Source organism: Streptomyces sp. NPDC013457 (assembly GCF_043089925.1).
Taxonomy (GTDB): Bacteria; Actinomycetota; Actinomycetes; order Streptomycetales; family Streptomycetaceae; genus Streptomyces.
In genome coordinates, this window is sequence record NZ_JBICBL010000006.1 from 441,209 (window position 1) to 498,879 (window position 57,671).

Sequence of the window (57,671 nt, forward strand, 5' to 3'; positions counted from 1 at the left end):
GGGGGGGGGGGGTGGCGCGCCGCCCGCCGGGGCCGGCGGGCGGGCGGGGGCCGCCCCCCCCCCCCCCGCCCCCCCCCCCCCCGGGGGCCCGGGGGGGGGGGGGGGGCCGGGGGGCGCCCCCCCCCCCCCCCACAGGGATCGGCGCCTACGCGCCGGCCAGCTGCTCCACGAGCGCCTGCTCGTCCTGCTCCGAGAGCGACGTCTTGAGAACGGTGCCGCCGTAGGACTGCATGGCGGCCGCGAACTTGTCCTCGGTGACCTTCGAGGCCATGATCACCACGGCGGCGGAGCCCGGCTTGAGCAGGGAGTCGACCTTGCTGCGGAAGTCCTTGTCCACTCCCATCTGGCTGAGCTTGCCGATGAGTCCGCCCAGCGCGGCGCCGACCACACCGAGGCCCGGCGTGAGGACGAGGATCCCGAAGACCAGGCCCCACAGCGCGCCCGCGGTGGCGGAGAGGGCCATCTTGTCCATCCTCGAAGGCGTGTCGACGTGGGTCTCACCGTCCTGGTCGACCGTGACGACGGCGAGCCCGCCGAGTTCGACGACGTGGTTGCTCTGGAGCTCCTGCACCGTATGGAAGGCCTTCTTCGCGACGGAAGGCTCGTCGTAGCCGATAACGATGAGCTCGGACATGGTCATCTCCTTTGCCGTCAAGCCAGTCACTTCGCACCCTATGCCCACATTCGAGCGAGGGCATCAGACGCGCGGACGGATCGGCCGGCGTCCGGACTGACGGCCGTTCAGACCGCCGCCGAGGACTGGGATTCGGCCCCGGCGCGGTACAGCCTGCGCAGGCGCACCACGCCGAGGTCGTGCTGGTACAGGTTCTCCCGCTGGTCGGCGTCGACGGGCATGCCCTCGAGCATCACCCGGTCCTGCTCCAGGACCTCCCAGTGCCGCTTCTCGATCAGGGTCCGGTAGAGGAAGCGCCAGGAGTCGCGCTGCCAGTCCTGGACCGTGCGGTAGCGCCAGAAGAAGACGCCGGTGCGTCCGGCGTCCACCGGGCAGACCATGCCGACGATGCCGAACGGGCCGCCGGGGCCCGCCGAGGGCGGATACGGGATGGACAGGTCCACCCAGTCCACGCCCGTCCGGCACAGCTCCACCCAGTCGAAGTTGACGCCCCTCTGGTCCGTCTTCTCGAAGAAGTAGCCGCGGTCGGTCTCCCGGATGCGGAACTTGGCCGTGGTGTCGCCGTCGAACATCGTGTGGGACTCGTGGTGCAGGAAGGCGCCGTGCATCGGGTCGAGCAGGTTCTCCGCCGCGTACCGCCAGGGCACGTTCCACTCGGCGTAACAGAGGAAGGCGTCCGTCTCCGGATCGACGAGCGGACCGGGGAGTTCCAGCGGCACCGGCTCGGGGTGCTCCTCGTCGCCGAAGTAGGCGAGCACCGCGCCCGCCACCTCGCGCACCGGGAGCGAGGTGACCAGCTTCTTGCCCTCCAGGCTGCAGCCCGGCAGGCCCGGCACGGAGGAGACGGTGCCGTCCGTCTCCACCTCGACGCCGTGGTACCAGCAGGCCACCCGGTCGCCGAGGTGCCTGCCGAGGGAGAGCGGAGCGCCGCGGTGCGGGCAGCGGTCCGCCAGCATGGCGAGGGTGCCGTCGGAACGGCGGAACAGGAGCCACCGCTCGCCCAGGGCGGTGACCTTGCGCATCGCGCCGGGGGCGACGAACCGCGAGGGGACGACGGGGTGCCACTGGTTGCGCAGGCCGTGGGCGTGGATGTGGTCCGCGGAAGCGGTTGTGGACAGCGTCATGATCAGGCTCCCAGTCGGTGCATCTCGGCGCGGAAGGAGGTCTCGGTCCACGGCTGCCCGTCGGGGGCGTGGACCTTGCGGGCGTTGAGCCCGCGGACCACGTCGGGCAGTTCGTGGCCTTCGTTCGTGAAGACCTCCTCGAGCGTGGCGGCCAGCTTGTACTCGTACGGGCTCGGCTCGCGCGTACGGCTCTGGTGGATCTCCAGGTAGGGCCAGGCGTCGGTCATGGTGGCTCCAAGCGGGGGGGTGGGGCGGAGGGGTCAGAGGTCGAGGACGAGCCGGCCGGAGAGGCACCGCGAGACGCAGATCATCATCGTGGCGTTCGCCGTGTGCTCGGCCTCGCTCAGGAGGAAGTCGCGGTGGTCGGGGACACCGTCGACGACCCGGGTCTCGCAGGAGCCGCAGATGCCGTCCCGGCACGAGCTGCGGACGTCCAGACCGGCGGCCTCGGCGGCGTCGAGGATCGAGGTGTCCGCACCGACGGCGAGCGTCAGTCCGGAGGCGCGGCACTCGACTTCGAATCCCTCGTCCTCTCCCCCGCGTTCGACGACGGGCGCGGAGAACCGCTCGATCCGCAGGCGCTCCGGCGGACAGCGCTCCTCGACGGCGGACAGGAGCGGCGCGGGGCCGCAGGCGTAGACGAGCGTGTCCTCGTCCAGGCCGGCCAGCGCCGCGTCCAGGTCGATGTGTCCGGCCTCGTCCTGGGGTACGAGGGTGAGGGCGCCGCCGCCCAGCGCCGTGAGCTCGCCGGTGAAGGCCATGGAGGCGCGGGTGCGACCGCCGTGGACGAGCCGCCAGGGGGCCCCGCGGCGGGCCGCTTCCCTCGCCATGGCGAGGATCGGTGTGATGCCGATGCCGCCGGCCACGAAGAGGTAGCCCCCGGCGTCCTCCAGCGCGAAGTGGTTGCGCGGCTCGGAGACCGTGATCTGCTGGCCGGGGCGGAGAGCGGTGTGCACATGGCGTGAACCGCCCCTGGAAGACGCCTCGTTGAGGACGCCGATCCGGTACACCCCGGCCGACTGCGGGTCACCGCACAGGCTGTACTGCCGTACGAGTCCGCCGACGCGCACGTCGACATGGGCACCCGGGGTCCACGCGGGCAGCGGCTTTCCGTCCGGATGGACGAGCTCGACGGAGAGGACGCCGTCCGCCTCCCACGTCATCCGGTGGACGACCAGCCGCAACGACTTCTCGCTCATGCTCTGCTGCCTCCTGACTGTCTTGGGGACGGGGCCTACTGGCCCGGGATCCGTACGGGCGGGGTGAACGGGTTCTTCATGGGCCCGAGCGCCGCGAGGTCGACCTCGACGAGCACGGGTCCGTCGCCGGCGACGGCCTCCGCGAGCACCGGCTCCGCGTGCTCCTCGGCCGCGATGCGCAGGTACGGCAGACCGCAGGCGTGGGCCAGCGCGGCGAAGTCGGGGGTGACGAGGTCGACGCCGGAGCGGCGCTCCGCGTATCGGTCCTGCATGTTGCGCAGGACGCCGTAGCCACCGTCGTTGAAGACGAGGAGCGTGAGGCGCGGCCGCTCCTGGGCGAGCGTGAGGAGTTCGCCGAGGTGGACGGCGAGTCCGCCGTCGCCGGCCATCACGACGGTGGGTGCCCCGGGGCGGGCGAGGGCGGCGCCGATGCCCATCCCCAGGCCCTGTCCGATGCCGCCGCCGCGCGGGAAGACGTTGTCCCGGGGGTCGTAGATCTCCAGGAGTCGGTTGCCCCAGCTGCTCGACGGGATCGTGACGTCGCGGGCGACGACCGCCTCGCGCGGCAGCACGGCCCGCAGCGCGTCGCAGATCGCCGCCTGGGGTCCGATGCCGTCGTGCAGGGCGGCCCGCACCCCGGCGCGTACGGCGGCGGCCCGCTCCGTCCAGCCGTCCTCGGCCGGCCGGGCGTGCGGGACGAGGCCGCCGAGGACGGCTCGGGCATCGCCGTGCAGGGGGTGGGTGGCGGGGTGGACCCGGCCGAGGGCGGCCGCGTCGGCGTCGATCTGGATGTGCGCCGTGGGCAGCGGGAGCGTGTAGTCGGCGGTCTCGTTGGAGCGGAAGTGCGTGCCGACGGTGAGGAGCAGGTCCGCGTCGGCGAGCAGGGCCCGGACGGGTGGCGTGGTCGCGAAGTTGCCGATGACCTGCGGGTGGTCCTCGGGGATCGCGCCACGCCCGGAGTTGGAGGTGACGAGGGCCGCTCCGGTCGCTTCGAGGAGCCGGGTCAGCTCACGGCGGGCGCGGACCGCGCCGCCGCCGGCCCAGATCACCGGGCGGCGCGCGGAGGCCAACAGGACTCCAGCCGCATCCAGTTCACCTTCCGTGGGGGACGGGAGGACGGGCGCGGGGAGGGCGTACGGGGCGTCGGTCTGGGCCGCGTACTGGAGATCGATCGGCCACTCGACGCTCGCCGGGCCGCCGGGCGTGGCCAGCGCCGCGCGCGCCGCCTCGCGCAGGATCCGTCCCGCGCGCTGTGTGTCGGGGATGCTTGCCGCGTACGCCGACACGGCGGTCAGCATGCCCAGCTGGTCCTTGGTCTCGTGGATGAACCCCCGGCCGGTGCCGAGGAACTCGCTCTCCACCTGACCGGTGACGTGCAGCACGGAACTGCCCGCGCTGAGCGATTCGACGAGCGATCCCGCGGCGTTTCCGGCACCGGTGCCGGTGGACGTGAGCGCGCAGCCGATCGAGCCGCGAGCCCGTCCATGGGCGTCCGCCGCGTTCACGGCGGACGCCTCGTGGCGAACGGGGACGAAGCGCAGGTCGCGGTCGACGGCCTCCACCAGCGGCAGGTTGTGCACGCTGACGATGCCGAAGACGGTGTCGATGCCGAGTTCGCGCAGGACGGCGACGAGGAGATCGCCTCCGTTGTCGTGACGCATGGTGTCTCCTCAGAGGATGGAGCGGCCGACGCCGCCGCAGACGTCGATGGCAGTGCCGGTGATGTACGAGGCACGGGGTGAGAGCAGCGCGACGACCGCGTACGCGACCTCCTCGGCGCGGCCGAGCCGGCCGAGCGCGATCCCCCGGTCGGCGGCGAGCTCCGCCTGCCACTCCTGGTAGCCGATGCCGGGGTCGGCGGCGGCGTGGCGGCGGGCCCACTGGCCGGTGTCGACGAGACCCAGGCAGACGGAGTTGACCCTGATGCCGTCGGCGGCGAGCTCGGCCGACAGGGACTTGGAGAGGTTGAGGATGCCGGCGCGGGCGGCGCTGGTGGTGATCAGCCGGGTCTCGGGCTGCTTGGCGAGTACGGCGTTGATGTTGACGACGCTCGCCGCGTCGGAGGCGGCGAGATGGGGGCGCGCCGCGTGCAGCGGGTTGAGGACGCCGGCGAACTTGAGTTCCAGTTCGTCGCGCCAGTCCTCGGCCGTCGCGTCGTCCAGCCCCTTCATCCGGGACTGACCGGCGTTGTTGACGAGTCCGTCGACGCCGCCGAACTCCTCGGCGGTACGCCGGACGAAGGCGTGCACGGCGTCGGCGTCCCGGACGTCGCAGACGTCGGTCAGCAGCCGGTCCGGTCCGGCGCCGAGGGCCGCGGCCACGTTCTTCAGCCGCTCGGCGTCGCGGCCGCAGGTGGCGACGCGGGCGCCTTCGTCGAGCAGGGCGCGGACCGTGGCCAGGCCGACACCCGAGCTGCCGCCGGTGACCACGATGGTGCGGTCGGCGAGGCCCAGATCCATAACGCGTGACTCCTACAGCTCAGTTCATGGTGAAGCCGCCGTTGACGGCGATCACCTGTCCGGTCAGATAGCGGGACTCCTCGCCGAGCAGGAAGGAGACGATCCCGGTGATGTCCTCCGCCTGCTGCGCCCGGGAGACGGCCCGGTTCGCGCGGTAGAGGTCGTGCCGCTCGGCGGGCACGGTCTCGGTGGCCTCGCCCTCGGTGAGACCGGGGGCGACCGCGTTCACGGTGACGCCGCGGTCGCCGAGCTCGCGTGCCATCGCCCGGGTGAGGGCGATGACCGCCCCCTTGGAGGCGATGTAGTGGGCCAGCCGGGGAGAGCCGTAGAGGGCCGCGTCGGAGGCGATGTTGACGATCCGTCCGGGCGCGGTGAAGAGCGGGTGGAGCACCTTCGACACCAGCCAGGGGCCGCGGGCGTTGACCGTCATGAGCCGGTCCCAGACCTCGATGTCGATGTCCTGGAACTCCCTGCCGCCGACCCCGTTGGCGAGGGCCGCGTTGTTGACCAGCCCGTACAGCGGGCCGAGGGCCCGTACGGTGGTCGCCAGGGCGTCCACCGACGCCGGGTCGGCGACGTCGCACCGTACGGCGTGGGCGTCCAGGCCCTCCTCGCGCAGCCCGGCGGCGGCGCGCTCTCCCCGGTCGGCGTCCAGTTCGGCGAGCACGACCCGGAAGCCGTCGGCGCCGGCCCGGCGGGCCATGGCCAGTCCCAGGCCACGGCCCGCCCCGGTGACGACGACGACCCGAGGGTCAGTCACGGGTGACCCCGTGCATCGGCGAGTAGGCGGGGTACGACGGCACCTGCGGCTTCTGCGTGCCGATGACGACGCAGAACAGGGCGTCGGTGTCGCCCTCGTTCTTCAGTGAGCGGGTCACCCCGGCCGGGACGACGATCATGTCGCGGTAGCCGAGGGTGCGGTACTCGACCTCGTCGGGGCCTCGGTGGATACCGACCTTGACCTCGCCCTCGAGGACGAAGAAGGCCTCCTCGACGTCGTGGTGGGTGTGGGCCGGGCCCTCGGCGCCGGGCGGCAGCAGCATGTTGGAGAAGGTGAAGCCGCCGGACGGGATGATGCGGCTGTCGCCCTCGTGGTTGCCGGTGGCGCCCGAGCCGACGTAACGGATCTGGCCGCGGCGGTACTGCGGGCCCGCCTTCTCCTGGAAGGAGAGGGTGTCGAAGTCCGCCACGCGGGACTTCCTGGTGGCGATGAGGGAGTCGGTGTACGCGGCGAGGTCGTCGCCGTTGTCGTAGGCGGTGGTGGTCAGCGGCATGGTGACAACTCCTGTTCGGGTATGCGTGCGGTGATGCGGAGGTGGGAGAGGACCCAGGCGTTGAAGCGGCCCGGCTGCTCCTGGTTGGCCAGGTGACCGGCGTCCTTGACGATCACGAAGGCGGTCTTGTGGAGGGCCCCGGCGACGAGCTGACTCGCCTCGACGCCGGTGACCGTGTCCTGGTCGCCGCAGAGGACGAGCGAGGGCGCGGCGATCGTGGCCAGTTCGGGGCGGAGGTCGGCCGAGGCCATGGACTCGGCGGCGTAGGCGTAGCCGGGCAGCCTGACCGAGTCGGCCATCGTGTCGACGACCCGCCGGACGAGGGCGTCCGGGGCGCCGGGTGACACCAGGCGCGGTCCGCGGGCCTCGGCGAAGGCGCGCGGGCCGAGTTCGGCCAGCTCGGTGGCGCGGGCCCGCATGGCCGTGGCCTTCGTCGGGTCCGTGCCCGAGCCAGGGCTGGAGTCGGCGACGACGAGGGAGTCGACGAGTCCGGGATGGCGGGCGGCGAGCCGCAGGGCGATCACCCCGCCCCAGGAGACGCCGAGGACGTGCGCGCTCGTGCCGCGTGCGCGGATGACGGCGGCGGCCGCGTCGGCGAAGTCGTCCAGGGTGAGCTCGGCCTCGGGGTCGGGCGAGGCGGCGTAGCCCGGGGCGTCCCAGGCCACGACCCTTACGTACGAGGAGAGTTCGGCGAGCTGCGGCGCGAAGGCGGCCGAGGAGGACCCGATGCCGTGGAGGCAGAGCAGCAGCGGGCCGCGCTCGCCGGCCTCCTCGACGTGCACGTCGAAGCGCCGTCCGGCACGGAGGCCGGCCTGGACGGTCACAGGATCTGTCCCGTCCGCCCGGCGAGCGCCGCGAGGCTGCGGAGCACCGCGTACGGCACGACCCGGCTGGTGGCGGGGTTCTCCGCGTCGGGCACGTGCGCGACCTCGAAGCGGTACGCGCCGTGCGGGCCGGACGCCTCGATGACGTGCCGGGTGTGGTGCGCGGCGGGGTCGGCGACGACCCGGACCCGCACAGCGTCCAGGTCGCCGACGGCCAGCGCGACCGACGCGGCCACGTTCGTCGACTTGGGGAACTTCACCGGTACCTCGCGCGCGGTGCCGGACATGACCTCGACCGGTCCGGTCGCCGTGCGCATGCGGGTCAGCAACTCCGCGTCCATCCACGGCTGTTCGAGGGTCGACGGCAGCTTGGTGGTGGTCAGGCGGACCTCGTCGAGCGGGCCGAGCGCACGGACCGCCTGGAGCAGGTCGAGCCCGCCGACGGCGCCCCCCGTGAAGTACACGCGTCCCGGTCCCGCCGCGAGGAGGCGCTTGGCGAGCTCCTCGTCGGTCATCGCCCCGCTGGAGGCGATCAGCAGGTCGGTGCCGGAGGCGAGGACGCGCTCTCCCCACTCCCGCACGACGCCCTGGCCCGCGGCCTCCACGACCAGGTCGCAGAGGTCGAGCGCCTCCTCGAAGGGGACCTGCGGCGCGGGCGCCGTCTCGCCGAGCGGGCGGTTGTCGACGACGCACACCAGCGTGGCGCCCTCCACCCGCCCCTCGGCGAGCGCGGTGCCGACGATCCGGCCGATCGCCCCCCAGCCGACCACTCCGACCCTGCGTACACGTGCGGTGCTCATGCGGTGTCCTTCCGGGCGTCGACGGGGGCGAGCGGGCCGGGGTCCGGCGTGCCCGCCATGTGGCAGCGGATCTCCTTCGACGGCGGGCCGGCCGTGCCCCAGAGGTCGGAGAGCTCCGGCACCCGCCGCCACACCCGGGCGATCCAGGTGTCCTCGACGATCTGCGCGACCTCGGAGGTGTACTCGCAGACGAGACCGGACGGGTCGGTGAAGTAGGAGAAGGTGTTGTTGCCGGGGCCGTGCCGTCCGGGGCCCCACTGCGGGGTGATGCCGTGGTGGCGGAGCCGTCCGAGGCCGCGCATGAAGTGGTCGACCGAGCTCATCTCGTACGCGACGTGGTTGAGCGAGGTCCACTCGGCCTGGTTGAAGGCGATGCAGTGGTGGTCCGCGTTGCAGCGGAGGAACGCCATCTGGTGCTCGGACCAGTCCGAGACGCGCAGTCCGAGGACGTCGCGGTAGAAGGCGACGGCGGCGTCGATGTCGGTGGTGTTCAGCACGGCGTGCGTGACCCCGACGGGCACCGCGCCGTCCCGGCCGCGGGGGGCGACGGCCTCGACCTGGGCGCTGATCTCGACGAGCCGCCGCTCGGGGTCGGTGAACCGCAGGCCGTAGCCGCCGCCTGCCTGGTCCAGAGGGCCGGGGCCGAAGACGGGGACGATGCCGCGCGCTTCGAGGCGGCGGGCGGCCTCGTCGACCTCGGCGGGCGTGGCGACGGAGAAGGCGAGCCGGCCGAGGCCCACCCGCTCGCGCTCGGTCAGCTGCAGGACGTGGTGCTCGTCGCCGGTACCGCGCATCCAGCGCGCGCCGCTGTCGGACTCGACGGTCTCGAGTCCCCAGACCTCCTGGTAGAAGTCGGCGGCCTCGGTGAAGGCGGGGGTGTGCAGTTCGACGTAGCGCAGCGAGCGGAGGCGGGCGATCGGCCCGGGCGGCGGTGAGGGGTGCATGTGTCTCTCCAGACGGGGCGGGCGTGCCTGTTTCAGTTGGCCCAGGGCAGGGGCACGTCGGAGGTGCCCCAGTAGAGGGACTTCTGGCGCTGGTAGGCGCGGATGGCGTCGCGGCCCTTCTCGGTGCCGAGACCGCTCTCCTTCCAGCCGCTGAACGGCGTGGCGGCGCTGAACTGCTTGTACGTGTTGATCCAGACGGTCCCCGCGTCGATACGGCGGGCGAGCCGCCAGGCGGCGTGGGCGTCGCGGGTCCAGATGCCGCAGGCGAGCCCGTAGACGGAGTCGTTGGCCTGGCGGACCAGGTCGTCCTCGTCCTCGTACGGTAGCGCGACGAGGACCGGGCCGAAGATCTCCTCCTGGCAGGTGCGGGAGGAGTTCGGCAGGCCGTCGACGACGGTCGGCAGGTAGTACGCGCCATCCCGGTAGCGATCTCCCTCCGGAGCCGATCCGCCGCACAGGACCCGTCCGCCCTCGGACCGGGCGAGGTCGACGTAGGCGGCGACCGCGTCGCGGTGGCGGTGGTGGACCAGGGGGCCGACCTGGGTGGCGGGGTCGGTGCCGGGACCGACCCGAAGCCTCCGGACGCGTTCGACGAGCTCGCCGACGAAGGAGTCGTAGATCTCCCGGGCGACGAAGAGCCGTGAGCCGGCGATGCAGGACTGACCGCTGGAGGAGAAGATCCCGAACAGCACACCGGCGAGCGCCTGCTCGACGTCGGCGTCGGCCCGGACGACGGTCGGCGACTTCCCGCCCAGCTCGAGAGAGGCGGGGATCAGCTTCTCCGCCGCGACGGCGGCGATGGAGCGGCCCGTCGCGGTGCCTCCGGTGAATCCGATGCGGGCGACGAGGGGGTGGCGTACGAGGGCGTCGCCGACCACCCGTCCGCTGCCGGGGAGCACGGAAAGCAGCGCCGTGGGCAGGCCGGACTCCTCCAGGGCCCGCGTGACCAGCCTGCCGAGGGCGAGCGAGACCAGCGGCGTCCAGGCGGCCGGCTTGAGGAGGACCGCGTTTCCCGCGGCGAGGGCGGGCGCGATCTTCTGGGCGTCGCTGGCGATGGGCGAGTTCCAGGGGTTGATCGCCCCGACCACCCCGATCGGTTCGTGCACGCTCATCGTGACGTACGCGCCGCGGGAGGGGGTGAGGGAGTCCTCGGCGGTCTCCAGCGCGGCGGCCGTGTAGCGGAACGTGCCCGCCGCGCTGAGGGCGAGGGCGCGGGTCTCGGTGAGGGTCTTGCCGGTGTCGGCGGTCTGCAGGGCCGCGAGCTCGTCGGCCGCCTCCTCGGTGAGCGCGGCGATCCGGTGCAGGAGACGGGCGCGCTCGTGCGGGAGCAGGTCCCGCCAGCGGGGGTCGGCCACGGCCGCGGACGCGGCCTCCGCGGCCTCGGCGACCTCCTCCGCGGAGGCGGATCCGACGGTGGCGAGGAGCCGTCCGGTGGCCGGGTCGACGGTGTCGAGCGGTTCGCCCGCACCGCGTCGCCACTGGCCCGCGATCAGGATGTCGGTGGGGTGGTGGGGCACGGGCGAACCTCCTGGCGAAGCCGTTCTCGAAGTGCTTGAAATCTAAGCACTTAAATAGTGTGACGCAAGACCCTCGGCTCGAAATCGTTGCCCGACAGGTCTTGAGCGTGGGGCGGACCCACCGCGAGGATGTGTGGCGAGTCGGCGGGTTCGAGATTGCTAATCCCTTAACCATTGACCGCTTAGATAGCTGAACCTACTGTCTCCGCAACTTCTCTGTTCGCGGAAGGACCCCTCCATGACGACTGTGGCCGGCCAGCCAGCCCTCGGCTCGATAGCCGCGCGACTCGAACGACTGCCGCACTCGCGCTGGCACGTCAAGGTGCGATTCCTGATCGGCGCCGTCACCTTCTTCGAGGCGTTCGACCAGTTGTTGGCCGCCTCCGCACTGCCCGTCCTGATGAAGGAGTGGAACCTCACCACCGGGCAGGCGACCTTCGCGGTGACCGCCGCCTCGATAGGCATGCTCCTCGGCGCGCTCGGCGCCGGATGGCTGGGCGACCGGATCGGCCGGGTGCGCACGGTCGCTCTCGGTGTCGCCGTCACCGGCCTCGCCAGCCTCGCCGTCGCCTTCTCCGGCTCCATCGAGACCTTCTCGCTCTTCCGGTTCGTCCAGGGGCTCGGCATCGGCGGGGTGGTCCCCGTGGCCGCCACGTACATCAACGAGATCGCGCGCTCCGACAAGCGCGGCCGCTTCGTGCTGCTCTACGAGATGATCTTCCCGGCCGGTCTCGCCGCGGCGACGCTCGTCGCCGTCTGGGTCGTCCCCAACCTCGGCTGGCGCGCCATGTTCGTCATCGGCACCCTCCCGGTCCTGATCACCGCCGCGCTGCCGCGCCACGTCGAGGAGTCCCCGCGCTGGCTGCTTTCCCGCGGCCGCATCCAGGAGGCCGAGGCGGCCATCGCGCGGATCGAGGCCGAGGTCGGCCGCGCCACCGCCGCACCGCTGCCGGCTCCGGCGCCCGCGCCGGCCGCGGGAGCCCCCGAGGACGTCGCGCGGGCCGGCCGCCTCGGCGACCTGTTCCGGGGCCGCTACCTGCGCCGTACGGCCGTGCTCTCCGGGCTGTGGTTCGTCGCGTACTACGTCAACCACGGCATCTCGACCTGGCTGCCCTCGCTCTACACCAAGCAGTTCGGCCTCGATCTGACGACGGCCCTCGTCTACACGCTGCTGAGCAACGTCACGGGCCTGCTCGGCACCTTCCTGGTCGCCCTGCTGATCGACCGCATCGGCCGCCGGCCCGCCCTGATGGCCGCACTCGTCGGAGGCGCGCTCTCGCTGGGCGTACTGGCCCTGGCGGGCGCGACGTCGGGCGGCCAGGTCGCCGCCTTCGCCTCCTGCACGACCTTCTTCCTGTACGCGATCAACGCGGGGCTCTACCTGTACTCCCCCGAGCTCTACCCGACGGCCAACCGGGCCAAGGGCGCTGCGTTCGGCGGCCTGTGGAACCGGCTGGGCGTCATCCTCGGGCCGGTCGTCGTCGGCACGATCATCGGCGCGGGCGGCAGCCTGTCCCTGGTGTTCGCACAGCTCGCGGCGGTGGCCCTGGTCGGCGCCGTGATCGCCTGGTTCGCCGTCGAGACCAAGGGCCGGACGCTGGAGGAGCTCAACAGCTGACGCCGGACGTCGTACGACCAGCCCCGGGGCGACGGTCTCCCGCCGCCCCGGGGCGTTCGGCGTCCGGTCGCCGTGGGCATCGTCGTCAGGTCTCTCTGGGCCTCCGTGTCCCGTCGCCCCCGCCGCCCGAATGCCTGAGCGGTAAGATTCTCAGCGCTGTGAGACGCCGGAGGGGTGCCGGCCGGAGCCGTACGAGGGGATGACCATGGCTGCATCGAAGCCGGCGAGCCGCGACGCGGTGGCGAAGGTGATGGAGGACTGGGCGCGCGAACGCCCTGAGCTGGACACGAGCCCCCTCGACGTTCTCGCCCGCCTGCACCGCACCTTCCTCCGCTACAACACCCGGATCACCGCGTCGATCGAGCGTCACGGACTCTCCGTGGCCGGGTTCGACGTGCTCACCGCGCTGCGGCGCTCGGGTGAGCCGTACCGGCTGACGGCGGGACAGCTCGCCGACTCCGGCCTCGTCTCGTCCGCGGGGGTGACCCTGCGGATCGACCGCCTGGAGAAGGACGGGCTGATCGTGCGCGAACGGGACGCCGACGACCGGAGGGTCGTCTACTCCCGCCTCACCGACCACGGCCTGGCCACCGTGGACACGGTCTTCGCCGAGCACCTCGACAACGAACGCCGGATGCTCGACGCGATGTCGCCCGCCGAGCGCCGCCAACTCGCCCGCCTCCTCCGGAAGCTGGAGACGTCGATCCTCGACTCGGACGAGCCGCAGGCGACCAGCGAGTGACGGCAGCGCGGGCGGGCTGACCCGACCGGGACCCCGCCGCGCGGTCCAAGATCATCGGGGAGCAGAATGACCCGTATGTCGACAACGAACATTCCGCAGACGGCGACGATCGACGACGCCCCGCTGATCGGCCGCGCGTTGACCCGCGCCTTCGACGACGACCCGATGATGCGTTGGTTCTTCCCCGACGACGTCTCGCGCGAGGCGGCCCTCGGCCGTTACTTCACCACCCTGTTCACCCGGCAGTACGTCCACCACGCGGTGTGCGAGCGCACCGCGGCGGCGGCCGCCTTCTGGGTGCCGCCGGAGGCGCAGGCCAAGGCCGTTCCGGACGCGGAGACGATCCAGGAGCTGCGGAACATACTCGGTGACCGGGCGCCCGTGTTCGGGGCCGCGGTCGAGGCCGCCGCCCAGCACACGCCCCAGGAGCCGCACTGGTACCTGGCGCTGATCGGCGCCGACCCGGCGGCCCAGGGCCAGGGCCAGGGAGCCGCGCTGCTGCGCTCCGGACTGGCCAAGGCCGACGCGGCGGGGCTGCCCGCCTATCTGGAGTCCTCCAAGCCGGACAACCTGCCTTTCTACGAGCACTTCGGGTTCCGGGTGCGCGAAGAGCTGCAGTTGCCGGGTGGCGGTCCGGTGCTGTGGGCGATGTGGCGCGAGCCGCGCACCCCGTCCGTCCAGCGGTGACCGGTCACTGCTGTGCGGCGCTCGCGGGGGTCCACCCCGGGAGCGTCGGCAGGATCGTTTCGGCGACCCGCAGGAGCACCGCGTCGTCCGGCACCGCGCCGTCCTGGCGCCAGAGGGTCACCTCGTAGGAGCCTCCGCTGTCCTCGGCGTCCCGGGCCACGACGACCGTGCGGGCCGGGACGCCGGGACCGGTCTCGGCGTCGCTCCCGTCGAGGCGGAAGCGGATGCTGATCGTCTGGTCGGAGTAGAGGACCGCCGGGCGGCCCAGCACCGCGCGCTCCTCGGCGCTGTGCCCGCCGAACGGGGTGTACCCGGCCACCGGGCGCCCGTCGTAGGTCGCCGCGAGCGTCACGGTGTAGGTCGGGAACTCGACCTCGGACGTAGGCGTGGCGATGTCCCGGGCCTCGCCCGCGAGTTGGAGGGAGCCGTCGCTGCCGTTCGCGGACGTCGCCATCTCCTCGGGAGTGCCCAGGAGCCGGGCGAGATCGGGTCGGTTCAGCGCCTCGCAGAGTTGGCCACCGGAGAGCCGCCCGCGTGCCTCGGCGGTGCTCCCCCGCGTCGTGGCGGGTTCCCCGTCCGAGCACGCCGCGGGCCGCGGCGGGCCGCCGCCCGTGTCGGCCGTCTCCCCCAGGGCCCACGCGCCGAGCCCCAACGCCGGCACCAGCAGGAGACCCGCGACGACCTGTCCCCACACGCCCGCGCCCTTCGGCAGCGCGTCGATGTCCTCCGCCATGTCCCCCACCTGCTGTGATCACCCGACGAGTGCCGGGGCCGGGGCACACTAACCCGTGATCATCGGGCGGACAAGGGAGTATCGCGGCCGGCCCGGCGGCGGCCAGGGCCCGGAGGCGGCGAGCGCACCGGCTCGGAGGCCGGGGCAGCAGCGGACGAGGGGCGGCCCTTCGGGGTACGCGGCCGCGGGGCGCCGCGCGGCGTGGGCGGGGCCCCGGATGTTCGGGATATCAGTGGTCGCAGGCGACGGTCGGCGGTGATCGTCCCCCTGCGAAAGGCGGAGCTCCGGTGAGCGTGAAGCCCGTTCCCGAGGACTATCCGAGCGTCACTCCCTATCTCTGTGTCGACGGCGCGGCGGCGGCGATCGACTTCTACGTCTCCGTACTCGGCGCGGACGAGCGGATGAGGATGCCCGCTCCCGGCGGCAGGATCGGCCACGCCGAGCTGGCGCTCGGCACTTCGATGATCATGCTCGCGGACGAGTTCCCCGACATCGGCTTCCGCTCGCCGAAGGCGGTGGGCGGCACCCCCGTGACCCTGCACGTGTACGTGGAGGACGTGGACGCGGTCTTCGCCAGGGCCCTCGCCGCCGGCGCCACGGAGCTGTCACCGGTCAAGGACGAGTTCTACGGTGACCGGACGGGCCAGTTCGAGGACCCCTTCGGCCACCGCTGGAGCGTCGCCACCCACGTGGAGGACGTCGCTCCGGAGGAGATGGAGAAGCGGGCCCAGGAGGCGCTGCGCTCCCTGGACTCCCCGCCCGACGGCGGCTGACCGGCAGCGGGGGCGCACAGGGTGTCAGTAGACGTCGCGGACGTACCGCTTGGCGGCGGCGAGCTGCTTGACGTACACCGCCGCCCCCTCCTCGTCGAGACCGCCGTGGGCCACGGCGATGTCCCGCAGCGCCCGGTCGACGTCCTTGGCCATCCGCGAGGCATCGCCGCAGACGTAGAAGTGCGCGCCGTCCTGTAGCCAGTTCCAGAGCTGGTGGCCGTGCTCGCGCATCCGGTCCTGTACGTAGACCTTGGCGCGCTGGTCGCGCGAGAAGGCGGTGTCGAGCCGGCTGAGCGTCCCCCCGGCGAGGAACGCGGTCAGCTCGTCCTCGTAGAGGAAGTCCGTGGCGCGGTGCTGCTCTCCGAAGAAGAGCCAGTTCGGGCCCCCGTGGCCGCGGGCCCGGCGTTCTTCGAGGAAGCCGACGAAGGGCGCCACCCCCGTCCCCGGGCCGACCATGACCATCGGCGTGCCGGGGTCGGCCGGTGGCCGGAAGTGGGGTGAGCGCTGGACGAAGACCGGCACGGCGGCGCCGAGCGGCGCATCGGCGAGGAACGGCGAGCAGACTCCCTTGCGCGGGTGGCCGTGGAGGTTCTCGTACCGGACCACGGAGACCGTCAGCGCCACCTCGCCGGGGTCGGTGAGCGGGCTGGAGGAAATGGAGTACAGGCGCGGCTGGAGGCGCTTGAGGACGCTCGCCCACTCCTGCGCGGTGGCGCGGACCGCGTGCTCGGCGATGACGTCGACGGCCTGCCGGCCCCAGGACCAGCGGGCGAGTTCGCCCTTGTTGTCGGGGCGCAGCAGCTTCTTCAGGTCGCGGTCGCCGGTCCGTTCGTTGACGAAGGCCAGGAGGCCGGGCGTGAGCCGCGTGATGTCCAGGTGCCGGTGCAGGGCCTCTGCGAGGCCGACCGCGCCCAGGCCGGAGACCTCGACCATGGCCGCGGGATCGACTCCGGTGACCGCCAGCCATTCGTTCACGAGGCCAGTGCAGTTGACGGGGTGCACACCGAGGGCGTCCCCGGCCTCGTAGTGGAGCGGAGTCCCGCTGTCCCGGGTGTCGAAGGTGAACCGGCGGACCTCCTTGCCCGCCCCTTCCAGGCTGAGCAGTCGGTTGCCCGTCAGCCGGGCGGTGGCAAGGGCCTGCCTCGTCGTACGGAGAGATGCGCCCGGCGGCGCGGGGGTGGCGGGCGGCGCGGCCTCCGGCGCCGGCTCTCCGGTGAGCCGGTCGAGGACCTGCTCCAGCCAGGCGTCGGCGGAGTGGGCGTCGTCCGGTTCGCAGTCAGCGCGCGGTGCCAGGCGGACGGCGCCCAGCTCGTCCAGGCGCCGGTCCAGGCGCCGGCCGTGGCCGCAGAAGTCGTCGTACGAGGAGTCGCCGAGGGCGAGCACGGAAAAGCGCCGGCCCTCCAGGCTCGGGGGGTCCGCGGCTGTGAGCGCGTCCCAGAAGCCGGCGCCGTTGTCCGGGGCGTCGCCATCGCCGAAGGTGCTGGTGATGAGCAGGAGGTCGGCGGCGGGCGGCAGGGACGCCGGATCGGCGCCGTCCATACCGAGGAGCGCGGCGCGGTGGCCCGCCGCGGCGAGCCGCTCGGCGGCGGACGCGGCGAACCCTTCGGCGTTGCCCGTCTGGGAGGCCCAGAGCACGACGACCTCACGGCCGGTGGTCCTGGCGGCGCCTGCCGCGGGTTCCGTGACGGACTGCGGCGCCCGGGAGTACAGGCCCGCGAGCGCGCCGTTCACCCAGCGGGCGTGCTCCTCGCTGAACGGCGCTCCCGGCGGCAGTACGGGAACGCCGGGCGCCCCGGACGCCAGCCCCGCCAGGAAGCCCACCAGGTACTGGCGTTCGTGCTCGGCGAGCGCGGGCGCGGGCGTGGTGTCCAGGCCGAAGACGGCCGTCGCGGCGGGCAGGACGGCGGACGGCGCGAGCGCGAACGGCCCGGAGGCCGCGGAGGGCCCGGAGATCGCGGACGGCTCGACGGCCGCGCCCCGCGCGGCGGGCGTCGGCGGCCCCTTCACACGGGCCGCGACCTTGGTCAGCGTCACCGCGCACATCTTGAACTCGGGCTGGAGGGAGAGGGGGTCGACGGCGTCGTTGGTCACCGCGTTGATGCTCACGTACTCGCCGAACAGGTCGTTCCAGTGGAACGGCGCGAAGCAGCACCCCGGGCGCACCCGGTCGGTGACGACGGCCGGCAGTACGGCCCGGCCGCGCCGTGAGGCCACCTCGACCGAGTCGCCTTCCCCGATGGCGAGGCGTTCCGCGTCCTCCGGGTGGATCTCGACGAAGGGGCCCGGGGCGAGCCGGTTGAGCGCGGGGACCCTGCCGGTCTTGGTGAGGGTGTGCCACTGGTGCTGGAGCCGCCCGGTGTTGAGGACGAACGGATAGTCGTCGTCGGGCATCTCGGCCGCCGGCAGGTGGGGGCGGGCGAAGAACACCGCGCGTCCGCTCGCCGTCGGGAACACCGGCCCGCCGTCCTCAGCCAGGTAGCGGATCGGGTTGCGGTCCGGGCCGTCGGCGTCCGGGGCGGGCCACTGGACGGGCGTGGCGCGCAGCCGCTCGTACGTCACTCCCCGCAGGTCGTACCCGGTCTTCGCGTTCGCGGCGCGCTTGATCTCCTCGAAGACCTCCTCGGCGCTGTCGTAGGAGAAGGCGTCCTCGTACCCCATCGCGCAGGCGATCCGGGCGATGATCCGCCAGTCCGCGAGCGCCTCCCCCGGTGGGTCGACGGCGGGCCGGGCGAGGGTGAGGGTGCGTTCGCTGTTGATCAGTACGCCCTCGGTCTCGGTCCACAGGGCGCCGGGCAGGACGACGTCGGCGTAGGCGTTGGTCTCGGTGTCGGCGAACACGTCCTGCGTGATGACGAGTTCGGCCGCCTCCAGGCCCTCGATGACGGTGCCGCGGTGGGCGACGGAGGCGACGGGGTTGGTACAGATGATCCAGCAGGCCTTGATCTCGCCGTCGGCCATGCGCCGGAACAGGTCGACGGTACCCGTGCCGGATCCGTCCTCGCGTACGGTGCCGGGCTCCAGCCCCCACAGCTCCTCGACGAACGCCCGGTCCTCGTCGACGAGCAGCGAGCGCTGCCCGGGGAGCCCGGGGCCCATGTACCCCATCTCGCGTCCGCCCATGGCGTTGGGCTGGCCGGTGAGGGAGAAGGGACCGCTGCCCGGCCGGCAGATCGCGCCGGTCGCCAGGTGGAGGTTGATCAGGGCGTTGGTGTTCCAGGTGCCGTGCGTGGACTGGTTGAGCCCCATGGTCCAGCAGCTCGTCCACTCCCCCGCCGTGCCGATCCACTCCGCCGCGCGCCGGATGTCGGCCTCCGGCAGCCCGGTGATCCCGGCGACCCTCGCGGGCGGGTAGTCGGCGAGGAAGCCCGGCATCGCGTCCCAGCCCTCGGTGCGCTCCGCGATGAAGCCGGGGTCCGTGTGCCCGTTCTCGTGCATCAGGTGGAGCAGCCCGTTGAGCAGGGCCAGGTCGGTGCCCGGGGTGATCTGGAGGAAGAGGTCGGCCTTGTCCGCGGTGGCGGTGCGCCGCGGGTCGACGACGATCAGCCGGGCACCGGCCTTCACCCGCTCCATCATGCGCAGGAACAGGATGGGGTGGCAGTCGGCCATGTTGGAGCCGATGACGAGGAAGACGTCGGCCCGGTCGAGGTCCTCGTACGAACCGGGCGGGCCGTCGGCGCCGAGGGACAGCTTGTAGCCGCTGCCCGCGCTCGCCATGCACAGCCGGGAGTTGGACTCGATCCGCCGCGTACGTATGTAGCCCTTGGCGAGCTTGTTCGCGAGGTACTGCGCCTCCAGGCTCATCTGCCCGGACACGTACAGCGCGAAGGCGTCCGGTCCGTGCTCGTCGATGACGGCCCGCAGCCGCCGGGCCGTGTCCGCGATCGCCTCGTCGACCGCGGCCGGTACGGGTTCGGCCCCGCGCTCCGGGCGTACGAGCGCGGTGGTCAGCCGGCCCGGCGCGGCGAGCATCTCGGCCGTCGTCGCGCCCTTGGTGCACAGCCTGCCGCGGTTGGCGGGGTGCGCCTTGTCCCCCGAGGCCTTGCGGACGGTGCGGCGGCCGTCGGGGCCCGCGGCGATGTCGAGGAGCAGCCCGCACCCCACGCCGCAGTAGGAGCAGACGGTGCGCACCTGGGCGACAGCGGCCGACGAGTCCTGTGGGGGCACGGGCTGGGGCCTCTCTGTCGATCGAGCGTGGCCCCGACGGTACGCAACGTCCGTTGCGTCGGTGTGACCACGGACGATCATGCTCGGTAACGCTCGTCACACACCCGCCCGACCGGCGGTGTGAGTCGGCGGACCGGCAGACTCGTGCCCTGCCGATGCCGCCGCCCCGCCCCCGTCGTACGCCCCGCTCTCGGCGAGGACCTGCAGGTCCTTCAGGAGCTCGCGCGCGGCACGATCGGCGCGAGTTGCCGCTCGTTCCTCGGTGATGAGGGCGTCGACCGGTTCATCGGCTCGGCGCCTCCGACGCGCACATCGCGACCCACCTCCGTAGGGCGGGGCCGGCGTGATCGTCGCGGAATATGCCCCCGGTTCTTTCGTGCACGCCTCTTCTGCGTGCCGACGGCCGGTGGCAGGGTGGGGGTACGCGGTCCTCGCCATGGCCCCCGAGGTGGATCGCGCCCGGCCCCGCCCGCGACTGCGCGCGGGCGGGGCGGGGTCATGGATCAGCCGCGCTCGGGCAGGTCCTGCTCGGCCGGGAGCACCGAGAAGCCGCGCTCCGCCGGGGACGCGGACTTCGCCGTCGCCGGCTTCTTGCCGCAGAACGCGGACTCCAGCGTTCCGCCCAGGGCGGTGTTGGCCTCACCCCGGTTCGAGGTGTTCGCCATCGCGGCGAGGCTGCGCCGGCCGTCCCGCGTGGCGAAGGCGTAGGTGTAGAAGCCCTGCACGGTCCCCGTGTGGCCGAACACCTGGGTGCCGCAGGACAGGTCGTAGCGGCGCAGACCGAGGCCGTAGAAGCGGGTGTTGGTGGCGTCCGTCGGGGTGACGGTCGTCATCGCGTCGAGCATCTTGGGCGACAGCAGCCTGCCCCGCATCAGCGCGGTCATGAACGTGTTCAGGTCCGCCGGGTTGGAGATGATCGCCCCGGCCGACTGCGCCCAGGACACGGTCTGCTCCGTGGAGTCCACGAGCGCCGCGCCCGCCTCGTCGGGGTGCAGGTAGCCACGTGCGTGCAGCCCGTCGATCTGGGTGCCGGGGTGCACGTAGGAGGTGTTCCGCAGACCCAGCGGCTTGATGATGCGGCGCTCGTACTCCTGGGCGACCGGACCGCCGGCGGCCTTCTCGATGAGCATCCCGACGACCACGAAGTTCGCGTTCGAGTACTTGTACGCCGCGCCGGGCTGCGTGGTGCGCGGCTCGGCCAGCGAGAGGTCCACCAGCTCCTGGTAGCTGAAGACCCGCTTCCGTACGGCCTCGAAGCCGGGCACGGTCTGGTTGAACATCTTGTCGGTGTAGTCCGCCAACCCGCTGCGGTGGGTGAGCAGATGACGCACGGTGATCTTGTCGTCCGGCAGCAGCCCGGGCAGGTAGCGGTTGACCGGCGCGTCCAGCTCCACCTTGCCCTCGTCCACCAGCTGCAGCAGGACGACGGAGGAGAAGGTCTTGCTGACGCTGCCGATCCGGAAGCGCGCGGCGGCGTCCATGGGCGCGCCCGAGACGCGGTCGCGGACGCCGAGGGTCTTCGTCTTCACGACTCTCGGACCGGTGAAGCGGGCCATGGCGCCGGGCGCGCCCTTGGCCATGGCCGCGTTCAGCGCGGCGGCCACACCCTCCATGTCGGGGGCGGGGCTGGTGGGTCGGGCGGCCGCCGCCGCAGCGGCCGCGTCGGAGGCGGTGGCGGAGGCGGTGGGAGCGGCCGGTGCGGCGGCCGCGCCGGTGGCGGGGACGACTCCGGCCGCGAGGGCGGCGAGCAGGGTTGTGCTGAGGGCAAGGCGTCGATGCGACGACAGGGGCACGTTTGATTCCTCGACTCGTTCGACACGGCACACGGGCTGGGGTCTGCCGTGAGGCTCCGGGGGACCCGGCCGCGGCGCGCGCCGTCCCCGGAACCCACGGATCATGAGTGGCAACGCGCAGGGTTCGGTTCCCGACACGGCACCAGATGATCCGGAGCTCTCCACTCCGCCCGCCGTCGACGTGCGCCCGGGGTGGCGCGGGGTCAGATTGGATGTATCCGACTCGCCACGCCGAGAGGTGTCCCGGCGGACAGGCCAGACGACAGGGAGGAACCTGTCATGACCACACACGTGAGCGAACCCGGCCGCAGAGAGAACACGCACAGCAGCGGCTGGCTCGTGTTCGCCGCCGTGATCATGCTCTTCAGCGGCATCATGACGCTGCTCGGGGGCATCTCGGCCATCGCCGAGGACGATGTGTTCATCGCGACCCGCAACTACGTCTACGAGCTGGACCTCACCGCATGGGGCTGGATCCATCTCATCCTGGGCATCGTGATCGCACTCACCGGGCTCGCCCTCTTCACGGGCGCCACCTGGGCGCGGGTCGTGGGCGTGGGGCTGGCGGGCCTCAGCATGATCGCCAACTTCATGTGGCTGCCGTACACCCCCGGATGGGCGCTGCTGTTCATCGCGCTCGACGCCCTCATCATCTGGGGACTGTGCGTCGCTCCCCGTCCGGAGAGGGTCTGACGGTGCCCGACGCCGGAGCGGCCGCGGTCGGTGCGGTCGGCTCAGGCCGGCTCCGGGCGAGGGTCTCAGGCCGGCTCCGGGCGAGGCGGGCATCACCCCATCGGCCCTGGTTCCCCGGTGGCTGAACTCTCCGCCCGCTGCCACCCTGCAGAGGAAAGCGTTCCCGCATCGAAGGCCTGCCCGGCGAGGGAGTGGTGAATGACCGAGGCGCAACCACGGCGTACGACCGCCGAAGAGTCCGGGGCACTCACCGACCTCCGGAGAATCGGAATCCATCCCGATTTCTGGTATCCGGTCGCACGGTCCCGGAAGGTCCGCAAGGGAAAGACGTTCGCCGCCGTGTTCGCGGGCGAACGGATCGCCCTGTACCGCGGTGCGAGCGGTGAGGTCTTCGCACTGGAGGACCGGTGCGCGCACCGTCAGGTACCGCTGAGCATGGGAGTCGTGGAAGGCGAGACGCTCCGATGCTGCTATCACGCGTGGGCGTATCGCGGAAACGGACGCATCTCGCAGATCCCCTATCTCCCGAAGGGCGTCGACCGGCCGCCACGCGGCGTACGCGCCTTTCCCGTCCGGGAAATGTACGGACTGGTGTTCGTCTTTCCCGGCGACCCGGAGAAGGCGGCGACGACTCCGCTTCCCGTACTGCCCGAGTTCCACTCGCCCCGGCACAAGACCATGACGTTCTCGCGCACCGTGCGGTGCCACTACACCTTCATGCACGAGAACCTGCTCGACATGAACCACCAGTTTCTCCACCGGGGTGTCCTGGGCAAGATCCAGCCCGAACTCCTGGGTTATGACACCGGACCGCAGTTCGTCGAGGCACGCTATCTCTTCGTTCCCGGCGGCGGCAGGAAGGACCGCGGCGCCGGGCTGCTGTCCGCCGAGGGGATCGGCGGTGCCGACTCGCCCGACGTCGTCACCGTACGCACCGAATACCCCTACCAGACGCTCCAGGCGGTGCCCACACAGTCCGAGCTCCCCGCGTTCTCCCTCTGGGTCGCCTATGTGCCGGAGGACGCCGAGCAGCGCACCAACCACGCGTACGGCCTCCTGATGATCGCGAAGCCGTCGATCCCGGGGGCGCTGGACCTCGCCTGGCCGTTCATCCGCCGCTTCACGGAGCGGGTGTTCGCCCAGGACCGGATGGCTGTGGAAGCCGAGCAGCGGGCCTGGGACGAGCAGGGCGGGGACCGGAACCACGAGGTGTTCCCGCTGATCCTCGACGTCCGGGAGGTCCTGCGCACCAACGGTGTGCCGATCACGGCGGGCACGACCGCCCCCTGACCGGCCCGGATCAGAACGTGTTGCGGCGCCGCAGCCGCTGCGGGCGGCCGTCCGGGTCTATCAGCGCACGGTGCAGCGGGGTCGCCGACACCCGCTGGGCGGCGGGCAGATCAGGGGCGGCGTAACGGCGCAGCCGGCCCGGCGGCCGTGGTCCACTGCGGCCCCGCGCGTGCCAGGCGTCCAGGGCGGCCGCCGCCTTCTCGAAGGCGGCGAAGGCGAACTCGGGGTCGCACAGCGCGCCCGCGGCCGCCGCCCGCTGCCTGGCCGTACCTTCCACGTCCAGGTGCTCACCCATCAGCTCCAGGCGCAGCTCGCGGGCGAAGACCCGCGCGCCGTCGCCAAGACCGCCGGGGTCCCGCGGCCGCCGCGGGTCCGTGGTCTCGTCGACGACGGCGCAGCTGAGTTCGGAGTCGTGCGTCCAGGAGCGGAGGTTGATGTTGTCGGAGCCCACGGAGGCCCAGACGTCGTCGATCACGCACACCTTCGCGTGCACGTAGACGGGGGTCCCCGCTCGGTTCTCCACTCCGTACACCGCGACCCTGTCACCGCCCGCGCGGCGCAGCTCGTCCAGCGCCTCGACGCGTCCGATCAGGTTCATGGGCAGCGAGAACCGGCCGTCCTGCTCCGGGACCGAGGGGACGACGCCGATCATGAGCAGGCCGGGCTGCCGGGCCAGCGCGCGGGCGAAGCCGGCGACCACCCTCGGGGACCACAGGTACTGGTCCTCGACGTAGATCAGCGCACGGGCCCTGCGCAGCGCCTTGAGGTACCCCCGGGCGATGCTCCGTTCGCCGTCGGGTGCGAAGGGGTAACCGCGCAGCAGCCGGTTCGGGTACGTGCGCAGGAGCTGCACGGTGTGCGTGCCGCAGGGCGCCGGGTCGGGTTCCTGCGGCGGCAGCGTGCCCGCCGAGGTGTCCTCCCGGTGCACCAGCTCCCGGAGCCGGGTGAGCGGGCTGCGGCTGAGCGGAGCGGGGTCGTCCCAGCGCTCCCGGAACACGGCCTCGACGTCGCCGACGACCGGGCCGCGGAGGGCGAGCTGGACGTCGTGCCACGGCGGGTGCGGACCGTAGGCGGCGGCCATGGGCAGGGACTGGCGGTCGCCCCGGTGGGCGGCATCGTCGTTCCTGTTGTGGCAGAGGTCGATTCCGCCCACGTACGCCACGTCCAGCTCCGGGCGGCCGGGGTGCCGCAGCACCACCAGCTTCTGGTGGTGCGAGCCTCCGGGCCGTACGCGCAGGTCGAGCAGGCACTCTCCGCCCGCCTCCTCGATCTCGGCGCCGAGGTGCCGGTTCTCCTCCTGGCTGAACCGCAGACCGTCCAGGTGGGAGCGCCACAGCAGCCCCTTCACGACGACTCCGCGCCTGGCCGCGCGGCTGAGCACCGCGCCGATCTCGGTACCGGGTCCGGCGAGCCTCTCGTCGGGATCGCCGCGCCAGTCGGTGAAGAGCAGCAGGTCGCCGCGGCGCATGACGCGGACGGCCGCCAGCAGCTCCCGGAAGTAGACCGCACCGTGCACCAGAGGGCGCGCCTCGTTCCCCTGCGACCAGGCCTTTCCGTCAGGGCGGCGGCTGTCGAGGCACGTGGCGTCGTTGCCGCGTTCGCCCTTGGTCAGGAGCCACTCCGGGCGCGTCACGTCGTCCGCCCTCCGGGAGGTCTCCGGGCCGGTCTCACTCGACCGGCCAGGTGTGGGCCGGAGCGTTCAGATGCATGTACTCGATGTACTGCTGGGTCATCCGCCGGAGCGCCTGGTGGCGGTCCGCGTGGGCGATGTCCTGGATGTGGTGGAACATCTCGGACTGCCACACGGCGCCGTTACGGCCGGTGACGCAGCGCTGCTCGATGATGCCGAGGAGCGGCTCCCGCCAGCCCGCGTCCATGCCCAGCCGCTCGAGACCGCGGTCGGCCAGCGGCAGCAGCCGCCGCAGGACCAGCTCGGTCGCCGGGACCTCGCCCATGCCGGGCCAGTACAGCTGGGCGTCGATGCCGTGGCGGGCCGCGGCGTGGAGGTTGTCCTCCGCCGCCGCGAACGACATCCGCGACCAGACCGGCCGGTCCTCGTCGACGAGAGCGCGGACGAGCCCGTAGTAGAAGGCGCCGTTCGACAGCACGTCGGCGACCGTGGGGCCGGCAGGCAGCACCCGGTTCTCCACCCGCAGATGCGGCACACCGTCGACGACGGCGTAGACGGGGCGGTTCCAGCGGTAGACCGTCCCGTTGTGGAGGGTGAGCTCGGCCAGGCCCGGCGTTTCGCCGCGCTCGAGCATCTCCTCCGGGTCCTCGTCGTCGCAGAGCGGCAGCAGGGCGGGGAAGTACCGCGTGTTCTCCTCGAACAGGTCGAAGACGGAGGTGATCCACCGCTCGCCGAACCAGACCCGGGGCCGTACGCCCTGGATCTTGATCTCGTCCGGCCTGGTGTCGGTGGCCTGCTCGAAGAGCGGGATGCGCGTCTCGCGCCACAGCTCCTTGGAGAAGAGGAACGGCGAGTTCGCCGCCAGGGCCACCTGCACGCCGGCGATGGCCTGCGCGGCGTTCCAGTACTCCGCGAACTCGTCCGGCGAGACCTGGAGGTGGAACTGCGTGCTGGTGCACGCCGCCTCCGGCGTGATCGTCTCCGCGTAGGTCCGCAGTCGCTCCACTCCGTCCACCGAGATCAGCAGGTCCTCGCCACGCGCGGAGAAGATCTGCTCGTTCAGCAGGCGGTACCGCGGATTCTCGGAGAGCGAATCGGGGCCCGCGTCCTTCAGCTCCAGCGTCGGCAGAATGCCGATCATGACGAGATGGGCGCCGATCTCCGCGGCCTTCTGCTCGGCATGGTTGAGCGCGTCGCGGATCTCCTGCTCCCAGGAGTCGGGGCCGCCCGCGGTGAGCCGCCTCGGCTCGACGTTGATCTCCAGATTGAACCGGCCCAGCTCGGTCGACCAGGAGGGATCCGCTATCGCCTCCAGAACCTCCGTGCTGCGCATGGCGGGCTCGCCGGTGGCGTCCACGAGATTCAGTTCGATTTCCAGACCGACCTGCGGCCGTTCGAAATCGAACCTCGACTCGCGCAGCATCCGCGCGAACACGTCGAGGCACGAGTGCATCTTGTTCCGGAACCGGCGACGGTCTTCACGGGTGAACTCCAGCGCCGGGACATCACGTCCCATTCTGCCCTCCCGGTTCTCCTCGGAACGGGCCCCCAGCTTTCTATCAGCGTCCCACTCCCGGGGCGGCACAACCACCGAAGCCGCGATCCGCCGCCCGCGAAGCCCCTTTTCCGCCGTGCCCCGGCCCCTTTTCCGCCGTGCCATACCTGGGCGTGCCCTGCGTGTTCCCGTGCGGTGCGGTCCCCCGTGCGCGACCATACGGACGCCACCTGCAGGAAATCACGAGACAGGAAGAAGGACGGACGTGTCCGGCAGCGAAAGCGAAAACCCGGTAATTCCCTCCCCCACCCCTACGCCGGATCGCCCCAGGACGAACCGGGACTGGTGGCCGAATCAGCTCGACCTTCAGGTCCTCCACACGCACTCGCCGCAGTCCAGCCCGATGGACGGCGACTTCGACTACGCGAAGGAGTTCGCGACCGTCGACGTCGATGCGCTGAAGCGGGACGTCATCGACGTGATGACGACGTCGCAGGACTGGTGGCCCGCCGACTACGGCCACTACGGGCCGCTCTTCATCCGCATGAGCTGGCACGCGGCGGGCACGTACCGCATCGAGGACGGCCGGGGCGGCGGCGGCTCCGGCGCCCAGCGCTTCGCCCCGCTCAACAGCTGGCCGGACAACGCGAGCCTCGACAAGGCGCGCCGTCTGCTCTGGCCGGTGAAGCGGAAGTACGGGCGGAAGATCTCCTGGGCCGACCTCCTGGTCTTCGCCGGCAACTGCGCCATGGAGTCGATGGGGTTCAGGACCTTCGGGTTCGGCTTCGGGCGGGAGGACATCTGGGAGCCCGAGGAGATCTTCTGGGGCCCGGAGGACACCTGGCTCGGCGACGAGCGCTACAGCGGCGACAGGGAACTGACCGGTCCGTTCGGCGCCGTGCAGATGGGGCTGATCTACGTCAACCCGGAGGGCCCCAACGGCAATCCGGACCCGATCGCCGCGGCGCGCGACATCCGCGAGACGTTCGGGCGCATGGCGATGAACGACGAGGAGACGGTCGCGCTCATCGTCGGCGGCCACACGTTCGGCAAGTGCCACGGCGCGGTGGATCCCTCGTACGTGGGTCCCGAGCCCGAGGCCGCCCCCGTCGAACAGCAGGGCCTCGGCTGGCGGAACACGTCCGGCACCGGCAAGGGCGCCGACACGATCACCAGCGGTCTGGAGGGCGCCTGGACCTCGGACCCGACGAGGTGGGACAACGGCTACCTGGACAACCTGTTCCGGTACGAGTGGGAGCTGACCACCAGCCCGGCCGGGGCCCAGCAGTGGACGCCGACGGACCCCGCGGCGCAGGGCACGGTGCCCGACGCCCACGACCGGTCGAAGAGCCACGCGCCGATGATGCTGACGACGGACCTGTCGCTGAAGATGGATCCGGTCTACGCACCCATCTCGAAGCGCTTCCACGAGAACCCCGAACTCCTCGCGGAGGCGTTCGCGAAGGCCTGGTACAAGCTGCTGCACCGTGACATGGGGCCCGTCTCGCGCTACCTGGGCCCGTGGATTCCCGAGTCGCAGCTGTGGCAGGACCCCGTGCCCGCGGTCGACCACGAGCTCGTCGGGGAGGCGGACATCGCCGACCTCAAGCGCCGGATCCTCGACTCGGGGCTTTCCGTCTCCCAGCTGGCCCAGGCCGCGTGGGCGGCGGCGGCGAGCTTCCGCGGCACCGACAAGCGCGGTGGGGCGAACGGGGCGCGGCTCCGGCTCGCGCCGCAGAAGGACTGGGAGGTCAACGACCTGCCCGAGGTGGCCGAGGTGGTACGCGGCCTCGAACAGATCCAGCAGGACTTCAACGGCGCGCAGTCCGGCGGCAAGAAGGTCTCGCTCGCCGACCTGATCGTCCTGGGCGGCTGCGCGGCCGTCGAACGGGCCGCGAAGAACGCGGGGCACGACGTGACGGTGCCGTTCGCTCCGGGGCGGACGGACGCCTCGCAGGAGCAGACGGACGTGGAGTCGTTCTCCGTGCTCGAACCGAGGGCGGACGGGTTCCGCAACTACCTGCGGGCCGGTGAGAAGTTGTCGCCGGAGACCCTGATGCTGGACCGCGCCAACCTGCTGACGCTGACCGCTCCGGAGATGACGGTGCTGACCGGCGGCATGCGGGCCCTGAACACCGGCTTCAAGCAGTCCGGGCACGGTGTGTTCACGGACAGGCCGGAGGCGTTGACGAACGACTTCTTCGTGAATCTGCTCGACATGGACACGGAGTGGAAGCCGTCGGCCTCGACGGAGAACGTCTTCGAGGGGCGGGACCGCGCCACGGGCGACGTCAAGTGGACCGCGACCGCCGTCGACCTCGTCTTCGGTTCGCACTCCCAGCTCCGCGCGATCTCGGAGGTGTACGCCTCCGAGGACGCGAGCGAGAAGTTCGTACGCGACTTCGTGGCGGCGTGGGACAAGGTGATGAACCTCGACCGGTTCGACCTCGCCTGATCGGCCCGGACCCTGATGCCCCTGGCCGGCCGCCCCTGTCCGGGCGGCCGGCCAGGGGCATCGCCACCTCCACGACATCCGGCGAAAATCCGATCGGATGAAAACGTGACGGGCCCGGGGCAACGGCGGCGCGGGCACGGACGGCTGCGACGGCGAGGCGGGCACGGACGCCGCGATCGGCTGCGAGGCCTGACCCGGCGGGGGCGGCGCGTCGACCACGCCGCCCCGACGCGGACGTGGACGCGGACCTAGACGCGCTCGAGGGGACGGTGCGGGCCGGGCGGGAGTTCGACCTCGACGCGGTCGTGCGGGCGGACCGGGCCACCATGGCGGACGACACCCATGACGCCGGACTTGAAGGTGAACTCTCCCGACACGGCGTCCAGCTCGAAGACCTCGGCGAGCAGGCCCTTCCGGAAGTCGTTGATCTTCGCGCACGGGTTGCGCAGGCCCGTCACCTCGACCACCGCCAGCTCTCCGAGGTGAAGCAGGGCGCCGGTGGGCAGACCCAACAGGTCCACGCCCCGCGTGGTGACGTTCTCCCCGAGCTGCCCGGCCGAGACGTCGAAACCCTTGAGGGCGAGCTCGTCGAAGAGCTCCTCGTGCATCAGATGGACCTGGCGCAGGTTGGGCAGGTCCGGCTCGTACGTCATGCGGAACTGATGCCGGATGGTCTCGCCGGCGTGCACGTCCCCCTCGACCCCGAGCCCGGCCACCAGCGTGACGGACTCCCGGTTCGGCTTGCTGAACGCATACGTCCCATTCCGGCTCACAGCCGTGACCCGCCCACCCATGACCCACCCACCTGTGCTCCCGTACGGCCCGACCCGCCGAAAAAGTCTGGCCCGAACTCGCTCCCCGCAAGCTGGCGATGGGCGTGATGTCCACCACAGCGCCGAGCCGTACGGTGCAGAATTCGGCAGGTACGTCACCGCATGGGCGATATGACATCCTCGCAGGTCAGTCGCGGTTCGGTGAAGGTTCCGGACGAAGTTTGTGAGTCTGCTGTGAGTCCCTATAGGACTGCCCCGACTGATCAACTTTGTGGGGGCATACACGGTGGGTATCACCCGTCCATTCGTCATATCCATGGCGATCACCATGACCGTGCTCGCGGGCACGGAGCAGGCTGCCATGGCAGCCGGCCACTGGTCCGGGGCCAGACCCGGGCCGACCGCTGGAGAAAGACCCGAGCAGGGTTGGGGTTCGGCCCGAGGCCGGGGGCACAACGCTTCCGGCGACGCCACCGACGCGGCCGCGGCCGGCGGACGCGGCGGTCCGCTGCGGGCACCCGGCGAGCTACCGCCGGACACCGGTACGAGCAGCCTGAAGCTGGGCAACGGCCCCGAGCAGGCCGGTGCGATCCCGTACCGCACGGTGCCGGCGCCTCAACGGGCCGTCCCCAAGGGGTTCGACTCCAAGACCAGTTCCGAGGTCACGGGCAAGCGGACCGAGCGCGGTCGCACCTTCCTGAACAAGGACGGCACCTTCACGACCCGGTTCTTCGACGAGAAGGTCAACTTCCGTGCGCCCGACGGCACATGGAAGGCGATCGACACGCGCCTCGCGAAGGCGCCGGAGAGCTCGCGCACCGGGAGCACCGCGGCGTCCGGCTGGCAGACCCGGTCCACCGAGGACAAGGTCCAGTTCTCCGAATTCGCCGACGCAGAATCGTTCCTGCGCCTCGGTGTCGACGACACCACCTCGATCGGCTACTCGATCGAGGGCGCGGCCCGCTCGCAGGGCCGGGTCGACGGCAGTGTGATCACGTATCCGGAGGTCCGCCACTCGACGGACGTGGAGCTGATCGCCGGCAGTGACTCCGTGAAGGAGACACTGATCCTCAAGGACAAGGGCGCGCCGACCGAATGGCGCTTTCCGCTGGCCCTGAAGGGGCTGACGGCGAAGCTCGACGGGCACGGCGGCGTCGTCTTCAACGACGGCGCGGGCCGGCAGAAGGGCTGGATGCCGGCCGGCTGGATGGAGGACTCGAAGAAGGCGCCGAACTCCGACGAGGGAGCCATCTCCTCCGGCGTCACCTACGGCCTCGTGCGGGAGGGCTCCCGACAGGTCCTTGTCGTGAAGCTCGACCGCGCGTGGCTTTCGGCGCCCGAGCGGGTCTTCCCCGTGAAGGTCGATCCCTCGGTGGACGGCCTCCAGGCGGCCTCCGGCACACACGTCGAGTCGCCGTTCAACCAGAACTTCTCGAGCGCCACCGAGCTCAAGGTCGGCACGTACGACAACGGCGGCCACAAGGCAGCCTCCTTCCTGAAGTTCAACGGCCTGGACACCACCCTCAGGAACGCGTTCGTCATCAACGCGAACCTGAGCCTCCTGAACACGTTCTCGTACTCGTGCACCGCGCGGCCGGTGACGGTCCACGAGGTCACCTCCAACTGGTCCGAGAGCAGCACCAGCACCTACCCCGGTCCGGCGACCGGCGGCGCTCTGGGCTCCAAGTCCTTCGCGCACGCATGGCGCCCCGAGGGCTCGACGAGCTGGCCCTGCGGGGCCGCGACATGGGAGTCGATCCCGCTCGGCGAGTCGGGCCGTCGCCTGGTCGACGACTGGACGCACGGACGGAAGCCCAACTACGGCCTGGCCGTGAAGGCGGCCACGGACGACTCCAGGACCTGGAAGAAGTTCGCCTCCGACAACTTCTCCGGCGGCAAGCCCAGCCTCGACGTCACCTGGTCGAAGTACGGCGCCACCTACGGCCTGGGCGGCTTCGTCCAGCCCCCGACGGCCACGACCGACGGCAAGTTCAAGGTCACCGTCACCAACGGGGGCCAGCAGACCTGGGGCGTCAACAGCAACTTCAAGCTGCGGTACGACCTGTTCGACGCCAACGGCAACAAGGTCGGCGGCGACTACTGGAGCAAGATCCGGTGGACGCCCATGCCCCACGATGTGGCGCCCGGCGGTTCGGCCACCGTCGACGCGACGATCGCCCCGCTGACGCCCGGCACGTACACGATCCAGTGGACCATGGACGAATACGGCGTCCGCAGCTTCGTGGACGACGGAGTCCCGGGGCCGACCGTACGCTTCGACGCGGTCAACGCCCCGCCGTACATCACCGCTGCGGCTCCGCCGAGCGGCACCGTCGTCGACACTCTCACCCCGACCCTGTGGGCCACCGCCACCGACCGGGACAGGTCCCCGGGCGCGCTGACCTACCAGTTCGAGGTCTGCGAGGTCGACGGCAAGGACACCCGCAAGAACTGCCGCGGCAACACGCACGCCGCTTCCGAGAGCTGGACCGTACCGCCCGGCTGGCTGAGCTGGGCGAAGACGTACGCCTGGTACGCGTACGCCAACGACGGCAAGGACCAGTCGTCCCGGACCGCGCCCTCGATCCTGACCACGCAGGTCCCGCAGCCCGTCATCACCTCTCACCTGGGCGGTGCCGACAGCGGCCGCACGTTCGGCGAGCGGGCCGGAAACTACGCCACCGCCGCCACGGACGCGGCCGTCCCGACGGTCGGACCCGAGCTGTCTGTCACCCGTACCTACAACTCGCAGGACCCGCGCCAGAGCAACGCCTTCGGCACCGGCTGGGCGACCCGCTGGGACATGCGGGCCGTCGCCGAGCCCGACGGCAGTGTCGTCATCACGCTCGACAGCGGCAGCCAGGTCCGTTTCGGACGCAACGACGACGGCACGTACAGCGCGCCGTCCGGCTCCGTGGACGTGCTCACCGCCGTCGCCGGCGGAGGCTGGACGCTGCGGGACGCCGCCGCCACGCTCCACACCTTCGACGCCGCCGGCCTGCTCACCAAGGTCAGGGACGGCCACGGCCGTGAGCAGCTCCTCACCTACACCGCAGGCAAGCTGACCAAGGCCACGGACGCGCTGTCGAAGCGCGCGCTCTCCTTCACCTGGGCGGGCGGGCACGTCGCCTCGGTGTCCACGGACGCGGTCGGCCCGGTCGCTCCCGCGCTCCGCTGGTCGTACACCTACGACGGTGACCGGCTGGTGAAGGTCTGCCCGCCGGCGTCGACCACCACGTGCTCCACGTACGAGTACACGGCCGGGTCGCACTACCGGGGCATGGTGCAGGACGCCAACCCGGTCGGCTACTGGCGGCTGAACGAGGCCGAGGGCGAGTCGGCGGCCAGTGAGGCGGTCTCCCGCACGGGCATGAACGCCGGTCACTACCGCGACATCACCCTCGGGTCGTCGGGCGCTCTGGGAGGGACCGGGAACAAGGCGGTCTCGTTCAACGGCACCACCTCGTCGGTGGAGCTGCCGGGGACCGCTCTGTCCGGCTCGACCGTCCTGTCCGTCGAGCTGTGGTTCAAGACGGACAAGCCGGGGACGCTCGTCGGCTTCCAGGACAAGCAGCTGTCCGAGGGCCGGCCGAACCGGTGGAACCCGGTCCTGGGCATCGACCAGGCGGGAAAGCTGCACGGCGGCTTGGAGCGCAGGGACATGGGGACCACGCCGGTCACCTCTCCCGGCACGGTCACGGACAACGCGTGGCACCATGCCGTCCTGACCAGCTCGAGCACCGAGCAGGTCCTCTACCTCGACGGCACGCGTCTGGGCTCGATTCCCGGCGTGGTCGCCCACCACGGCAAGACCTTCACCTACCTCGGTGCCGGATACTCCAACGCGAGCTGGGACGGCGGCACCGAAGGCGTGCGCCGCTTCACCGGTTCCATGGACGAGGTAGCGGTCTACCACCGGGCGCTGGACGCCGGGGCGATCCGGGCTCGCTTCGAGGCCCGTACGGGTGCGTCGAAGCTGACCAGGTCCACGCTGCCGTCGGGCCGGGTGAGCGCACAGGTCGAGTACGACGGTGACACCGGTCGCGCGACCAAGGTGACCGACGACAACGGCGGCGTCTGGCAGATCTCCGAGCCCCGCTACGCATCCGGCTCGCAGGCCTACAGCGACGCTGTGCGTGGCTCCGGTCCGGTCAACTACTGGCGCTTCGGCGACAGTGGCGGCGCATCCGCCGCGGACGAGGTGTCCGGCGGCGGAAACGGTTCCTACCGCGAGGGTGTCGCCCTCGGCGGCGTCGGGGCGTTCCTCGACGGCGACGACGGCGCGATCACGCTCGACGGGTCCAAGGGTGCCGTCGAGGTGCCCTCCGAGTCGATCAGCGACGCCACCGCGCTCTCCGTAGAGATGTGGTTCCGGACGGACAAGCCCAGTGGTGTCCTGCTCGGCCTGCAGAACGCCGAGCTCGGTACCACCCCGACGATGTGGAACGCGAGCCTGCTCGTCGACGGGGAGGGCAAGCTCCGCGGTCACCTGTGGGACGGCCCGTCGGCGGGCTGGCCGGTCATGGGCGGGGTGAAGGTCACCGACAACAGGTGGCACCACGTCGTCATCACCGGTGGTTCCACGGGCCAGTCGCTCTACCTCGACGGTGTCAAGATCGGCTCCAAGTCGGGGGTGGTGAAGCCGGAGACCCTGGTCCACGCCTACCTCGGAGCCGGCTACTCCAGTGAGGAGTGGGACGGGCAGGGACGCGCGACCCGCTTCTTCGACGGTCAGCTCGACGAAGCCGCCTTCTACACCAAGGAGCTGGACGGCCAGACCGTCGCGGACCACTTCAAGGCCCGCAACCGTCTGGTGGCCGGCAACAGCGAGCAGTACCGGGGCGCGGTCATGGCCGACGCTCCCGCCGGGTACTGGCCGTTGGACGAGACCGGCGGCAGCGTCGTCGTCAACAAGGTCGCCGTCAACGGCGGCGCCGGCAGCTACACCAAGGCCGCCCTGGGCGCCACCGGCGCTTTCGGCGTCGGCGACCGGCCGGCGGCCGAGTTCGCGGGGGACGGCTACGCCGAACTCCCCCCGATCGGCATGTCGACCACTGACCTGTCCGTCGAACTCTGGTTCAAGACCACCAAGCCGGGTGTGCTCTACAGCGACCAGGAAGTCCCCATGCCCGGCCCGTCGGCCGGCACGTACACACCCGTTCTGTACGTCGGCACCGACGGCAAGCTCCACGGCCAGTACTACACGAGAGGCGTCAACGCCTCGAACGTCTCGCCGGACACGGTGACGGACGGCGAGTGGCACCACGCCGTGATCACCGCCCAGGGCAGCACCCAGACGCTGTACCTGGACGGCAGCCAGATCGGGCAGGTCACGAACAGCCCGGTCGACCACCAGGCGAGCAAGCGCACCTACATCGGCGCCGGATTCTCCACGTTCTGGCCGGCCGGTCCGGGCGCGGTCAGCTACTTCACCGGCGCGATCGACGAGGTCGCCGTCTACCACCGTCCGCTCACCGCCGGACAGGTGGCCGACCACTACAGGGCCCGCAGCGAGGCGAGCGGCTCCGCGCTGACCGCGACGGTGACGGTCACCGATCCGACGGGCGCGAAGACCAGCAGTACCTTCGACGCGGTCCGCGGCCAGCGCCGCACGGCCTCGACGAACGCGGACGGCGGTGTCACCACGTACGCGTACGACACCGGCGGCTTCCTGCACACGGTCACCGACCCCAACGGTCACTCCACCGTCACGGGTCACGACGAGCACGGCAACACCGTCTCGACCACGACCTGCCGGGACGCGAACTCCTGCTGGACGTCCTTCGCGGAGTACTACGACAACCCCGCGGACAAGCTGGACCTGCGCAACGGCAAGCAGATCGCGCTCCGCGACGGCCGTTCCACCGGCCCGGCGGACAACCGCTACCGGACGACGACCTCGTACACGGCGCTCGGCATGACCGACACGGTCACGTCGGCCGACGGCCGCACCACGTCGACCACGTACACCACGGGCACCGAGCCCGCGGTGGGCGGCGGAACGACGCCGGCCGGACTGGTCGCCTCGAAGAAGAGCACCGGCGGTGCCACGGTCTCCTACGCGTACTTCGCGAGCGGTGACCTGGCCAGGACCACGGTGCCCTCCGGCCTGGTGACCACATACACGTACGACGGCATCGGCCGGAAGCTGACCCAGACCCAGGTCTCCGACGCCACCCCCGCCGGTGTCACCACCACCTACGCCTACAACGAGATGTCCCGCGTCACCGCGGAGACCGGCCCGGGCGTCAAGAACGAGATCACCGGAGTCACCCACACCGCCAGGATCAGCCGTACGTACGACGCGGACGGCAACCTGCTCACGGAATCCACGGAGGACACCACCGGCGGCGACACCAGCCGGACCACGACCTATCGCTACAACACGCGGGGCCTCAACGACAGCGTGACGGACGCGGCCGGCAACGAGTCGACGTATGCCCACGATGCCCTGGGCCGTGTGATCAGTGAGACGGACCCCGAGGGGAACGTCATCACCCACGCGTACACCAAGCGCGGCCAGCTGGCCGAGTCGGTCCTGAAGAACTGGACCGGAGACCCTTCCGGCCAGGTCCGCGACCTGGTGCTCGGTTCGAAGGCGTACGATCCAGCCGGCCGACTGGCCTCGACGACGGACGCGATGGGCGCCACGACCGCCTTCACCTACTACGACGACGGCCTCCAGGCCACGACGACGGCGAAGCAGGTCACCCAGTCCGACGGCTCCAAGAAGGATGTCCTTCTCGGGTCGACGGTCTACGACGGCGCGGGAAACGCGGTGTCGGCCACCGCGAGCGGCGGCCGCACGACCGTGAACACGATCGACGCGCTGGGCCGCACGACCCGTTCGGCGTTCGACCCCGACGGTCTGAACCAGGTCTCCACCTACGCCTACGACGCCGAGGACCGGCTCACCGAACAGAGCCGGTCCATCGACGGCAGCGGCAAGAAGCTGACCTCGACCACCGAGTACGACGCGGTGGGCAACCCGACGAGGACGACCGTCACCGACGGCACCACGACCCGTACCGATTCCGCCACCTTCGACCAGCGGGGCCTCCCGCTGACCCGGACCAGTCCCGGTGGAAAGATCAGCTCCGGGCGGTTCGACGCGCTGGGCCGCCTGGTCGAGACGACCGCGCCGCAGGTGCAGGCCGAGGAGAACGGCGGTGCGGCCGTGGCCGTGACGCCCAAAACCCTCACCGGCTACAACACCTTCGGAGAGGTCACCGAGTCGCGTGATGCACGCGGCCTCGTGACCCGTACGGAGACCGACAAACTGGGCCGGACCGTCGCGCTCACGCTGCCCGGCTACACGCCGCCGGGCGCGACCACGGCCATCACCGCGGTCTCTCGCACGACGTACGACAGGCTCGGCAACGTCGCGTCCAGCACCGACCCGCTCGGCCGTGTCCGCTCCTACGCCTACGACCAGTTGGGCAACCTGGTCCGTTCGACGGACCCGGCTGCCGCCGGCGCGCAGGGCCTTCAGGCTCCAGGCGCCACCGGCCTCAACGGCGCCGCCACGTCCCTGTCCGGCGGCGGCGTCTCCACCTACACCTGGACACCGACCGGTCTGCCGCTCTCCGCGACCGATCAGACGGGAGCACGCACCGAGTCCACCTACGACGAACTGGGCCGCAAGCTCACCGCCACCACGGTGGAACGCAGGCCGACGCTCCAGAATCTCGTATCCCGCTTCACCTGGGACGACGCGGGCAACCAGCGGACGTCGACCACGCCCGGCGGGCGGGTCACCACCGCGACCTATGACAAGGCCGGCCAGACCCTGACGGTCACCGACCCCGCCGGCGGCGTCAGCAGTGCGGTCTACGACGGCCTCGGCCGTCAGACGGAGAGCAAGGACCCGACCGGCCATACCTCGGCCACGGTCTACGACCTCATGGGCAGGCCGACGTCCGAGACGGACTACGGCACCGGCACCACACCGCTGCGCTCCGTCTCGACCGAGTACGACGCCGACGGCAACGTCACCGCGTCGGTCTCCGCCGGCGGCGCGCGCCGCACGTACACGTACGACGCCCTCGGCCGGACGACCAAGCAGGTCGAACCCGTCACCGCGACCGACTCGATCACGACGACCTTCGGCTACGACGCGGCGGGCAACCGCACGCGCCTGACCGACGGCCGTGGCAAGACCACGTACTACACGTTCAACACGTGGGGCCTGCCCGAGTCCACGATCGAGCCGGCGACCACGCTGCACTGGAACGCCGACGTCCGCACCTGGACGAACGTCTACGACGCGGCCGGTCAGCTCGTCACCGAACTTCTGCCGGGCAACGTCAAGCGTCAGAAGACGTACGACGCGCTCGGCAGGATGACGGCCGAGACCGGTTCCGGCACCGCGGTCGCCACCCGTCCGCGTTCTCTGTCGTACGACCTCGCCGGCCGTATGACCGGAGCGGGCGGCGACGGGGTCCTCGCGAACAACACCTACACCTACAACGACCGCGGCCAGCTCCTGTCCACGGACGGTCCGGGCGGCACCGCGTCCTACGCGTACGACGCGGACGGCAAGATGACGTCCCGCACGGACGCGGCAGGTGCGACGGCGTTCGCCTACGACCAGGCCGGGCGTCTCGACACCACGACCGACCCGCTCACCGGTACGCAGGTGCGCAGCGACTACGACGCGGCCGGGCGACCGACCGTGCTGGAGTACGCACGCCCCGCGGCCGGAGGAAGCTGGACGGTCGGCGCGAAGCGCTCGTACACGTACGACTCTCTGGGCCGGCTCAAGGACGACAGCGTCAAGAAGACCGGCACGGGTGTGGCGGTCCAGGGCACTGCCTACGAGTACGACCTCGACAACCGGCTGGTCAAGAAGACCGCGTCGGGGACGGCCGGGGCGGGCGCGGAGACGTTCGCGTACGACCTCGCCGGCCGCATGACGTCCGAGACGAGCGGAGGCATCACCACCGGCTACGAGTGGGACAAGGCCGGCAACCTGACCAAGAAGGGTGACGTCACAGCCACCTACGACTCCCGCAACCGGGTCCAGACCTGGGGCACGCAGACCTTCGACTACTCCGCACGCGGCACGGTCAAGGGCATCACGGACACGGCAGGACCGGCTCGCACGATCAACTCGGACGCTTTCGAGCGCACCGTGTCGAACGGCACGAGCACCTTCACGTACGACTCGCTCGACCGGGTCATGACCCACAACGGCGCCGCCTTCGCCTACGACGGCGGCTCCAACAACCTGGTCAAGGACGGCACGTCCACCTACAGCCGCACCCCCGGCGGAACGCTGCTCGCCAGCGCCACGACCGGGACCGCGGACTCGGCGCGCCTGGCCGTCACCGACGGCCACACGGACCTGGTCGCCAGCCTGTCCCCGGACGGCACCACGGTCACCTCGTCCCGCGCGTACGACGCCTCCGGCAAGGTGACCGCGAGCAACGGCACCACGCCGTCGCTCGGCTACCAGTCGGGCTGGACGGACTCGTCCACGGGCGAGGTCAACATGGCCGCGCGCTGGTACCAGCCGGGCACGGGTGGCTTCACCAGCCGCGACACCTGGCAACTCGCCCCGGATCCCTCGGTCCAGGCGAACCGCTACACCTACGCCAACGCCGCCCCGACGAACGGGATCGACCCTTCGGGCCACGACATCCTGGACTGCTTCGACCCCCGGCGCAAGGTCAAGTCCGTGTGGGGGTTCCTCAAGCGGCTTCACACTCCCACGTGTGTCGGCTGGGAGACCTGGTACTCCGGGCACGACAGCCTCGGCGACACGTCCAAGTGCGGCAACGGCGTCGCATCGTGCTGGTACCCGCCGGACCCGCCGCCGAACCCGCGCAACGACTGCATGCTCAAGCCGTGGCAGGCCAAGTGCAAGGGCGGCGGAGGCGGAGGCGGCGGAGGCGGCGGAGGCGGCAGTAAGGGCGGCGGCAAGAACTACACGGGCGGCGGGCGCGGCGGAGGCACGTCCACGCTGACGCGCCCGAAGCCGACCACACCCCCGCAGCCGAGGGAACCGCAGAACCCCTACGCGGGCAACAACCCGATCCCGGTCCCGAAGCACATCCCCAAGCCCGACTGGAACCCGGCCCAGGCCCTCTGGACCGCCGCCAAGGCCGTCGACATGGTCGTCAGCACCGCGAACCTCCTCGCGATGCTGGGCGCCGCGGAGCCTTTCGCCCCGGACCTGATCCCGGACACGCACGGCGCAACGGGTACCGACCCGGGGCCGGGGGCCGGTGGCCAGCAGGACGACCCTCGTGACTGCAAAACCAGGGGTCAGCAGAGGATCGACTACGGAACCCTCGACAGCGACAACGGCAACCGCCCGACGGGGATCACCGCCTGCCTCGACAAGAGCAGGCTGCAGCAGGGCAGCGAAGCCAAGCGGCACCTGACGAAGGGGTACCTCTGGGCTCAGGATTTCGTCGAGTCCCACGGCTTCGACCGGTCGGGCGACATCAATGCCTGTCACCTCTTCGCAGGCACGCTGGGCGGGGACGGCGCCGAGCCGAAAAACCTGTCGGCGTGCGCTCGGCCGGCGAACGCCTACTACACGAAGGGAAGCATTCACCGGAATGACAGGCCCATGCGCTACTACGAGGCGATAGTGAAGAAGGAGGCACAGAAGACCGGGGTGGTCGTCGAGTACAAGGTGACGCCCAAGTACGACGGCCCTCGAACCGTCCCGTACGAGTACAGGATTGACGTCACTACATGGCATAACGGAGTTCGGACCAAGCTCTTCGAAGATGCTGTTGTCGAGAACGAGTTCAAACCCTCGACTCAGTACAATCTGGGCCGACAAACGGACGCGGACGGCAACCCCGTACCGACGGGAAACACGAAATAGTGGAGGAGTTCAGAGTGTCGATCGATGTACTGCTTTCGCTGATGCCTCCGCATGTCGGAGCTGGTTCGGTGATCGACTGGGACGCAACGGAGAAGGTGTGGGGATCTCCGTTTCCCACGGACTACAAGGAGTTCGTGAAGCACTACGGAGCCGGGTCCATCGAGAACTTCCTCGCGGTACTCCAGCCGTCCCCGGACGGCTCGGGCCGCATGGCTGACGAGACATCCGTGGCGCAGGAGCTATGGGAGGAGTTGGAGGGGATTCCGGACGTAGAGGCCGAGCCGGATCGGATTCTGGCCTGGGCGATGGACGGTACGGCGGATCTGCTCTGCTGGATGCGCACGGAGGACGATCCGGACGAATGGCCAGTCGTCGTGTACAGACGACTCGAGGACGCCTGGCAGCTGTACGAATGCGGAATGGTGGAATTCCTGACCCGTGTCTTCCGGGCCGAGTTCCCGCAGAACCCGCTTTCCTCAACGGCCATGTGGGGAGTCCCCACCCCGCTGTTCCTGACGCGCCGCGAGGCGACGCGGATCAGGGAGTCGGGCCGGGACCCCTGGGAGGGCGTCGTCGAGTAGCTGATGTCGGCAGCCGCTCGACTATGGGCTGCACCGCCTGATGCGGCGCTGGACGGAGGCCGTCGGGGTCAACCCGGCGGCCTCTGCCGCGCCCCGAGAGCGGACGTGCGCCAACTGCTGGTGAACGGCGTTCGGCGAACCACGCGTCGAACTCCTCGGTCCACGCCTGACACACCGCCTCGGGCGACGCCATCACCACGCGCTCGACCGTCAGAGCGTGCGGCGGGCGGTGAGGTCGGGCGGGGGCACCGGTGGGAGCCGGCGAAGCCGCCTCGCGCCAGGCGGGCGGACCGCGGTGTCAGGCGCGCCTGCGTTCCTCGCGCTGCCGCACCAGTTCCTCGACCGCGCTCGGCAGCGTCGTCTCGAAGTCGATCAGCTTCGCCCATGTCGGGGTCACCACGATCCGGACCATGCCGTCGTAGAGCGATCGGACCTCGGTCTCCCACTCCGCCCGCTGCTCGGGGGTCATCTCGTAGCTGCCGCTCGACCGGAAGAACTCGTCCGGGATGCCGTCGACCACGTCCAGCTCCGCCTCGCCGCGGAGCAGCAGGATCTTCGGCGGGTGGACCTCGGTGTCGATCGTCAGGGCGACCGAGGGCCTGCGGCGCAGGGCGGCGATCTTCGGGGCGTTCGTCGCCGTGCACATCACGACTTCCGTGCCGTTCCACGTGAAGCCGATCGGGACGACCCGGGGCGCGTCGTCCGTGCCCACGTATGCCAGCCGGGTCAGGTCGCGGGCCAGGAGCTCCTGGCTCAGCGGACGGTTCAGGACGTCGGCGATCTCGCTCGGCTGCACGGTCGGAGCCACCTTCCCTCGTTCGCCTCGACGGACTCGACGGCTACGCTGCCCTGCCGGTGGCCCGTACGACGCGAACACGGCCGCGGCTTGCGCCGAACGGGCCTGGGCGTCAGCCTCGCAGGGCCACGTGGAAGGACGAGGCCCACAGGACGACCGCCGCCCCCAGACCCACCACCGTGCGGATCGTCTCCGCCGTGGTTCCGGCCGCCAGGACCGCGAGCCCCACCAGCGCGACCGCCGTCAGGAAGATCGCGGTCCACTTGTACTGCCCCTGGTCGAAGAGCCGGGCCAGCGGGAAGAAGTGCAGGCCCACGACGAGGCAGATGCCGACGGGGATGAACTCCGGGTGACCCGAGGCGTTCGACGCGGCGATCGCTACGAAGATCGCCACCAGCTCGGCCATGTTGACCATGCCGACCCCCCGGTTCCACTTCTCCGGCAGCCGCACCGGTCTCGTCACGGGGCCCGCCGTGCCCCGGAACGCGAGCACGACCGCGCCGGCCGTCACGAGGGCGGCGACGACGCCGACCGCGACCGACACCGGTGCCGCCGTTATGCCCGAGCCGCCGGCGAGCGCCCAGACCAGGGCGAAGACAGCGAGGACGATCGCGCCCCGGCGGCGCAGTGTGCGGGTGAGGGCGAGGCATTCCGCGTCGGCGGTGTCCGTAGTCATGGCGCGGACACTACAACGATCTTGTGCCCGAATCGGCGGAATTCAGGTATCCGCGAGATGACCCGCAGGGCGGCCCGGAGGAGGCCCGCCACCATGACCCGGGGGGCCGGTTTCGCATGAGATGCGACACACCACCGGGATGCGGGGACATGCGCCGCCGCCACACCTCCGGGGTCGGCGCCCTCTGATCTGCGCCGTCAGGCGCCTCGTCAGCCGGATTCGGGGTACCGGTTCGCGCCTCCCGACCGCGTCTCACCGCGCGACCCGCCCCTTCCGCACCCCGTGACCCCTCTGATACACGTGGCAGAACCTGTCCGATTTTCGGATTTCCTCCGAGAGCGCCGTCGAAAGCACCTCCCATGAGCCACGACACCGATCCCGACCACGTCACCTTCACCATCGACCTCACCCTTGAGGAGGCCCGCCGCCGGGCCGAGGTCGTGGCGGCGCTGGGACCCGACTGGGACCCCGTGGCCGTGCTGCGGGAGGAGCAGGCCGCGTACGCCCTGCTCTACTCCGGTCTGGACGAGGAGCAGCAGCGGATCCACGCCATGCTCGTGTCGGAGGGTGTGCTGCCGGGAGAGGAGCCGGGTCGTGCGTCTTCCGATTGATCCCCACGCCGACCGGGCCCGCCGCGCCTGGGTCGCCTGCCCCGGATGCGACGACGCGCGCGACTGCGCGCCCTGTGGCGAGCGCCGCAACTGCTCGGAGCACTGGCGCTACCTGATCTCCAACAAGGGGCCTCGGGTCCATCTGCAGTGCCCGAACTGCACCCACACATGGACCCTCGACACCTCGCGCCACCGCCGCGCCCGCGGCTGACCTTCAGCAGATCCGCGGCAGCTGCTCCCCGAGCGGCATGTCCACCACACGCGTACCACCGAGGCCGGTACGGGCGACGACCATGCCGGGATGCGCCTCGACGGCCTCCCCGATCACGGCCGCCCCTGCGCCCAGCGGGTGCGCGCGCATGGCGGCGAGTACGGCGTCGGCGTGCTCGCGCGGGACGAAGGCCACCAGCTTGCCCTCGTTCGCCACGTACATCGGATCGAGGCCGAGCACCGCGCACGCGCTCGCCACGGGGTCCGGGACGGGGACGTCCCGCTCCCGTACGACGACTCCGGTGCCCGACGCGGCCGCGATCTCGTTGAGCGAGGCGGCGAGCCCCCCGCGCGTGGGGTCACGCAGCACGTGCAGGTCCGGGGTGACCGCGAGCATCGCCTCCACCAGGCCGCCGAGCGCGGCGCAGTCGCTCTCGATCTCGACCCCGAACTCCAGGCCCTCGCGTACGCTCATGATCGCCACGCCGTGCACGCCGATCGGGCCGCTGACGATCACCACGTCGCCGGGTACGACGCGCTGCGGGCGGAGATCGACCCCGGCAGGGATGAGACCCAGGCCGGAGGTGTTGATGTAGATGCCGTCGCCGTGGCCGGCCTCGACCACCTTGGTGTCCCCGGTGACCACCTCCACGCCCGCCGTGCGCGCCGCCGCGCCGAGCGCCTGGGCGACGCGGGTCACGACGTCGGTCTCCACGCCCTCCTCCAGGATGAACCCGCAGGACAGGTAGGCCGCGCGGGCGCCGCTCATGGCGAGGTCGTTCACCGTGCCGTTGACGGCCAGGTCGCCGATGCTGCCGCCGGGGAAGAACAGCGGACGCACGACGAAGGAGTCGGTGGAGAACGCCAGCCGGGCGCCGCCGAGTTCGACGGTCGCGGCGTCGGTGGTGACCGAGAGCGCGGGTCCGCCGAAGGCGGGCGCGAAGATCTGCTCGACCAGTTCGGCGGAGAGGGCGCCTCCCCCGCCGTGGCCCATCACCACACGCGGCTGGTCCCGCAGCGGGGCCGGACACGTCCAGGCGAGCAGGTCGGGCGCCTGGCCCGGAGCGGTGTCGCGCATCAGCTCAGACAACGGAACTTCCCTCCAGAGCGGCGGTGGACTTCTGTGCCGGAGACTTCTGTGCCGGGGTGCCGAGGTCGAGCCGTCGGTAGAGGTAGTACGCGGCGCACGCCCCCTCGCTGGAGACCATCGTGGCGCCCAGCGGGGAGCGCGGGGTGCAGGTCGTACCGAACGCCTCGCACTCGTGGGGCTTGAGCAGCCCCTGAAGCACCTCGCCGCTCCGGCACTCGGCCGGTTCGCGCGTGGTGATCCCCTCGACGGAGAACCGGTGCTCGGCGTCGTACGCCCGGTACCGTTCCGACAGCTTCCAGCCGCTGTCCGGGATGACCCCGATCCCGCGCCACGCGCGGTCCGTGACCTCGAAGACGTCGTCCAGCATCGCCCGCGCGGCCGGGTTGCCCTCCGCGAGCACCGCCCGCGGATAGGCGTTCTCGACGGTGTGCTCCCCGCGCTCCAGCTGGCGGACGGTGCGCCGTACGCCTTCGAGGATGTCCAGCGGCTCGAAGCCGGTCACGACGATCGGCACCCGGTGGCGTTCGGCGAGTTCGGGGTACTCGGCCGTGCCCATCACGCTGCACACGTGCCCCGCCGCGAGGAAGCCCTGGACGCGGCAGTCGGGGGAGTTCATGATCGCCTCGATCGCCGGGGGCACCCGGACGTGGGAGACGAGCAGGCTGAAGTTCCGGATGCCCAGCTTGCGCGCCTGATGGACCGTCATCGCGTTGGGCGGAGCCGTCGTCTCGAACCCGATGCCGAAGAAGACCACTTCGCGGTCCGGGTTCTGCTCGGCGATCCGCAGCGCGTCGAGCGGCGAGTAGACGACCCGGACGTCACCGCCCTGCCCGCGGACCTGGAACAGGTCGCGGTCGGTGCCGGGCACCCGCAGCATGTCCCCGAACGAGCAGAAGATCACGCCCGGCCGGGACGCGATCTCCAGCGCCTTGTCGATCACCTCGAGCGGCGTCACGCACACCGGACAGCCCGGACCATGAATCAACTCCACCTCCGGAGGGAGCAGTTGGTCGATCCCGTGCCGGATGATGGTGTGGGTCTGACCACCGCAGACCTCCATCAGCGCCCAGGGCCGCGTCACCGTCGCGCGGATCTCGTCGAGCAGCCTCCTGGCCAGCTCGGGGTCCTGGAACTCGTCGATGTACTTCACCGCCGCACCTCTCCGGCCACGCCCTCGTGCGCCGGCCGCTCGTCGTCTACCGTCGTTCCGGCGGCCGACTCCCACGGGTCGCCGAACTCCTCCTGGAGCATGCCGAGCGTCTCGAACAGCTCCAGCGTCCTCCTGGCCGACTCCTCGTCCAGACGCTGCAGGGCGAACCCCACGTGGACGATCGCGTACTCACCGGGCTGCAGGTCCGGCAGGTACTCCAGGCACACCTCCTTGACCACGCCGCCGAAGTCGACCGTGGCCATCCGGGTGCCGTCCCGGTCCTCTACGTCCAGCACTTTTCCGGGTACCGCCAGGCACATGGGTGTCTCCTCACTGTCGCTCTCGTCGTGGCGTGCCGGGGACGGCCGCAGGTCGGTCCGTGACGCCCGCGCCCCCCGAGTCGTCCATGGCGTCCGCGTCCGCCGCGTGGTCCGTGGTGCGGGCGGCCACGACGAGCTGGCCGAGGGCCAGCCCGCCGTCGTTCGGCGGGATCCGGCGGTGGCGCAGCACGGTGAAGCCGTCCTCCCGCAGTCCCCGGGCACAGGCGGAGGAGAGCACCACGTTGGCGAACACTCCCCCGGTCAGGGCGACCGTCTCCACTCCGGTCTCGCTCCGCGCGGCGGCGCAGACCGTACGGACCCAGCGCGCCACGGCATGGTGGAACCGCGCCGCGACCACGGCGGCGGGGGTGCCGCCGAGCACGTCCGCGACCACCGCCGCCAGCAGGGGCGCGGGGTCGGCGGCGAGCGGTTCACCGGGCCGCCGGGGGCCCGACCGGAAGACGTAGCGCCCGTCCTCCGCGGCGGCGGTCTCGCGCAGGGCCGCGGCTTCCAGCTCGATCGCGGCCTGGGCCTCGTAGCCGGCGTGGTGGCAGATTCCCGCGAGGGAGGAGACGGCGTCGAAGAGGCGCCCCATGCTGGACGTGGGCACGCAGTTCAGCCCGCGCGTCAACTGCCGGATGAGTACGGAAAGCTCTCCGGGCGGACAGGCTCGGGTGCACGGCAGCCCCGGGTCGGCGGCCAAACCCGCGGCCAGCAGATGGGCCAGGGCCATCCGGTAGGGCCGACGTACGGCCGCGTCTCCACCGGGGAGCGGAACGTAGGCCAGGTGCGCGAAGCGTGAGAACCCGGCGTAGTCCGCCACGAGGAACTCGCCGCCCCACACCGCGCCGTCCAGGCCGTAGCCCGTGCCGTCGAAGGCCACGCCGATGACCGGTCGCGTACCGTCGAGGCCGTTCTCGGCCATCGCCGCCGCGACGTGCGCGTGGTGGTGCTGCACGGGTACGACGGGGCGTCCGGCGGCCTGGCCGCGCGCCCAGCGAGCGGACCGGTACGCGGGGTGGCGGTCGGCGGCGATTCGGCCGGGGCGTACGCCCGTGATGGACTCCAACTGCCGCTCGGCGGAGGCGAGGGCGAGCTGCGTCGCGAGGTCGTCCATGTCGCCGATGTGGGCGGAGAGCCATGCCTGACGTCCCTCGCCGAGACAGAACGCGTTCTTCAGGTCCCCTCCCACGGCGAGCGCGGGAGCGACATCGACAGGCAGGGTCACGGGCAGCGGGGCGTACCCCCGCGACCGCCGCAGTGTCAGCGGTTCGCCGTCGCAGACGCGGACGACGGAGTCGTCGCAGGGCACGTGGATGGCGCGGTCGTGCAGCAGCCAGGCGTCGGCCAGGCCGGCGAGTCGGGTGAGCGCCTCGTCGTCGTCGGTGACGATGGGTTCGCCCGAGAGGTTGCCGCTGGTCATGACCAGCAGCCGCGGTCGCTCCCCGTCCGCTGCGCCCAGGCCGAGGAGCAGGTGGTGGACGGGGGTGTACGGGAGCATGAAGCCGAGGTCCGGGCTGCCGGGTGCCACCGCCTCCGCCGGTGCGGCCCCGTGGCGCGGCCGTGCGTCCTCGCGGCGCCGCAGAAGGACGACGGGCCGCACGCTCCCGGTGAGGAGGTCGCGTTCGAGCGGACCGAGGTGGACGAGGGGCTCGATGTCGGCGAGGTCGGCCGCCATCATCGCGAACGGTTTGTCACCGCGCGCCTTGCGGCGGCGTAGTTCGGCCACGGCGTCTGGGTTGGTGGCGTCGCAGGCGAGGTGGTAGCCGCCGAGACCCTTGACGGCCAGGATCGCGCCCGCCGCGAGCATCCGACGCGCGTCGGCGACGGGGCCGGAGCCGACCTCGGCGACGGGGCCGGAGCCGGTACGGGACCCGGCTCCACCGGGCGTGACCAGTCGCAGTCGGGGGCCGCAGGCCGGGCAGGCGACGGGTTGGGCGTGGAAGCGGCGGTCCGCCGGGTCCGCGTACTCACGGGCGCAGTCCCGGCACATCGGGAAGCCGGCCATGGTGGTGTGGACCCGGTCGTAGGGCATGCCCGTGACGATGGTGAACCGGGGCCCGCAGTGGGTGCACGTGATGAACGGGTGGAGGTACCGCCGGTCGGCCGGGTCCGCGAGCTCCGTGAGGCAGTCGGCGCAGGTGGCGGTGTCCGGCGGGACGAGCGTGCGGACGGCGCCGCCCTGGCGGGAGGGGACGATCGTGAAGCCGCTGCCACCGCTCGCGGCCACCTCCACCGTCTCCACGGACTCCACCCGGGCCAGCGGCGGAGCGTCCGGCGCGATGCGGGCGCAGAAGGCCGCCACGTCCGCCGGGTCGCCCTCGACCTCGGCGACGACGCCGTCGGCCGTGTTGGTGACGTGGCCGGAAAGGCGCAGCCCGGTGGCGAGGGCGTAGACGAAGGGCCGGAACCCGACTCCCTGCACGACGCCGCGGACGACCACCCGGCTGCGCCGTGGGGCCGTGTCGGGTGCGGTTCCGGGCCGTGCCGTGGTCACGCGCCGGCCTGGGCCATCACCGGGGTGTGGACGCGGTTCCCCTCGGCCGCCGCGAGCGCGCGGTCCAGCAGGGCGCCGGCGCCCCGGCCGTCGCGCACGGAGCTGAGGACGACCTCGACACCGGGGTTGACCTGCTCCACGTTCCGGCGGAAGGCGGCCTCGTCGAACTCCGCGGCGTCGGCCATGTCCGTCTTCGTGACGATCACCAGCTGCGCGAGGCCGAACGCCGTCGGGTACTTCAGGGGCTTGTCCTCCCCCTCGGTGACCGAGGCGAGGACGACCCGGAGGGTCTCGCCCAGGTCGTAGCCGGCGGGGCAGACGAGGTTGCCGACGTTCTCGACGAACAGCAGCCGGGTGGTCTCGGGCAGCCAGTCGTGCAGGTGCCGGGCGACCATGTCGGCCTCCAGATGGCAGAGGCCGTCGGTGAGCACCTGCTTGACCGGAGCTCCCGACCGGGCCAGCCGCCGGGCGTCGTTCTCGGTCGCCAGGTCCGCGGTGAGCGCGGCGGCGCTGACGCCTCGTTCGCCGGCGAGGCGCAGTTCGCGCTCCAGCAGGGCGGTCTTACCGCTGCCGGGGCTGGAGAGCAGGTTGACGACGGCGGTGCCGCGGGCGGTGAGTTCGGTGCGCAGGATCTGTGCCGCGGCCTCGTTCTTGGCGAGGACGGCGCGCTGGAGATCGACGGCTCGGCACATGCTCAGCTCTCCTCGGTGATCGGTTGGGGGCGTCGTTCGCCGGCCGTCCCGGGGTCGGCCCAGCGGACTTCCCTGATCCGGAGTTCGCGGCCGGAGACGAGTTCGTCGGCCGCGGCACCACAGCCGGGGCAGAGCAGTTGTGGCGGCATGCCGACCGGCCAGTCCTCGGCGCACGGTGCGCAGCGCGCCGTGCCCGGGACGGTACGGGTGATCAGCTCGGCGCCCTCCACGACGGTTCCGGCGCAGGCGAGTTCGAAGCAGAAGGCGAGGGCCTCGCCGACGACACCCGCCAGCTCGCCCACGTCCAGTCGGATGCTGCTGACACCGACGGCGCCGCGCGACCGCGCCGCCGCCTCGACCTGGTCGACGACGGCGACCGCCACGGACATCTCGTGCATCGGTCTCCGTCCTGGACGCGGGGGTGTCTCTCGGGCGCCATTAGAGGACGGGCGGGCGGCGGGGTCGGCCCGGCGCGCCGGGATCGTACGGCGGTGTCGTCCGTTCGGTGCAGCCGCGGTCAGTCACCGGCCCGCCGCCGGTGCAGGGTTCCGGTGTCACATCCTGCTGATGCGCAGGTAGCGCCGGAGGTCGGGAAGGACTACCACCACGACGGCCACGGCGGCCAGGGCGGCGGTGACTGCGGCGGCGGTGCCGACGACGTTCTTGGACATGGCGTACTCCGTTTCGGTGTTCATACGACGGCTTCCTGGCGGACCAGCTCGGTCACCATGCGCACCGCCTCGGGCACCGCGGCGGCGACCTGCGGGGTGAGCCCGATGCCTTCGTCGAGGGCGGCGGGTTCGCAGCCGACGACGAAGATCCGGCGCGGCGGTGCGGCTCCGGTTCCCGCGCACAGGGTGTCGAGCAGGGCGAGGACGGCGTCGGGCGTCATCCGGTGGCCGTCGAGCGGTGCGGGCTCCTGGGCGGAGGTCCGCCCGGCGGCGTCCGAGGCGTCGATCAGGTACAGCGTCCCCGGTGCGCCGCCGCGGGCGGTGACGTCGACGAGGACGAGGGTGTCCCAGCCGTCGAGGAGCTGGTACGCGAGGTGGACACCGCGGACGCCGACGTCGGCCACCTCGACGTGCGGGGGAAGTTCCTCCCGGGTGAGCCGTCGGACGGTCTCGACCCCGAAGCCGTCGTCGCCGAGGAAGATGTTGCCGACCCCGGCCACGAGCGTGCGAGCCGCCGGGGCGGCGGGGGTGCCGGCGGCGCCCGGCCCGGGCTGCCCGTTCACGCGTCCTCCAGCACGTCGACCTCGTCGGGCTGGAAGTAGAGGAACCGGCCCTGTTCGCGGCGGATGTCGGCGCCCGGGTCGTCCTCGACGGTCACGGCGATGTGCACCCCGCCGTCGACGTCGTGCAGGACGGCCTCGACCAGGGCGCTGCGCCCGTCGAGGAACAGGTCCTGGGCGTCGCTGCGGCGCAGTCCCGGGCGCAGGACGACCCTGCTGCCCGCACGGACGGCGCGTCCGTCGACGAGGACGTGGTCGCGTCCCGGATCGACGCCGGTGTCGCCGCCGGGGTCCCACCAGGGGGTGTCAGGGCGCAGGACGTCGACGTCCGGTTCCTTGGGTCCGGTGACGCTTTGGAGGCTGCGTACCGCTCCGTGGAGGCGTTCGAGCACCTCGGGCGGCATGGTGTCCGCCAGCTCGATCACGGCCGCGGCGCGGGCGTCCGTCCCCCGGGCCTCGCGCTTCTCCTCGTCGGTGAGGGCGGCGGTGCGCAGGGCGAGGATCTCGTCGATCTCGGTGGCGTCGTAGAGGGCTCCGGGGCTTTCGGGCGCGATGGCGGGGTGGTCCTCGAGGATGATCGGCGAGGAGAGCATCAGGTCGTCGCGTCCTGGTTCGCCGGCCAGAACGGGCCAGGTGTGGAGGTTGCGGCAGGCCGCGACGGCGCCCTTCGCCCACTCCGGCGGGTCGGTCATCGAGAGGAACGAACCGCCGTCGAGGCGGAGCAGCGTGTGGGTGGCGACCAGCGAGTACGGCAGCGCCGCGTGGCGGTCCGCGGCCGGCTCCGCGGTCCAGGTACTGGTGTTCTCCACCGTGACCGAGAGCCGCTGGACGCGGTACGGGCCGTCGAGTTCGGTCGCCGAGATCCGCAGCGTGCCGCTGATCTCCTCGCGTCGGCGTACCAGCCGCCCGAGGACGCGTCCGTCGGCGTCGGTGACGTCCTCGGTCTCCTCTGCGGCGGGGCGGGTGAACGGCAGGGTGGTGCCGTCGCCCGCCAGGTCGCCGACGGGGACGACGAGGGCGACCCGTTCCTCGACGCCTTCGTCCCAGGCCACCAGGACGCGGTCGGCCAGCCGGAGTTCGGCGGTGGGGGCGAACGTCCCGTCCGCGCGGAGCTCCTCGACGGTGCGGCGCTGGGCGCGCAGGAAGCGGACCTCCACGGCGAGTTCGGCGCCGGTCCTGGGCTCGATGAGGCACTCGGTGTGCTGGAAGTCGTGCTCCTCGGCGGCCGCGCTCCAGGACGGCGGCACGAGGACCCCGAACTGCCAGCGGAGGCGGTTCTTCGCGGCGGACGCGCGGTACGGGTAGAGCACGTACCCCTCGAAGAGGACGGCGTCGGCGACGTGCCGGGCGACGGCGAACCGCGCCTCGGTGCCGGGGGTGAAGGCGACGGTGGTCATCGTGTCCTCTCCCCCGCCGCTTCGAGCAGGGTCTCGACGGTGGCCTGCCAGGAGGGGAGGGCGTTCCTCGACCGGTAGGCGAGCAGGGCGTCCATGGTGTCGGCGGGGAGCCGGAGCCAGCCGCAGCCGGGGAAGTGCTGGTCGATCATCTCCCGCCAGACCTTCACGGGCATCCGGTGGGAGATCTCCTTGTCCCAGGGCACGGGTTCGACGTGGAAGCCGCCGGCGCCGGTGAACGCGGTGCCGGAGAACAGCAGGAGCAGCGGCACGTCGCCACCGGAGAGCGCGCGGAAGTAGCGGGACGCGGCGATGTCGGTGTCGTAGGTGCACGGCACGACGAGGTCGGTCTCGATCTCGTCGGTGAAGCCGGGCACCATGACGGAGACCTGGGCGAACTGGACCGGGTTGAGGCTGCTGCCCCAGCGGGAGCGTTCGCCGAACAGGTCGCCGAGCGCCTCGGCCTCGGCGTCGTCGTAGCCGCGCCGGGCGGGTTCGATGCGGATCTGGCAGCGCAGCGCGAGGGCGTGGACGCGGGTCCCGCCGGAGGCGGTGATGCGCAGCCGGAACACGAGGGTCGGACCCGCCGCGTAGGGGTCGGCGCGGACGTCGGTACAGCTGAAGGAGAACTCGGTCACGTCCGGCTCCCCTGCGGCTCGCGGGCCCGGCCGCGCACGTGGGTGAAGAGGGCGTCGAGGTCGGCGCGCGCCTCCGCGCCGCCGTCGAAGCCCTGCCAGAGCAGTCGCATGCGGCCCACCAGTTCGTAGCAGAGGTCGATGGGCACGAGGAAGCACTCCGTGCGGCCCTCGTGGCGGCGCAGCAGCAGGGCCTCCACGTCGGGTTCGAGGAGGGCGGCGAGCCGGGTGGCGTCGAGGACGGAGCGCCAGGACGTCTCCTCCAGCTCGCTCTCGGTGGCGCCCGCGGGGCTCGGGTAGAGCGCCACGGGCCGGTCGAGCGCGGAGTTGCGGAAGACGAACGCCACCGAGACCGGGATCCGCAGCGACTCCCACGCCTGGTCGTCGATCCGGTGCTCCGGATCGACGAGGAAGCGGCCGGGGACGGCCCGGAAACGGCCCTGGGAGCCGCCCGAGCCGTCCATGAGCTGCGCACACGGGCCGCAGGCGCATGCCAGGGCCCGCTTGTCGATGTCCACCAGGTGCCGGTGACGTTCGTCGGTGAGCCGCGCCCCGCACAGTTCGCAGCGCTCCTCGCGCGGCGGCCGTGGGGCGGTGAACCTGTGCAGGCCCATGGGGCGCGGCGCCCGCACGGCGCCCTTCGGCGGCCCGTTCACAGGGCCGCCGTGGAGCGGCCGTCCGCGCCCGCGAGGGACGGACGCGTGCCGATCTGGAGCAGGGCCGGCTCACGTGGAGCGGCGGGCTCCAGCTCGACGTCGGTCACCTCGGGGGCGAAGCACGCGAGGGCGTCCACGGCCGCCTGCCGTACGGACTCCTGTGTGCTGGGACAGCCGCAGCCGGAGGACGCGGAGCCGGAGGACGCCGCGGTGACGCGCAGCCGCAACAGCCCTCGTTCCGCGTCGAATCCGGCGTTCTCCACGGGCTGCGGCAGAGTGGACAGGGCGCGCCCGATCCGGGTCTGCGTGTCCTCGGGGTGCAGTCCGTGCAGGGTGAGCAGGCTCGCCACGAGTTCGTCCCCGAGCAGCGGGTCCAGCGGGCCGGCGGGCTGCGGGCCCGCCGGGGCGGCCGACGGGCCGGCGGAGGGACGGGCGGCCGGGCGGCCGAGGAGGTCCACGACGCGGGCGAGGCCGCTCCCGTAGAACTCCATGAGCACGCGTACGACTTCCTCGGCGGCCGCGCAGGCCTCCGCGTCCCCGTTCTCCGCGAGCCGGTCCAGCACCTCCTCGACCCGTCGGCCCGCCTGTTCGGCGGTGGTCGCGCTCATCCGGCGAGACCGCTCAGGCCGGTGGGCACGTGCATCGACTTCACGGTCCTGCCGTTGCCCGTGTACATGTGGACGCCGCACGGCAGACAGGGGTCGAAGCTGCGCACGGCACGCATGATGTCGATGCCCTTGAAGTTCTCCGGGGTGTTCTCCTCGAAGATCGGCGTGTTCTGCACGGCGTCCTCGTACGGGCCGGGCGTCCCGAAGGTGTCCCGGGTGGAGGCGTTCCACGGGGTGGGCGGGTACGGGTGGTAGTTGGCGATCTTGCCGTCGCGGATGACCATGTGGTGCGAGAGGACACCGCGGACGGCCTCGGTGAAGCCGACGCCGATGGACTCGTCGGGGACCTCGAACTTCTCCCAGGTCTGGGTGCGTCCGGCGCGGACCTCCTCCAGGCCCTTCTCGGCGCAGTGCAGGGCGACGGCCGCCGCGTAGGCCTGGAAGTACGTCCGGGCGCGGTTGCGCTCCAGGGCGTTGCTCCACTGCGGGATCTTCCACTCGAAGGTGGTCTCCGGCTTGGTCATCGTGCGGGGCAGGTTGATGACGACGCTGTGTCCGGTCGCCTTGACGTAGCCGATGTCGACGAGGCCGGACAGGGCCGTGGACCACAGGCGGGCGATGGGTCCGCCGCCGGTGTCCAGGGCCAGGTGGTCCTTGCCGTCGAACCAGCGGGGGGACATGACCCAGCTGTACTTGTCGTCGAAGTTGCGCTTCTGCGGCGCCGGGATGGTGTGCTGGTTCCACGGGTGGCGCGGGTCGACCGGGTTGCCGAGCGGGTCGTGGGTGACGAACTGCTCCTGCCCCTGCCAGTCCTCGTAGTACGAGCTGCCGAGCAGGATGCGGATGCCGAGGTTGATCTCGGTGAGGTCGTTGGTCACCAGTTTGCCGTCGACGACGACGCCCGGGGTGACGAACATCTTCCGTCCCCAGTCGGTCATGTTGGCGTAGGTGAAGTCGCAGTGCTCGGGGTCGTTGAGCGCGCCCCAGCATCCGAGCAGGACGCGGCGGCGGCCGACCTCCTCGTAGCCGGGCAGCGCCTCGTAGAAGAAGTCGAAGAGGTCGTCGTGGAGCGGGACGACGCGCTTCATGAACTCCACGTACCGCATGAGCCGGCTCATGTAGTCGGTGAAGAGCTGGACCGACGCGACGGTGCCGACGCCTCCGGGGTAGAGCGTGGAGGGGTGGACGTGGCGTCCCTCCATCAGGCAGAACATCTCCCGGGTGTAGCGGCTGACCTGCAGCGCCTCCCGGTAGAACTCGCCTTCGAGGGGGTTGAGCGACCGCATGATGTCGGCGATCGTGCGGTAGCCGTGCTCGGCGGCGTGCGGGGCTTCGGTGCGCTCGGCCAGCTCCAGGACCCCGGGGTTGGTCTCGCGGACCATCTTCTCGCAGTAGTCGACCCCGACCAGGTTCTCCTGGAAGATGTTGTGGTCGAACATGTACTCCGCGGACTCGCCGAGGTTGATGATCCACTCGCCGAGGTGCGGCGGCTTCACTCCGTACGCCATGTTCTGCGCGTACACGGAGCAGGTGGCGTGGTTGTCACCGCAGATGCCGCAGATGCGGCTGGTGATGAAGTGCGCGTCGCGGGGGTCCTTGCCCCGCATGAAGACGCTGTAGCCGCGGAAGACGGAGGACGTGCTGTAGCACTCCGCGACGCGCTTCTGCTTGAAATCGATCTTGGTGTGGATGCCGAGACTGCCCACGATCCGGGTGATGGGATCCCAGGCCATCTCCACCAGTCCGGAGCCGTCACCCGTCGTCTTCGCCGGAGGTGCCATGGTCGTTGCGGTGCCCTTCGTGAGCTCTTCGACTTCGCGAACAGTGCGGTTGGTTGGGGTCTAGCGGGGTGTAGCGGGTGTAGCGAGGGTCTGGCGGAGTGTGCGCCGCGGTGACATGACCGTCACCAGGGCGGCCGGTAACCGGTGGTGACCCGCTCGCCGGTGTGCCGCCACTTCGGCTCCTTGTCCACGGTCCTGGCCGTGATGGTGCGCAGGCGGCGGATGACGGAGCCGTACACGCCGCTGGCGGAGACGGAGACCCTGGCGCCGGGAGGCTCGTCCATGAACGGCATGAACTTGTCCGGGAAGCCGGGCATCGTGCAGGCGATGCAGATGCCGCCGACGTTCGGACAGCCGCCGACGCCGTTCATCCAGCCGCGCTTGGGGACGTTGCACTTGACGACCGGCCCCCAGCAGCCGAGCTTCACCAGGCACTTGGGCGAGTCGTACGTCGACGCGAACTGGCCCTGCTCGTAGTAGCCGGCCCGGTCGCATCCCTCGTGCACGGTCGCGCCGAACAGCCAGGTGGGACGGAGCTTGTCGTCCAGCGGGATCATGGGCGCGGAGCCGACGGCCTGGTAGAGCAGGTACGTCAGCGTCTCGGCGAAGTTGTCCGGCTGGATGGGGCAGCCGGGCACGCACACGATCGGGATGCCGGCGTGGGACTTCCAGTCCCATCCCAGGTAGTCCGGCACGCCCATCGCTCCGGTCGGGTTCCCCGCCATGGCGTGGATGCCGCCGTACGTGGCGCAGGTGCCGATCGCGACGACCGCGAGGGCCTTGGGAGCGAGCCGGTCGATCCACTCGCTCGTGGTGATGGGCTGGCCGGTCTCCGGGTCGTCGCCGAAGCCGCACCAGTACCCCTCCTGCTTGATGGCCTCGTTCGGGATCGAGCCCTCGACGACCAGCACGAACGGGTCGATCTCGCCCCGTTCACCCTTGAAGAACCACTCGATGAACGTGTCGGCGCCGCCCACCGGGCCGCACTCGAAGTCGATCAGCGGCCAGTGGACCGCGATCCTGGGCAGTCCCGGCAGCCCGGCGAGAGCGATCTCCTCGATGCTGGGCTGCATGGCTGCGGTCAGAGCCACGGAGTCGCCGTCGCAGCTCAGACCCGCGTTGATCCAGAGGATGTGGATCGGCTTCTCTTCGCTGCCGGGGGCGGCGCCCCGGTCCTCGACCGGTGCCGGCGTTGCTGCGCTCATGGGTCGCGCCTCCTGAGGAGGGATGGGCAAAGGCCACATTTCGGGCCTGGGTCTTGCTTAACAGTCAACCGGTCCGGCCGCGCCCGCATCTGGGCCGTCGGGGGAAAGCGCACCGTTCGCCTCCTTTCGGACGAAGGCCCGGCGCAGTCGGTGGTAGGCCGCGGCGGGGTCGTCGAAGATCCGCCGCATCCGGGCGAGCTCCTGCTCGCGGTACGCGGCAAGGGGAGCGACGGCTTCGCGGCGCTCGTGCTCGGCCTTCTTCGCGGCGATGCGTGGCTGGACGCCACCGCGGGACGCCAGCTGGAGGGCCGATCGGGTGATCTCGTCGGCGAAGTCCGCGGGTCCGCAGTCGACGACCCGGTCGACCAGTCCCATGACGAGCGAGGCGGCCGCGGAGACGGGGCGGGCCTCCTCGGTGAGCCTCGCCGCGAGGGCCGCGCCCACCTTGCGGGGCAGGCTGTACGTCCAGTACTCCGAGCCGTACAGGCCCATGCGCCGGTAGTGCGGGTTGAGCACCGAACCCGAGCGGCACCAGACCTCGTCGGCGGCGAGCGCGAGCATCACCCCGCCGGCGGCGGCGTTGCCGCCGATCGCGCTGACGACGAGCCGGTCGGTGGTGGTGAGGACCGCCTCGACCAGGTCGTTCATGGCGTTGATGTTGGCCCAGGACTCGGCGGCCGGGTCGGCCGCGGCCTCGATGACGTTGAGGTGGATGCCGTTGGAGAAGAAGTCGCGCCCGCCGCCGAGCACGAGCACCGAGGTGGGGCGTGTCCGGGCGGCCTGGTAGGCGTCGAGCAGGCGGCGGCAGTGGTCGGTGCTCATCGCGCCGCCGGGGAAGGCGAAGGAGAGGACTCCGACCGGCCCCTCCTCCCGGTACCGGATGTCGGACCAGGTCCGTCCGCCGGGTGGCAGGTCCACGGGCACCGGCAGTTCGGGGAGCTCCGGCAGCCGGCCGGCGAGGGCCAGCGTGGCGGGGAGCTTGCAGGCACGGGGGCGGCCGGGTCCGGTACGGGCGCGGAGTTCGGGGATCCACACCGCGCCGTCCGCGGTGGCACGGCAGACGGCGCCCGCCCG

The 57,671-nt window shown here is 71.6% G+C and carries 46 protein-coding genes (1 of these 46 cut by a window edge); 11 read left to right on the plus strand and 35 right to left on the minus strand.

Features of this window, described 5'->3' with window-relative positions; all coding sequences use genetic code 11:
• Positions 1-145 precede the first annotated feature (145 nt).
• The 12 genes from ACF1G2_RS19155 to ACF1G2_RS19210 all read right to left on the minus strand — a co-directional run bounded on the left by ACF1G2_RS19155 (position 146) and on the right by ACF1G2_RS19210 (position 10,775).
• On the minus strand, positions 146-634 hold the full coding sequence (locus tag ACF1G2_RS19155) for a DUF1269 domain-containing protein (protein ID WP_391799397.1): 489 nt from the start codon (positions 632-634) through the stop codon (positions 146-148).
• A gap of 107 nt (positions 635-741) precedes the next feature.
• The gene (locus ACF1G2_RS19160) at positions 742-1,758 is read right to left on the minus strand and encodes a Rieske 2Fe-2S domain-containing protein (RefSeq protein ID WP_391799398.1); all 1,017 of its coding nucleotides are present in this window, start codon (positions 1,756-1,758) and stop codon (positions 742-744) included.
• 2 nt (positions 1,759-1,760) lie between these two features.
• Entirely contained in the window at positions 1,761-1,985 is a 225-nt protein-coding gene (locus ACF1G2_RS19165) for a recombinase-like helix-turn-helix domain-containing protein (RefSeq protein WP_391799399.1), read from the minus strand.
• Positions 1,986-2,018: 33 nt separating this feature from the next.
• Positions 2,019-2,957, minus strand: a complete 939-nt coding sequence (locus ACF1G2_RS19170; RefSeq protein ID WP_391799400.1) for a PDR/VanB family oxidoreductase — start codon at positions 2,955-2,957, stop codon at positions 2,019-2,021.
• 35 nt (positions 2,958-2,992) lie between these two features.
• On the minus strand, positions 2,993-4,618 hold the full coding sequence (locus ACF1G2_RS19175) for a thiamine pyrophosphate-binding protein (protein WP_391799401.1): 1,626 nt from the start codon (positions 4,616-4,618) through the stop codon (positions 2,993-2,995).
• Positions 4,619-4,627: 9 nt separating this feature from the next.
• Positions 4,628-5,416 carry an SDR family oxidoreductase gene (locus ACF1G2_RS19180; RefSeq protein ID WP_391799402.1) on the minus strand — a complete coding sequence of 263 codons (789 nt, stop codon included), beginning with the start codon at positions 5,414-5,416 and terminating at the stop codon, positions 4,628-4,630.
• Positions 5,417-5,435: 19 nt separating this feature from the next.
• The gene (locus ACF1G2_RS19185; RefSeq protein ID WP_391799403.1) at positions 5,436-6,176 is read right to left on the minus strand and encodes an SDR family oxidoreductase; all 741 of its coding nucleotides are present in this window, start codon (positions 6,174-6,176) and stop codon (positions 5,436-5,438) included.
• Positions 6,169-6,690: a cupin domain-containing protein gene (locus ACF1G2_RS19190; protein ID WP_391799404.1), complete on the minus strand. Its 522-nt coding sequence runs from the start codon at positions 6,688-6,690 to the stop codon at positions 6,169-6,171. The genes ACF1G2_RS19185 and ACF1G2_RS19190 overlap by 8 nt, the downstream gene beginning before the upstream one ends.
• Complete coding sequence (locus tag ACF1G2_RS19195) at positions 6,681-7,514, minus strand: alpha/beta fold hydrolase (protein ID WP_391799405.1); 834 nt, start codon at positions 7,512-7,514, stop codon at positions 6,681-6,683. Before ACF1G2_RS19195 ends, ACF1G2_RS19190 begins: the two co-directional genes overlap by 10 nt.
• The gene (locus ACF1G2_RS19200; RefSeq protein WP_391799406.1) at positions 7,511-8,314 is read right to left on the minus strand and encodes an aspartate dehydrogenase domain-containing protein; all 804 of its coding nucleotides are present in this window, start codon (positions 8,312-8,314) and stop codon (positions 7,511-7,513) included. Before ACF1G2_RS19200 ends, ACF1G2_RS19195 begins: the two co-directional genes overlap by 4 nt.
• Positions 8,311-9,258, minus strand: coding sequence for a VOC family protein (locus ACF1G2_RS19205; RefSeq protein WP_391799407.1), 948 nt, complete (start codon positions 9,256-9,258; stop codon positions 8,311-8,313). Before ACF1G2_RS19205 ends, ACF1G2_RS19200 begins: the two co-directional genes overlap by 4 nt.
• A gap of 32 nt (positions 9,259-9,290) precedes the next feature.
• A complete protein-coding gene (locus tag ACF1G2_RS19210) occupies positions 9,291-10,775 on the minus strand; it encodes an aldehyde dehydrogenase (RefSeq protein WP_391799408.1) in 1,485 nt (494 codons plus the stop codon).
• A gap of 238 nt (positions 10,776-11,013) precedes the next feature.
• On the opposite strand from ACF1G2_RS19210, the gene ACF1G2_RS19215 reads away from it, so the two are divergent.
• The 3 genes from ACF1G2_RS19215 (at position 11,014) to ACF1G2_RS19225 (ending at position 13,822) form a co-directional block, all read left to right on the plus strand.
• Positions 11,014-12,393, plus strand: coding sequence for an MFS transporter (locus ACF1G2_RS19215; protein WP_391799409.1), 1,380 nt, complete (start codon positions 11,014-11,016; stop codon positions 12,391-12,393).
• A gap of 205 nt (positions 12,394-12,598) precedes the next feature.
• Positions 12,599-13,135 (plus strand): MarR family transcriptional regulator, encoded by a 537-nt coding sequence (locus ACF1G2_RS19220; RefSeq protein WP_352190726.1) that lies wholly within the window; start codon positions 12,599-12,601, stop codon positions 13,133-13,135.
• A gap of 75 nt (positions 13,136-13,210) precedes the next feature.
• A complete protein-coding gene (locus tag ACF1G2_RS19225) occupies positions 13,211-13,822 on the plus strand; it encodes a GNAT family N-acetyltransferase (protein ID WP_391799410.1) in 612 nt (203 codons plus the stop codon).
• Positions 13,823-13,826: 4 nt separating this feature from the next.
• On the opposite strand, the gene ACF1G2_RS19230 is transcribed toward ACF1G2_RS19225, so the two are convergent.
• Complete coding sequence (locus tag ACF1G2_RS19230; RefSeq protein ID WP_391799411.1) at positions 13,827-14,555, minus strand: DUF6215 domain-containing protein; 729 nt, start codon at positions 14,553-14,555, stop codon at positions 13,827-13,829.
• A gap of 287 nt (positions 14,556-14,842) precedes the next feature.
• Between ACF1G2_RS19230 and ACF1G2_RS19235 the strand changes: the two genes are divergently transcribed.
• Positions 14,843-15,328 carry a VOC family protein gene (locus tag ACF1G2_RS19235; protein WP_391799412.1) on the plus strand — a complete coding sequence of 162 codons (486 nt, stop codon included), beginning with the start codon at positions 14,843-14,845 and terminating at the stop codon, positions 15,326-15,328.
• Between the two features lie 24 nt (positions 15,329-15,352).
• On the opposite strand, the gene ACF1G2_RS19240 is transcribed toward ACF1G2_RS19235, so the two are convergent.
• A complete protein-coding gene (locus tag ACF1G2_RS19240; RefSeq protein ID WP_391799461.1) occupies positions 15,353-19,417 on the minus strand; it encodes a molybdopterin-dependent oxidoreductase in 4,065 nt (1,354 codons plus the stop codon).
• 578 nt (positions 19,418-19,995) lie between these two features.
• Complete coding sequence (locus tag ACF1G2_RS19245) at positions 19,996-21,285, minus strand: serine hydrolase domain-containing protein (RefSeq protein WP_391799413.1); 1,290 nt, start codon at positions 21,283-21,285, stop codon at positions 19,996-19,998.
• A gap of 279 nt (positions 21,286-21,564) precedes the next feature.
• Here ACF1G2_RS19245 and ACF1G2_RS19250 point away from each other — a divergent pair, with 279 nt between their 5' ends.
• Complete coding sequence (locus tag ACF1G2_RS19250; RefSeq protein ID WP_391799414.1) at positions 21,565-21,978, plus strand: hypothetical protein; 414 nt, start codon at positions 21,565-21,567, stop codon at positions 21,976-21,978.
• A gap of 198 nt (positions 21,979-22,176) precedes the next feature.
• Positions 22,177-23,268, plus strand: coding sequence for a Rieske 2Fe-2S domain-containing protein (locus ACF1G2_RS19255; RefSeq protein ID WP_391799415.1), 1,092 nt, complete (start codon positions 22,177-22,179; stop codon positions 23,266-23,268).
• Positions 23,269-23,278: 10 nt separating this feature from the next.
• On the opposite strand, the gene ACF1G2_RS19260 is transcribed toward ACF1G2_RS19255, so the two are convergent.
• Together ACF1G2_RS19260 and ACF1G2_RS19265 are read right to left on the minus strand one after the other, a co-directional pair.
• A complete protein-coding gene (locus ACF1G2_RS19260; RefSeq protein ID WP_391799416.1) occupies positions 23,279-24,901 on the minus strand; it encodes a phospholipase D family protein in 1,623 nt (540 codons plus the stop codon).
• Positions 24,902-24,935: 34 nt separating this feature from the next.
• Positions 24,936-26,414, minus strand: a complete 1,479-nt coding sequence (locus ACF1G2_RS19265) for a glutamate--cysteine ligase (protein WP_391799417.1) — start codon at positions 26,412-26,414, stop codon at positions 24,936-24,938.
• A 244-nt stretch (positions 26,415-26,658) separates the two neighbouring features.
• On the opposite strand from ACF1G2_RS19265, the gene katG reads away from it, so the two are divergent.
• Entirely contained in the window at positions 26,659-28,848 is a 2,190-nt protein-coding gene (gene katG, locus ACF1G2_RS19270) for a catalase/peroxidase HPI (RefSeq protein ID WP_391799418.1), read from the plus strand.
• Positions 28,849-29,096: 248 nt separating this feature from the next.
• On the opposite strand, the gene ACF1G2_RS19275 is transcribed toward katG, so the two are convergent.
• Entirely contained in the window at positions 29,097-29,642 is a 546-nt protein-coding gene (locus ACF1G2_RS19275; protein ID WP_391799419.1) for an MOSC domain-containing protein, read from the minus strand.
• A gap of 295 nt (positions 29,643-29,937) precedes the next feature.
• Here ACF1G2_RS19275 and ACF1G2_RS19280 point away from each other — a divergent pair, with 295 nt between their 5' ends.
• Positions 29,938-40,464, plus strand: a complete 10,527-nt coding sequence (locus tag ACF1G2_RS19280) for a LamG-like jellyroll fold domain-containing protein (RefSeq protein WP_391799420.1) — start codon at positions 29,938-29,940, stop codon at positions 40,462-40,464.
• Between the two features lie 14 nt (positions 40,465-40,478).
• Positions 40,479-41,045 carry an SMI1/KNR4 family protein gene (locus ACF1G2_RS19285; RefSeq protein ID WP_391799421.1) on the plus strand — a complete coding sequence of 189 codons (567 nt, stop codon included), beginning with the start codon at positions 40,479-40,481 and terminating at the stop codon, positions 41,043-41,045.
• A gap of 298 nt (positions 41,046-41,343) precedes the next feature.
• Here the strand turns inward: ACF1G2_RS19285 and ACF1G2_RS19290 are convergent, their stop codons facing one another.
• Positions 41,344-41,841, minus strand: coding sequence for a pyridoxamine 5'-phosphate oxidase family protein (locus ACF1G2_RS19290; protein ID WP_391799462.1), 498 nt, complete (start codon positions 41,839-41,841; stop codon positions 41,344-41,346).
• A 112-nt stretch (positions 41,842-41,953) separates the two neighbouring features.
• Positions 41,954-42,517 carry a DUF7010 family protein gene (locus ACF1G2_RS19295; protein ID WP_391799422.1) on the minus strand — a complete coding sequence of 188 codons (564 nt, stop codon included), beginning with the start codon at positions 42,515-42,517 and terminating at the stop codon, positions 41,954-41,956.
• A 359-nt stretch (positions 42,518-42,876) separates the two neighbouring features.
• Between ACF1G2_RS19295 and ACF1G2_RS19300 the strand changes: the two genes are divergently transcribed.
• Both ACF1G2_RS19300 and ACF1G2_RS19305 read left to right on the plus strand, forming a co-directional pair.
• On the plus strand, positions 42,877-43,128 hold the full coding sequence (locus tag ACF1G2_RS19300; protein ID WP_391799423.1) for a DUF6400 family protein: 252 nt from the start codon (positions 42,877-42,879) through the stop codon (positions 43,126-43,128).
• Positions 43,112-43,339 carry a hypothetical protein gene (locus ACF1G2_RS19305; RefSeq protein ID WP_352191267.1) on the plus strand — a complete coding sequence of 76 codons (228 nt, stop codon included), beginning with the start codon at positions 43,112-43,114 and terminating at the stop codon, positions 43,337-43,339. Before ACF1G2_RS19300 ends, ACF1G2_RS19305 begins: the two co-directional genes overlap by 17 nt.
• Before the next feature lie 3 nt (positions 43,340-43,342).
• Here ACF1G2_RS19305 and hypE read toward each other — a convergent pair whose 3' ends face one another.
• The 15 genes from hypE to ACF1G2_RS19380 all read right to left on the minus strand — a co-directional run.
• The gene (gene hypE / locus ACF1G2_RS19310; protein WP_391799463.1) at positions 43,343-44,416 is read right to left on the minus strand and encodes a hydrogenase expression/formation protein HypE; all 1,074 of its coding nucleotides are present in this window, start codon (positions 44,414-44,416) and stop codon (positions 43,343-43,345) included.
• 4 nt (positions 44,417-44,420) lie between these two features.
• Positions 44,421-45,578 carry a hydrogenase formation protein HypD gene (hypD, locus tag ACF1G2_RS19315; protein WP_391799424.1) on the minus strand — a complete coding sequence of 386 codons (1,158 nt, stop codon included), beginning with the start codon at positions 45,576-45,578 and terminating at the stop codon, positions 44,421-44,423.
• Complete coding sequence (locus tag ACF1G2_RS19320) at positions 45,575-45,898, minus strand: HypC/HybG/HupF family hydrogenase formation chaperone (protein WP_391799425.1); 324 nt, start codon at positions 45,896-45,898, stop codon at positions 45,575-45,577. The genes hypD and ACF1G2_RS19320 overlap by 4 nt, the downstream gene beginning before the upstream one ends.
• A 10-nt stretch (positions 45,899-45,908) precedes the next feature.
• Positions 45,909-48,395, minus strand: coding sequence for a carbamoyltransferase HypF (gene hypF / locus ACF1G2_RS19325; RefSeq protein WP_391799426.1), 2,487 nt, complete (start codon positions 48,393-48,395; stop codon positions 45,909-45,911).
• A complete protein-coding gene (gene hypB, locus ACF1G2_RS19330; protein ID WP_391799427.1) occupies positions 48,392-49,087 on the minus strand; it encodes a hydrogenase nickel incorporation protein HypB in 696 nt (231 codons plus the stop codon). Before hypB ends, hypF begins: the two co-directional genes overlap by 4 nt.
• A 2-nt stretch (positions 49,088-49,089) precedes the next feature.
• Entirely contained in the window at positions 49,090-49,485 is a 396-nt protein-coding gene (locus ACF1G2_RS19335; RefSeq protein ID WP_391799428.1) for a hydrogenase maturation nickel metallochaperone HypA, read from the minus strand.
• 156 nt (positions 49,486-49,641) lie between these two features.
• Entirely contained in the window at positions 49,642-49,782 is a 141-nt protein-coding gene (locus ACF1G2_RS19340; RefSeq protein ID WP_391799429.1) for a DUF6893 family small protein, read from the minus strand.
• On the minus strand, positions 49,779-50,321 hold the full coding sequence (locus tag ACF1G2_RS19345; protein WP_391799430.1) for a hydrogenase maturation protease: 543 nt from the start codon (positions 50,319-50,321) through the stop codon (positions 49,779-49,781). Before ACF1G2_RS19345 ends, ACF1G2_RS19340 begins: the two co-directional genes overlap by 4 nt.
• Complete coding sequence (locus tag ACF1G2_RS19350) at positions 50,318-51,715, minus strand: hypothetical protein (protein WP_391799431.1); 1,398 nt, start codon at positions 51,713-51,715, stop codon at positions 50,318-50,320. The genes ACF1G2_RS19345 and ACF1G2_RS19350 overlap by 4 nt, the downstream gene beginning before the upstream one ends.
• Positions 51,712-52,350, minus strand: a complete 639-nt coding sequence (locus ACF1G2_RS19355; protein ID WP_391799432.1) for a DUF6084 family protein — start codon at positions 52,348-52,350, stop codon at positions 51,712-51,714. The genes ACF1G2_RS19350 and ACF1G2_RS19355 overlap by 4 nt, the downstream gene beginning before the upstream one ends.
• Positions 52,347-52,961, minus strand: a complete 615-nt coding sequence (locus ACF1G2_RS19360) for a DUF5947 family protein (RefSeq protein WP_391799464.1) — start codon at positions 52,959-52,961, stop codon at positions 52,347-52,349. The genes ACF1G2_RS19355 and ACF1G2_RS19360 overlap by 4 nt, the downstream gene beginning before the upstream one ends.
• 38 nt (positions 52,962-52,999) lie before the next feature.
• Positions 53,000-53,611: a hypothetical protein gene (locus tag ACF1G2_RS19365; RefSeq protein WP_391799433.1), complete on the minus strand. Its 612-nt coding sequence runs from the start codon at positions 53,609-53,611 to the stop codon at positions 53,000-53,002.
• The gene (locus tag ACF1G2_RS19370; protein ID WP_352191255.1) at positions 53,608-55,392 is read right to left on the minus strand and encodes a nickel-dependent hydrogenase large subunit; all 1,785 of its coding nucleotides are present in this window, start codon (positions 55,390-55,392) and stop codon (positions 53,608-53,610) included. Before ACF1G2_RS19370 ends, ACF1G2_RS19365 begins: the two co-directional genes overlap by 4 nt.
• Positions 55,393-55,514: 122 nt before the next feature.
• Positions 55,515-56,597, minus strand: a complete 1,083-nt coding sequence (locus tag ACF1G2_RS19375; protein ID WP_391799434.1) for a hydrogenase expression protein HypE — start codon at positions 56,595-56,597, stop codon at positions 55,515-55,517.
• 57 nt (positions 56,598-56,654) lie between these two features.
• On the minus strand, positions 56,655-57,671 hold the 3' portion of the coding sequence (locus ACF1G2_RS19380; protein WP_391799435.1) for a hydrogenase maturation protein. It continues 684 nt past the right edge of the window; only the last 1,017 of its 1,701 coding nucleotides appear in the window; its start codon lies beyond the right edge, outside the window; it ends in the stop codon at positions 56,655-56,657.

Bases quoted from the DNA above. Each gene is read 5' to 3' on its own strand.
- ACF1G2_RS19155 (WP_391799397.1), bottom strand. From the start codon at position 634: ATGTCCGAGCTCATCGTTATCGGCTACGACGAGCCTTCCGTCGCGAAG.
- ACF1G2_RS19160 (WP_391799398.1), bottom strand. From the start codon at position 1,758: ATGACGCTGTCCACAACCGCTTCCGCGGACCACATCCACGCCCACGGC.
- ACF1G2_RS19165 (WP_391799399.1), bottom strand. From the start codon at position 1,985: ATGACCGACGCCTGGCCCTACCTGGAGATCCACCAGAGCCGTACGCGC.
- ACF1G2_RS19170 (WP_391799400.1), bottom strand. From the start codon at position 2,957: ATGAGCGAGAAGTCGTTGCGGCTGGTCGTCCACCGGATGACGTGGGAG.
- ACF1G2_RS19175 (WP_391799401.1), bottom strand. From the start codon at position 4,618: ATGCGTCACGACAACGGAGGCGATCTCCTCGTCGCCGTCCTGCGCGAA.
- ACF1G2_RS19180 (WP_391799402.1), bottom strand. From the start codon at position 5,416: ATGGATCTGGGCCTCGCCGACCGCACCATCGTGGTCACCGGCGGCAGC.
- ACF1G2_RS19190 (WP_391799404.1), bottom strand. From the start codon at position 6,690: ATGCCGCTGACCACCACCGCCTACGACAACGGCGACGACCTCGCCGCG.
- ACF1G2_RS19200 (WP_391799406.1), bottom strand. From the start codon at position 8,314: ATGAGCACCGCACGTGTACGCAGGGTCGGAGTGGTCGGCTGGGGGGCG.
- ACF1G2_RS19205 (WP_391799407.1), bottom strand. From the start codon at position 9,258: ATGCACCCCTCACCGCCGCCCGGGCCGATCGCCCGCCTCCGCTCGCTG.
- ACF1G2_RS19215 (WP_391799409.1), top strand. From the start codon at position 11,014: ATGACGACTGTGGCCGGCCAGCCAGCCCTCGGCTCGATAGCCGCGCGA.
- ACF1G2_RS19220 (WP_352190726.1), top strand. From the start codon at position 12,599: ATGGCTGCATCGAAGCCGGCGAGCCGCGACGCGGTGGCGAAGGTGATG.
- ACF1G2_RS19225 (WP_391799410.1), top strand. From the start codon at position 13,211: ATGTCGACAACGAACATTCCGCAGACGGCGACGATCGACGACGCCCCG.
- ACF1G2_RS19230 (WP_391799411.1), bottom strand. From the start codon at position 14,555: ATGGCGGAGGACATCGACGCGCTGCCGAAGGGCGCGGGCGTGTGGGGA.
- ACF1G2_RS19250 (WP_391799414.1), top strand. From the start codon at position 21,565: ATGACCACACACGTGAGCGAACCCGGCCGCAGAGAGAACACGCACAGC.
- ACF1G2_RS19255 (WP_391799415.1), top strand. From the start codon at position 22,177: ATGACCGAGGCGCAACCACGGCGTACGACCGCCGAAGAGTCCGGGGCA.
- ACF1G2_RS19265 (WP_391799417.1), bottom strand. From the start codon at position 26,414: ATGGGACGTGATGTCCCGGCGCTGGAGTTCACCCGTGAAGACCGTCGC.
- ACF1G2_RS19275 (WP_391799419.1), bottom strand. From the start codon at position 29,642: ATGGGTGGGCGGGTCACGGCTGTGAGCCGGAATGGGACGTATGCGTTC.
- ACF1G2_RS19280 (WP_391799420.1), top strand. From the start codon at position 29,938: ATGGCGATCACCATGACCGTGCTCGCGGGCACGGAGCAGGCTGCCATG.
- ACF1G2_RS19295 (WP_391799422.1), bottom strand. From the start codon at position 42,517: ATGACTACGGACACCGCCGACGCGGAATGCCTCGCCCTCACCCGCACA.
- ACF1G2_RS19300 (WP_391799423.1), top strand. From the start codon at position 42,877: ATGAGCCACGACACCGATCCCGACCACGTCACCTTCACCATCGACCTC.
- hypE (WP_391799463.1), bottom strand. From the start codon at position 44,416: ATGCGCGACACCGCTCCGGGCCAGGCGCCCGACCTGCTCGCCTGGACG.
- ACF1G2_RS19320 (WP_391799425.1), bottom strand. From the start codon at position 45,898: ATGTGCCTGGCGGTACCCGGAAAAGTGCTGGACGTAGAGGACCGGGAC.
- hypB (WP_391799427.1), bottom strand. From the start codon at position 49,087: ATGTGCCGAGCCGTCGATCTCCAGCGCGCCGTCCTCGCCAAGAACGAG.
- ACF1G2_RS19335 (WP_391799428.1), bottom strand. From the start codon at position 49,485: ATGCACGAGATGTCCGTGGCGGTCGCCGTCGTCGACCAGGTCGAGGCG.
- ACF1G2_RS19340 (WP_391799429.1), bottom strand. From the start codon at position 49,782: ATGAACACCGAAACGGAGTACGCCATGTCCAAGAACGTCGTCGGCACC.
- ACF1G2_RS19350 (WP_391799431.1), bottom strand. From the start codon at position 51,715: ATGACCACCGTCGCCTTCACCCCCGGCACCGAGGCGCGGTTCGCCGTC.
- ACF1G2_RS19360 (WP_391799464.1), bottom strand. From the start codon at position 52,961: ATGGGCCTGCACAGGTTCACCGCCCCACGGCCGCCGCGCGAGGAGCGC.
- ACF1G2_RS19365 (WP_391799433.1), bottom strand. From the start codon at position 53,611: ATGAGCGCGACCACCGCCGAACAGGCGGGCCGACGGGTCGAGGAGGTG.
- ACF1G2_RS19370 (WP_352191255.1), bottom strand. From the start codon at position 55,392: ATGGCACCTCCGGCGAAGACGACGGGTGACGGCTCCGGACTGGTGGAG.
- ACF1G2_RS19375 (WP_391799434.1), bottom strand. From the start codon at position 56,597: ATGAGCGCAGCAACGCCGGCACCGGTCGAGGACCGGGGCGCCGCCCCC.